Consider the following 57308-nt stretch of genomic DNA (forward strand, 5'->3'; position numbering starts at 1 on the left):
CCCATTACGTCCTCGGCGCCGGTCACTTCCTCCGAGCCGCCTACGCCCCGGCCGGAGCCCGGAGCGACCTGCGTCTGGCGTCCGGCGCGTTCCAGCGGTGCGTCGCCCTCCTGCCTCCCTCCCACCCCGGCCTGGGCGAGGCCACCGCCAGGCTCGGAGCTGTTCTCGCCGCCGAGATCCAGCACGAGATGGACGAACTCGACGACTCCACCACCACGCACCAGAAGGAATGGACCGCGCTGGGCGAGCGGGTCGACGCGGCGCTCCTGACGATGGGGACCATACGGAAGGACATCCGGGACGACGATCCGCACCGGCCGTTCGCCCGCTACTGGCACGGCACCATCCGGACCATCCGCTTCCTCGCGTTCGGCGGCGACAGCGCGGACCGCGAGACGGCGCTGACCGACCTCGAGTCGTACGCGGAACACCCCGACCGCGACGACCACACCGCGAACGTCTGTCACCTCTTCGCCGCCGCCCTCCACCTCTCCGGCTCGGCGCCCGAGACACTGCGGACCAGTGGCAAGATGCCGCACCTCGACAGCTTCGCCCGGGTCATGGCCACCGGGAACACGGCCTCTCCCGAGGCCGCGCGGCTCGCCCTGAATCACCTGGACCGGGTCGTCGAGCCCGATCCCGCCGGCTCGCCGTACGGCGGCATGTCGCTCGCCCTGCGGCTGTCGGCGGAGATCGCGCTGAGCGGCCAGGACCCGTCCGGCGACCGCCTGGCGTCCGTGCTCCGAGAGCACGGGAACCTTGCGAAGGTGGCGGCCGACGATGACTTCGGCCGGTTGATCGGCCTGCTCGGCGACATCCAGGCGCTGCGGGCCGGATCGGCCGGACTGGGCGAGACGATCGAGTCGTTCAGCCGGTTCATCGACGAAATCGGCGACTCCCACCCCCTGCGCCACGTGCTCAAGGCCGTACTCGGGCAGGTCCTCGACAGTCAGAACGCCCTGAGGCCGCCTTCGTGGGAAGAACGCGATGCCGCGTTCCAGCTGCTGGAGCACATCCTGCGGGAACTCCCCGCCGACCACCCCGATCGCGCCGCCACCCTGGTACGGCTGGCGGGCCTGCTGATACGCGGACTGGACACCAGATACAACCTGGAACGCCTGGCCAGAGTGAGGGAACTCCTCCAGGAGGCGACCGAACGTCCCGCGGCCGACCAGGAGAACGAGGCCGTCCAGCACTTCCTGCTCGTGATCGTGGAATCGTGCCTGGCCCTGGGCGGATCCGACGGCGCGCCCGGATTGCGCGAAGCCACCGAAAGGCTCAAGCGGGCCGTGGAGCTGGCTCCTCCCGGCCATCAGATCCACACCCTGAGCCGAGCGCTGCTGCCGGCCATCCTCGCTCAGCGGTTCAGGCTGGAGGGAGATCTGGAACACCTGGACGCGGCCACCTATTACGCCCGCACCATGTCCCAGGCCGGCCGGACCGCCGACGCCCCCGAAGGCGACTACGCCGTCCTCATGGACTGGCTCCTCGCCGTCATGCCGCTGATGAGGGATCACGACCACGACCGGCTGACCGAGATCATCGCACATCTGCGTGAGCAGACCGACCGGCTGCCCGATGACCGGATGCGCCGCCTGATCGAGCATGATCTGTACACGCTGGACTTCGCGCGGACCATCGCCGGGCATGTCCTGGACCCGCGTAACGCGCATTCCCCACCGGAAGACCTCGGGACGATGGTCGACACCCTCGCGGCCAGGGTCCGGGATATGGACAAGGGCAGCCCGTACTACGCCCAGGAGGCGGGCATCGCCGGACACGCGAAGATCGGCCTGGCCTTCCTGCACCGCGACGTACAGATGCTCGACGAGGGGCTCGCCGCGGTGAGCGAGGCCCACCGAGCCGCCGCCGACCTGGGGAACTCCCGCCTGTGGTTGCTGAGCATGATCGGCGGAGCCCTGGTGATGCGGTACGAGATCACTCATGATCGCGCCGACCTGAGCAACGCCATCGAGAAGATGGAGGAGGCGCGGCGCGCGGCGGAGGGCGAGGCGCCCAGTCACCTGATGGCGCTGAACCTGAACAGCCTGGCCGGCGCCTACCACCTCCGCGCCGACGAGCGCCTGCGCGACCAGGAACGCATGGGCCAGACGGGCCTCGCCTCCCTGCGCGCCCGAGCCTGGAGCGTGATGCTCCAGACCAGCACGGAGCGCGCCTTCGAGGCAGCCGTGGCCGGTGGAGGCGAGGCCGCGGAGGTGGCGCTCTGGTGCGCCGCCTCCGGGCTCACCGAAACGGCGATCGAAGCTCTCGAATCGGGCAGGGCCCTGGTGCTGCACGCCGCGACCACCGCGACCGGAATCCCCGAACTGCTGGGTGCGGACCATCCTGACCTGGTCGCGGAGTGGGAGGCGGCCTCATCCCAGGCGGACAACGCCCCCTGGCGGCCGCACGCGGACGTCCCGGACGAATCCGCGGGTACGCCGCAGCGCCACGCCCAGTTCATGGAGAACCTGCCGGAGATCCAGGTGCCCGGCGCCCTCCGGCAGCGTGTCATGGCGGCGATCGAGGGGACGGACGCCGAGCGCCGGCTGTTCAACCCCGCGACCGTCGCCGAGATCGCCGGGGCGCTGCGCGGGTCCGGCGCGGCGGCGCTGGTCTACCTGGTCTCCCATCCCGGCTGGCGCGGCGGCGTCGCCCTCGTGGTCGGCCCCGATGAGCGAGTACACCGGGTGGATCTGCCCCGGCTGAGCACCGGGCAGGGCAGCAAGGTCGCGGCCTTCGTCCAGGCCCAGCGTGAGCGCGCGGACCAGGAGGAGAGCAGCCGGACCGCATGGGGACGCGCGCTGGGCGAGCTGTGCGACTGGGCCTGGACCGCGGCTATGGAGCCCCTCCTGGACTCGGTGGCCGGCCACTCACCAGACCCCTCCAGGACCAACCGCCTGATCCTGGTCCCGGTGGGCGAACTGGGCGCCGTTCCCTGGCACGCCGCCCGCCGTACCGTCGGAAACGGCCGGGCACGGTACGCCTGCCAGGACGCCGTGATCTCCTACGCGGCCTCGGCGCGTCAGTTCGTCGACACCAGGCGGCGCGAGCCCCGCCCCTGGGCGGAGGAGCCCGCGCTGGTGAACGTCCGGGACAGCAACCTGTACTGGACCTCGAAGGAGATCGAGCAGATCCGCGAACACCACTATCCACGGGCCCGCCTGCTGGGCGGCCGCACCCGTGGGGCGAACGCTCCCCCCTTGATCCGCGCCACCGGCCGGAACGTCCTCGCCCTGCTACCCGGCCCGGACTCGGGCGGCGCGACACTGCTGCACCTGGGCTGTCACGCCAGTCCGCGACCCCGGCCGGTCGACTCCCACCTCACGCTGGCCCTCCTCGAGAGCCTCGGGATGACGGACATCCTGCGCCAGGGACAGGCCGGGACCGGCGAGGTTCCCGGCGGGCTGGTCGTGCTGGCCGCCTGCGGCAGCGACCTGACCAGCGGCCACCACGACGAGGCGCTGACGCTGGCGACGGCCTTCGTCGCCGGCGGGGCGGTGGGAGCGGTCGGCGCCCGATGGCCGGTGGACGACTTTCCCACCGCCGTGCTCATGAGCATGTTCCACCACTACCTGAACTCCGGGTACGACGACCCGGCGGTCGCGCTGCGCGCGGCGCAGCTGTGGATGATCGACCCGCGCCGCCGCGTTCCCGCCCGCCTGGCCGCCGACGTGATCGCGCGGCTGGCGGAGATGCCGCTCCACGAGCCCGAGTCCTGGGCAGCCTTCACCTATCAGGGCCGATGAGGAGACCCGTTGACAGCCTTTGGGATCGACCTCGGCACCACGAACTCCTGTATCGCGTACGTCGACGAATCCGGGGAAACGGTGATCGTCCCCAGCGCGATCGGGGACACGACCACGCCCTCGGTCGTCTACTTCGACCGCAGGGAGAAGGTCCTGGTGGGCCAGGCCGCCAAGAGTTCCGCGCAACTGGCCCCGGACCTGTCGGTCGAGCACGTCAAGCGCCAGATGGGGCAGGAGGGGGTCGAATACACCTTTCACGGCGTCCGCTACACCCCTGAGTCGATCTCCGCGCTGATACTCAAGGAGCTCACGTCCGCAGCCCAGCGCCACCTGACCAGGCCGGTCGGCGATGTGGTGATCACCATCCCGGCGTACTTCGGGGTGGCCGAGCGCGAAGCCACCCGCCGGGCGGGCGAGATCGCCGGGCTCAACGTGCTGGACCTGCTGGAGGAGCCGGTCGCGGCCGCCCTCTCCTACCGGGGGCGCGCACAAATCCGGGGCACCCGCCATCTGCTCATGTACGACCTCGGCGGAGGCACGTTCGACACCGCCGTCGTACGGCTGGACGGCGACCACGTCGAGGTGATCTGCAAGGGGGGCGATCCCGGCCTCGGCGGCGCCGACTGGGACACCAGGATCCGGGAGTTCCTGGTCAACGCCTTCACCGAGCAGTATCCGCAGCTGGATCCCACCGCCGACCCCGTGTTCAGGCAGGAGGTGTGGATCTGGGCGGAGCAGTTCAAGGAACGGCTGAGCAGTACGCGCGCCCGGCGCAGGAACTTCGTCTTCGGCAGGGCCACCGCCCGTGTGGAGCTGAGCCGGGAGCGGATGGAGGAGCTCACGGCCGACCTGCTCGATCGCACCATCACCGGCACCGAGGAGACCATCGCCATGGCGCGCGACAGGGGCGTACCGGAGGTGGATGAGATCGTCCTGGTGGGCGGCATGAGCCGGATGCCGGCGATCGAGGCCCGCCTGGAAAAGCTCCTCGGCAAACCGCCCCGGCGACACGAACCCGATCTCGCGGTGGTGCGGGGAGCGGCGATGTTCGCCCAGCTCAGGCAGGCGGAGCAACCCGCCGGCCGGCTGCCCGGCGGCAGCCCGCAGGGGGAGAGGCTCCGCTCCCGGCAGGTGACGACCGTTCTGCCGCGCGGCGTCGGGGTCAAGGTCCCGGACATCAACGATCCACGCATGCGCACCAACCCGCTGCTGGCGCGCTACTACGTGGTGCATCTGATCCCGGCGGGCACCCCGCTGCCCGCCGACTCCGGCCCGGTGACCTTCCAGACGTGGGGGGAGAACCAGCCGGGCGTCGAGATCGAGATCTGGGAACAGGCCTCGCGGGAGAGCTCGGAGGAGCTCGCCGACAACGCGCTGGTCGGCCGCGGCAAGCTGCTCAACCTGCACAAGCTGCCGCAGGGGTCGCCGATCGAGGTCACGCTCTTCGTGAACGAGCGTGGACTGCTCACCGTACGGGCCGTGGAGCCGAAATCGGGCCGGCAGGTCACGTTCGAGCTGCGGATCGGCGGGATGAACCAGAACGACGTCGACCGGGCCAGGCAGTCGGTGGCGCGGCATGACACCGGTTCGTGATCAGAGGGGAGGCAAACCATGGGACTGCGGAGCGCGCTGACGGTGCTGGCCGAGCAGTGGGAGGAGATCCGCGGCCGGTTGCCGGCCGCGGAGTTCGCGCAGATCGCCGCCCTCGTCGATGAGTTCACCAGGGAGGGCGACCAGGAGGTTTCCGAGGAGATAGCCGAGGAGATAGCGGATCTGCTCCGGGCCCGGCTGCCGCACGAACATCCGTTCCTGGTGGCCCTGACCGACCGGTCCGAACGGCTGGCGCCCGACCCGGAGCGGCGCGCGGAGAACCTGGCCGACTGGCTCCGGCTCTCCGAGCCCTTACGGGTCCGGCTCGGGCGGCAGGGATCAACCGCCGCCGAGGTGGAGCGCGCGATCATGGCCAGGATGCGGGCGTTGCCTGCGCTGCGCGAGGACGAGCTGATCGCCAACGGGGAGGATCCGGCCGATCCCGGCCTGATCCGGTTGACGACGGCCGACGGCACGTCCAGCTGGCCGGCCTTCCAGTTCGCCGAGGACGGTTCCCTACTGCGGATCGTCCGCTGGATCAACAAGGTACTGGAGGCCGCCGATGACCCGCTCGGCGCGGCCGACTGGTGGCTCGGCGACAACGGCAGGCTCGGCGACGCACCGATCCGGCTGCTCGGGAGAATCCCCGACGGGCAGCTGGTCGCCGCGGCGCGTGACGAGAAGCCGGGGGTGTGAGATGCCCTTCCGCGAACCTCCGGCCTCTTTCCGCGCGACCCCGAAGCTGCGCGACCTGCCCGCCGGCACCAGGTTGTGGCGGGTGCACCGCCGGACGTACAAGGCGACGTCCTTCAAGACCGAGCCGGCCGACACCAACTTCTACGGCGGCCGGTTCGACGGCACCGACCGGGACCCCTACCCGTACCTCTACGCCGGGTTCGAAGCGGCCACCGCACTGCTGGAGACGCTGCTGCGCGACGTGCCCTTCAACGACCGGGGCAAGCGGGTGATCCGGCGCGGTGACGTGGCCGGTCGGCGCGCGAGTGTGGTGGAGACCACGCAGGCGCTGACCCTGGTGGACCTGTGCTCGGGGGAGGCACTCGCGGCGGTGCTTCAGGACACCTGGCTCGTCCACGCCGTCAGCGCCGAATACCACGCCACCCGCCGCTGGGCGAGCTGGATCAGGGAGCAGGCGACGGCGGCGCACGGCCTCATCTGGCCGTCCAAACGGGAGGGCTCCAGTCCGGTGCTCGTCCTGTTCGGGGACCGCTGCCCGGACGGTTACCTCGCCACCGATCCGGCGGCGGGACGTGATCTCGACGATCTGGAAGGAGCCATATGGATCAACCATCACCTGGCCCCGTACGAGGCGATGATCGCCAGACCGCCCAGGAAACGGAACCCGGCGTGACAGAGCCGGAGCCCGGGAGCCCCACGATCGCGACCGTCCTGGAGGAACTGGGCAGACTGCAGCGCGCCTTCGAGGCCAAGATCCGATACGACAGTGGACGGGAGCGCGTCATCGAGACGATGAGCGCGGAACTCGAGAAGCACCGCGCGGGCTTCCAGCAAGCACTGCTGCGGCCCGTGCTCCTCGATCTCGTCTCGCTGCACGATGACCTGACCCAGGCCATCGACGCCCGGGCCATCGACGCTCAGGCGATCGGCGGCGGCGCCCCGGCCGAAGCGACCGGCGGCCTCGCGTACGTCCGCGACACCGTCGAGCAGATCCTGGCCAGGAACGACGTGCACCGGTTCGCCGTCGAAGGCGACTCCGTGGACCGTAATCGGCAGCAGGTCGTGAGCACGGTCGCCACCCCGGACCCCTCGTTGGGCCGCCAGGTCGCCCGGCGGCTCAGGGCGGGCTTCACGTGGAGTGAGAAGGTCCTCCGCCCCGAATGGGTGACCGCTTATCGCCATGTCGCAGCAGAATCCAGCGATCCCGTCGAAGAAGTCGAAGAAGTCGAAGAAGGAGCTCCCCGTTGAGCGACAACCGGGTTTATGGCATCGACCTGGGAACGACCTACACGTGCATCGCGCACGTTGACGAGGCCAGCGGCAAACCGACCGTCGTGTCGAACTTCGAAGGCGAGTCCATCACTCCCTCCGTCGTGCTGTTCGAGGACGAGGAGACCCGGGTCGTGGGACGGGAGGCCAAGAACGCGGCCGTCCTCGAACCCGGCAACGTCGTCGAGATGATCAAGCGGGAGATGGGCACGCCGTGGCGCCGGGAGTTCCACGGCAAGGAGGTCTCCCCGGAGGAGATCTCCTCCTACATCGTGCGCAAGGTCGTCGACGACGCCGCGCGGCTCGGCGGGACGCGGCCCCAGCAGGTGGTCATCACCTGCCCGGCCTACTTCGACTCCACGCAGCGCGAGGCAACCGCGACCGCGGGGAAGATCGCCGGCCTGGAGGTGCTGGAGGTGCTCAACGAGCCCACGGCCGCCGCGATCACGTACGGCGTGCAGGACAAGGGCGACCAGACCGTGCTCGTCTACGACCTCGGCGGCGGCACCTTCGACATCACGGTCATCGAGATCAAGGGCAACGTCATCCGGGTGGTCGCCACGGGCGGCAACGACCAGCTCGGCGGCCGGGACTGGGACGAGGAGATCGTCAAGTACTGTGCCGACCAGTGGCGGGCCGAGCACCCGGGCGCGGAGAGCGACATTCTGGATTCACCCGACTCGCTGCAGGACCTGTGGGGGCGGGCCGAGAGCGGCAAGCGCTCCCTCAGCAATCTCCCGCAGACCAGGATCCCGGTGAGCCACGACGGCAAGCAGGCCGCGGTGACGCTGCAGCGGGAGAAGTTCGAGGAGCTCACGGCGCACCTGCTGGAGAACACCGTCACCTTCACCAAGGAGGTGCTCGAGGACGCCGGACGGCGCGGGCACCCAACGGTCGACCGCCTGCTCCTGGTCGGCGGCTCGACCAAGATGCCACAGGTCAAGGCCCGGCTGGAGAAGGACTTCGGGTTTGAGATCGAGTCCTTCGAGCCGGACTTCGCGGTGGCCAAGGGCGCCGCGATCTACGGCCAGAAGCTGGCGATCAGCGATCGGATCCGGCACGAGATCGCGCAGCAGACCGACCAGAACCCCGAAGAGGTCGACATCGCGGCCACGCCGCAGAACGTGCGCGAGGCGGCGGAGGAGGCCGTGGCCGACACGATGAACCTGCGGCTCGGCACGGTGCGGCAGTTCAGCACGATGAAGGTGACGAACGTCGCCAGCCACAGCTTCGGCGTGCTCGCCTACACCGACGACGACACCGAGGTCATCTCCAACCTCGTGCTGGCCCAGCAGGCCCTGCCGGCCGAGGTCACACGGGTTTTCGGCACCCGCGACGACAACGCGTCGCTGATCGAGATCAAGATCTTCGAGAACACGGCCGACGAGCGGATCGTCACGGACTTCGGCATGGGCGAAGAGGTGGGCGACGCGACGCTGGAGATGCGGTCCGGCCTCCCGGCCGGCTCGCCCATCGAGATCACCTTCCAGCTCAACCTCCAGGGACGCCTGCACATCACCGGCAAGGACCTGGCCGAGGGCGGCAAGACCGTGACCGCCGTCATCGAAACGGACCGCGTGCTCTCCCTCGAAGAGGTGGAGGAGGCCATCGAGCGCTCGCGCGGCATTCGCGTCGTCGGATAGCGAACCCAGGAAGGCACGGACACGTGGACACAGCCGTCGGCATCGACCTCGGGACCACCTACTCGGCGGTGGCCTGGGTCAACCGGGAGGGCGACCCGGAGATCATCCCCAACGCCCACGGGGAGCCGCTGACCGCGTCCGTGGTCACGCTCGATGCCGGCGGCCGTCCCGTGGTGGGGGCGGAGGCCAAGGCCGATCAGGCGGGCGGCAGGGCGGAGGTCGCCCACCTGTTCAAGCGGTTCATGGGCAATCCGGCGTTCCGGCTGGCGCTCGGCGACCGCGAATGGTCGCCGGCCGATCTGTCGGCGCTGGTACTGGCGCGGCTGAAGGCCCAGGCCGAGGCGGCGCTGGGGGTGCCGGTCACGCACGCGGTGGTGACCGTGCCGGAGTACTTCACCCACCCGGAACGCGCGGCGACGCTGGAGGCCGGCCGGCGCGCGGGGCTGAACGTGCCGCGGCTGATGAGCGAGCCGACCGCGGCCGCCCTCGCGTACGGGCTGCGGCCGGGGCCGGACACGCGGTGCCTGCTGGTGTACGACCTCGGGGGCGGCACCTTCGACATCTCGCTGGTGGAGGTGGGTCCGGACGAGATCACCGTCATCGCCGCCGAGGGCGACCACGAACTCGGCGGACGGGACTGGGACGACCGGCTGACCGGCGAGATGCTGAGCGGCCTGCCCCCGGAAGACGCCGAGCTGCTGGCGGCACACCCCGGCGTCCTTCTGGTCGAGGCGGAACGGCTGAAGCAGACGCTGTCGGCGCGCCGGGCGGCGGAGGCGCGTCTCACGCTGGGAGGCCGCACGATCAAGGCGGTGGTGACCCGGCAGGCGTTCGAGGCGGCCTGCGCGGACCTGCTGGAGCAGACCGGGCAGCTCACCGTCAAGTTGCTGGAGGAGACCGGGCTCACCTGGGCGGACATTCACGGCGTGCTCCCTGTCGGCGGCTCCACCCGCATGCCGATGGTCGCGCGGTGGATCGAGCACATGTCCGGCAGGCCGCCGATGGGCGGAATCCATCCCGATCACGCCGTGGCGCTCGGAGCCGCCGCCCAGGCGGCGATCCTCCTGGAAGCCGAAGCGGAGCAGACCCGGTTGCGCCTGCCCGGCTCGGACCTCGGCGAGGCCAGGCCCATCCTCCGGCTGGGCGTACCCCGCCAGATCAAGAACGTCGTCGCGCACAGCCTCGGCATGATCGCTGAGGACGCCGCCGGGGAAAGGTACGTCAACAGCGTCCTGCTCCCGCGCAACCAGCGCGTTCCCTCGAACGCGACCCGTCCCTACCAGTTCCGGCTCAAGGGCGACGGCGGGGACACGATGGAGGTCTTCCTCACCCAGGGCGAGACCGGCGACGTTCGGGACTGCGTCTATCTCGGCCGGTACGTCGTCACCGGCTTCCCCGCCGCCGAGGGCCCGCGCGACGCCGTGATCGACGTCTCCTACGCCTACGACGACAGCGCCCTGGTCCAGGTGACCGCGGTGGAGCGGGTCACGGGCGCCCCACTGGTCGTCAACGTCGAGGAGTTGCCGGCCGACGTTCCCGAGCGCTTCCTCCAGCCGCCCCGGCGGGGCGGTTCGCGTGCGGCGATGACGGTCTACCTGGCCTTCGACCTGTCAGGCAGCATGGCCGGCAGTCCGCTGGCCGAGGCCCAGAAGGCCGCCAGGGCGTTCGTGAGCCAGCTTGACCTGACCACGGTGGCGGTCGGCCTCATCGGCTTCTCCGACCGGGTCGACGTCTCCCTGCCCGCGACCAACAACGCCGCGGACATCGAACGCGCCATCCGCCGGTTCACCGTCGGCAGCACCGGCTACGGCAACGCGACACATCCCTTCGACGACATCCACCGGCTGCTGGCCGACACCACGCACCGGAGGTTCAGCGTCGTGCTCGCCGACGGCGTCTGGTCGGAGCAGAGCCACGCGACGGGCCGGGCCCGCAGGTGCCACAAAGCCGGAATCGAGATCATCGCCGTCGGTTTCGGCAGCGCCGACCAGGCGTTCCTGCGCGGCATCGCCTCCTCCACCGAGCAGGCGATGTTCACCCAGCTCGGTTCGCTGAGCCAGGTCTTCGGCACGATCGCCCGGGAGATCACCGAAGGGGGCGGGCATTGACGGAGGATCGCCCGGACTTCTTCACCCTGCTGGGGCTCGACCCGGACGCCCCGTGGGACGAGCAGGCCTATCAGCGTGCGCTGGCCCAGGCCCGCAACCAGTGGTCGATGGCGGCCACGGGGCCGCGGATGAGCCCCTCGACCATCGCGGCCAGGCGCAACCAGCAGTTCTACGCCACCAGGGCCATCCAGGAGGTCATGGAGGACGAGACCAGGCGCGAGGCGGAGCGGCGACGGGCCAAGGGGAGCAGGAAGGCCGAGCTGGCGGCCAAGGGCAAGGAGTTCCAGGCCAGGCTCCAGCTCCTCGCCAAGCGCGGCCACCTGCTGCCGCCGGAAGCGGAGTCGCTCCGCCGGGAGTACGCCGACGTCCTGGCCTCGGACCGGGATCTGGCCGGCCGCCTTGACGCCACACCGGTCGGGCCGGTGCAGGACGATCTCTCCGCGGCCCGGCTGGACGCTTCCACCGCGGCCCGGCTGCGCGACATGCTCGACAGCGCGCGGCTCCACTCGCTCTATGACGCGCTCAAGACGGTGGCTCCGACGGTCACCCCCCGAAGCCCCCGGAAGCTGCTGCTCGAAGCCGCCGACGAGCTCTACCGCACGGAGCACAGGCGCAAGAACAAATCCGATCCGGCGATCAAGGCGCGGGAACTGCTCAGCGGCCTGGCCAAGACACTCTTCGCCACCGACGAGCAGCGCGAACGCCACGACACGTCGATGCGGCTGACCACGCTGGACGAGCTGATCGCGTGGGTGGTCAAGGTGCTCGCCGCGGCGAAGGCGATCAGCGGCGAGCAGGTTCTGGCCTTCCTGGAGGAGGCCAGACGCCGGGGCATCGACGACCTGGATCTCGCGCTGCGGCACCTGCGGGAGACGTTCCGGCAGCGCGGCTGGGCCCTCGAACTGCCGGCGGCCGAGGCCGAGGACACGCTGCGCCACCAGGTGCAGTGCCCCCGATGCACCATGCTCAACGGACCCCTGGCCGAGATCTGCGTGATGTGCGCGTTCGGGCTGCGCGAACCCTGCCCGGCGTGCGGCGCCGTCGATCCCCGGTACGGCGGCTGCGCCTGCGGCTTTCCGATCGGGCAGCGCGACACCGTGCGGGATCTCATCACCCAGGCCATCGAGGCCCTGGAGGCCGGCCGGATGCCGATCGCGGAGAGTCTGCTGGATCGGGCGGAGGGCATCTGGCGGCTCCCGCCCGGACGCGACGATCCGGTCTCGGCCATGATCGAGAAGGCACGGTCGCGTTGGAAGAGCGCGGCCGAACAGGTCGATCAGATCCGAGCCACGATCACCGACCTGATGAACGCCAGGAAACACATCCAGGCGGCCGACCTGCTGCGGACGGCGCCGCCCGGGTTCCCCGAGTCCACGGCGCTGCTCGAACGGGCTGAGGCGATGATCGGACAGGCGCGTGAGCTCTACGACCGGTCCCGGCAGTCCCGCACCTCCACGACCCGGCGGGTGGAGCTCCTCACCGAGGCGCTGCGGAGGTGCGCGGATCTGGAGGTCGCCAAGGCCGAGCTCGAGCGCATCCCGCCGGAGCGGCCCCGCGACGTGCGCGCCACCGTCCCGGACCCGTCCGCCGGCGTGCTGGTCAGCTGGTCGGGCGGGACGGACCCCGGTGTCTCCTATGTCGTGGTACGGCGGACAGGCACGGACGCGCCGGAGTCCGCCGGCAGCCTGCCGGGGCAGCGTCGCCTGGGCGAGACCACCGACTCGTCCTGGCATGACGGCACGGCCGGCGAGGCCGCGGGGCTGCCGCTGACCTACGCGGTGATCGCCGCACGGGCCGGCACACAGTCCGCGCCCGGAGTAGCCGAGCCCGTCGTGGTCCTGCCCGACCCGGACCTGAACTGCCAGAGCGGCCACCGTCAGGTGAAACTCACCTGGACGCCGCCGGAGCGCGCGGAACGGGTCGAGATCTCCCGGCGGGTGGTGGGCGGTTCCGGGGCGCCGGTGGTGCTGCCGGTCACGCGGGAGCCGCAACTGCTCGACCAGGAGGTCGTCAACGGGGTGCGCTACCAGTACACGGCGCGCGCGTCGTACTCCGTCCCCGGAATGGGTACGCGCTGGTCGGCCGGCCTGGTGCGGCAGGCGACGCCGTACGAGCCGCTTGCCCCGCCCGGCCCGCTGGTCCTGACCAGCTCCAGCGCGCAGTACAACCTGTACAAGCTGAAGGTGGAGATCCGCTATCCGCCTCCGGAGCGGGGCGAGGTCTTGATCGTCCGGCAGGACGGTTCCGGATCGCTGCGCGAGGGCGACCAGGGGCGGGAAGGCGTCCTGAAGGTGGACGGGGACGTGCGGCCCGAGCCCCCGCCGGTGTCCGACATCCTCTTCGACACCGAGCTCGGCTGCTTTTCCTATGTGCCGGTCCTGCGGGCGGACGGCATGCTGTATGTCGGCAGGCCGCGGCGCTTCGCCGTCCACGAAGAGGTGTCCGAGCTGCAGGGGGAGTTCGAGGACGGGATCCTGCGCCTGGCCTGGACCTGGGCGCATGGCGGAACGCGGGCGCTGGTCGGCCACCATCCCACGGCCGAACTGCTCGACCCGACCACCGCCGCGCTGCCGCTGTCGGTGACCAGGGAACCCGGGGAGGACGTGGGCGGCTGCTCGATCACCGTAGGGCCGGACGACACCGCGGCCCACGTCGTGGTCGCCGTCGTCGTCGAGCGGGACGGGACGGACTTCGTGACCGCGGGCGTGCGCCGCCACCTCGTCAGGCCGCCCGTCCGCGTCGAATACCAGGTGCTCGGGGCGGATGCCCGGCGGCCGCAACTGATGCTGAGGACCGCCGCCCGGGTCAGGCTCCCCGCCATCGCCCTGTACGGCCGGCGGGAGCGGCCACCGCGGACCCGCGAGGACGGCATCCGCTGCGCCCTCGTCGTTCCGCTCACCGTCAGCGGCACGCGCGTGGTGCCGTTGCCGCGGTTCGCCGATCGACGGCTGCGCTACCGCCTGTTCACCGCCTCCTCCGGCGAGGCGTCCGCCGTGGAGCTCGTGCCGCTGTGATCACTTCTTGAACAGGTAGATGTCCAGGACCAGGGTGTTGACCGCCCGGTGGCTCAGAAAGGGCCGGAACACGGCGTCGTCGAAGACGTAGCCGGACTTGCCGAGGTCCTTGAGCACCGCGTTCGCCTTCCCGGCGATGTTCAGGGCGCGGCCGGGATCCGTGTCTCCCGCGCCGCCGAAGGCCAGCACCAGGCCGGCCCGCCGGCCGTGCAGCTTCACGTCCTCGCGGACCTTACGCCGTATCTTCGCCTCGGCCGCGTCGTCGCCCGCCAGCAGCCCCGCCCAGTCCACCTTCATGGTCACTTCGACCGGTCGTTGTTCGAGTCCCGGCTCGGGCGTCCGGCTCGGCGTGGGGGTGTGAGAGGGCGTGGGCGTGGGGGCCGGCTCGGGTGGCGATGGCACGCCCACCGTCGTCGCCACCAGGAACGCCATCGCCAGAGCCACCATGAGATCGGCGAACAGCCAGCCGATGGTGCCGAACACGAGGTTGCCCGGCTCTCTGCGGCCGCGACGGCTCCCGGTCCCCCGGCGTACGCGGGTCATCGACGCCCGCCGAACAGCCGTGACCAGAAGCCGCGGCCGGACACCCCGGCGCCGGCGCTGATCGCCTTGGCCGCCTTCTCCACCGACGCGGCGGCGCGGGCGAGGTCGGTGGCCGTGCTCCCCATGGCCCGCGTCGCGGCTTCGAGCGATCCAGTGGTCGTGGCCAGGTTGCGTTCGGTGGCGGCCAGGCTTCGGCCGGCCTTCACGACGTTCTGCGTGAGCGTCTCGATATCGCGCTTCAGATCGCCGGTGACCAGTGCGGTGACCTCGTTCAACGAGGTGGCCGCCGAGGTGATGCCCGCCGAGTGGGCCGCGATGCGCCCGGAGAACTCCGACTGCGAGGTGCCGATCGCCGCCAGCTTCTCGTCGATGGACCGGGCGATCGTGGTGTACGCGCCGACGCTACTGGCCAGCCCGGCCGCCGCGCCCGCCAGGTCACTCGCGGCCCCGGCCACCGCGGCGGCGCTGGTGCTGTAGGTCTTCTGGTCACGCCGGTAGTCGGCCAGCGACTTCGCGAACCCCTCGAACAGCGGCTTCATCTGCTGTTCGACCAGTTGCCGGTTGGCCTCGCCCGCCTGTTGCAGGACCCGGGTGGCCTCCTGGCCCACGAGGGTGGTGGTCTGCTCGGCCTTCCTCTGCAGGGCGAGCATCACCTCCCGGGTCTCCTCGCCGACTCCCTTCAGCAGTTCCTCGCCGCGTAGCTGCAACTGGGTCAGCTGCTCGCTCGCCGATTGGGTGATCTCGGCGTTCTTCCTGGCGACCAGTTCGGTGTCACGCACCGCCGCCTTGATCATCTGTTGCGTTTCGGACAGGATCAGGCTCGCCGCCTCTGCCCATTCCTTGGCGTTGTCGGGCGCCCGTACGCCGTTGCTCTCGACCGCTCGGTCGAGGGCATGCAGCGCTTTGTCCGCCTGTAGGCCGACATCGGCGATCGTCCTATTCGCCGCACTTTCCGCCCTGCGCGCCCAAATGGTTAGTGTCAATACAGCCAAAAGTAGGACGAATGCCGCCATTGCCGTTTCTGCAAATGTCGGGATGGGCAAATTGCCAAAACGGCCCTGCCATAACACCAGGAAGGGTTGTGTCACCAGATCCTTTTTTGTGGTGACCTGTCCGTAATAGGCCCAGCTGGCCGCCGCGAGCGCCAGCCAGGTGAGCATCAGGGGCAGCACCGCGGTGGCGTTCCGCCAGCCGATGATGCGCCCGACCCGGGCGTGCTGTGTCTCGGTGAGGTCGTCCAGCGGAATGCCGGCGGCGATGAATCGTTTGAGCGCGTCGAAATCCCGGCGGCCGGCCGCGGCGTCGGCGATCTTCAGCTGTTCGGCGTCGCCGGGCGCGTGACGCTTCCGCAGCGTGCCGTACAGCTCCCGCAGTTCTCGGGCGGCTGCCTCTCCATCGGGTTCCAAGGCAGCGACATGCGCGAAAGGGTGATTTTGCGGCTTCGCACCCATAAATCCCCCAAAGAGAGATGTGTCGATATCTCATCTACTCTAGTGATAACTGCCGAGCGCCGTGAATGGAAATGGCGGTAAGCATCCCTGCTTTCCGCCAATGGGCAGTATGGGCTCCAGGTTGGTAAGTGTCCGTTCCCGTTCGCTGCCCTGCTATTTTCGGGCAGCTTTAAACGGGCATTTCTGTATGTTGCGTGGCCTGACGTCCTACGCGCGGACGTTGTCGAGTTCTCCGGCGGGGAAGGCCAGGGCCATGGCGATCGTCGGCCACTGCTCCAGCGTGCGCTCGACCACGGGGTCGGTGGTCCGCAGGAAGGCGAGGTGCTGGATGGCGTGGGCGGCCACGTTGGCGTTCTCGATCTGGTCCGGGCTCGGGGCGGCGGGGGCGGAGCCTCGGGCAATGGTCAGGTCGTTCAGGGGGGTGCGGGCGCTTTCCGGTTCGGGGTCGGGGCATACCGCGTAGGTGAGCACGATCTGGTCCAGCTCCGGCAGATGGCGCCAGCTGGTCGAGTGCACGACGTGGGCGGGGTCGTCGGCCTGGATGCCGCTGATCCGCCGGGCGGTCTCGTCGGGCGCCTCGCCGGGCAGGGGCGTGGCGGCGGCTCGCCGGTACGACCACGTACCCTGCTGGTCGGCCAGCAGCATCAGCACCTCAACCGAGACCGTCACGTTGCTCCCCGTCTTCCGGCCATCTGCGACAAGTATGCAGGAGCGTCTATTCAGCAGGTGTGGACTTGCTGCAGAGGCCCGCCCGTGCGTCGCTGGAAGCGCGGCACATGAGGAGGGACGCGATGCACGGAGTATTGCTGCTGATGGGCTCGGGTGAGACCAGCCCGACCATGGTCGAGGTCCATCGCGCCGCGATCGGCGGACTGGGGCCGAAGCCTCGGGCCGTGCTGCTTGACACGCCCTATGCCTTCCAGGAGAACGCCGCGGAGATCTCCGCGCGGGCCTGCCAGTACTTCGCCCGGAGCGTCGGCCTGGATGTCGAGGTCAACGGTGTCGTGGCGGGTGCGGACTGGGTGTTCTGCGGCCCCGGGAGCCCGACGTACGCGCTGGACCGGTGGGCGGGTGGCTCGGCGATGGCGGACCTGGTCGCGCGGGTGCGGGCCCGGCAGGGGGTCACGGTGTTCGCCTCCGCCGCCGCGTGCACGGCCGGGGTGGCGACCGTTCCGGTGTATGAGATCTACAAGGTGGGGGCGGAGCCGTACTGGCGGGAAGGGCTTGATCTTCTGGGGCCCGCCGGGCTGAACGCCGTCGTCATCCCGCACTATGACAACGCCGAGGGCGGCACGCACGACACGCGCTTCTGCTATCTGGGGGAGCGGCGGTTGTCACGGATGGAGCGTGAGCTTCCCGCCGGTACGGGGATCTTGGGAATCGACGAGCATACGGCGCTGGTCGTCGACCTTGTGGATGAGCGGGTACGCGTGGCCGGCCGGGGCGGGGTCACGGTGCGGACCCGGGGCGGGCAGAGCGTGCTGCCCGCCGGCGCGTCGGCCACGCTGGCCGAGCTGCGGGAACTGCTTCGTGGGGAGGGGAGGTTCGCCGGGCCGGCGGTTCCGGAGGAGGTCGCCGCCCAGCGGACTCTCGGGGAGATCGTCGAGGCCTGTGAGGAGTCCTTCGCCGCGGCCTTGGGCGCGGACGACGTCTCGGCGGCGACCCGGACGGTGCTGCGGCTGGAGGAGGACATCGCCGGCTGGTCGGCCGACACCGAACAGGACGACGGCGGGCCGCTGCAGGCCAGGGACGTGCTGCGGCGGCTGATCGCCTCACTCGCCGCGCACACCGGCCGGCAGGTGGTGGCGAGGATCGTGCCGCCGCTGCTGGCCGTACGGGAGAAGCTTCGGTGTGAGGGCGCCTTCGAGGTCGCCGACGCGGTGCGCGGCGCGCTCGCCGAGGGCGGGGTACGCGTGGAGGACACCGCCGACGGCCCACGCTGGAGCCTGCTTCCCTAAGCAAGCGCTCCATGCCGGGAACTCAAGCCGCCACTTCGGGGAAAAGAGGGTGACGACACCGAGGCGGTCACCCCGAAGCCCGCCCCTGGCTGTACGGCATCGCGGCCAACCTGATCGGCAAGCACCGCCGTAAGGAACGACGCTTCTACCAGGCGCCGGCGCGGACCGGGGTCGACGAGGTGGCGGAGCGCGATCTCGCGGGGGCGCTCGCGAGTATCCTCGCCGGAGGATCGCGAGGTCCTGCTGGGCCGATCTCAGCTACGAGGAAGTGGCGCTCGCCCTCGTCGTGGATGCGGAGGCAGATCATGGATGACCTGAAGATCCTCGCCGAACTGCGCGCGGACGCGCCGATGCCCGACGCCGACCGGCTGCGCGGGCTGCGCCGCCGGGTGACGCGCCGCGGCCCGCGCGGGTACCTGGTGCTGCCGTCCGTGCTGGCCGCCGCGGCGGCGGCGGTCGCGGTTGTCGTGGTTACGGTACCCCGGCACTCCCCGGAGCTACGGCCGGTGCCGTTCGTCGAGACGATCACGCTGAACTCCGAGATCGTGCTGGAGCGGGCGGCGCAGACCGTCGAGAAGCGGCCCATGGCGCCGGAGCCCCGGCCGGATCAGTGGCAGTACACCAAGACCCTCAATGTCCAGCCCGCGGACGGCCGGACCACGACCTACGAGAGCTGGCTGCGTTATGAGGGCGAGCAGAGCGCGGGGCGGGGCGTAGACGGAAATATCTGGGTACGGGATGTTCCGCCGGACGACCTGTCGCCCCAGGCGTACCGGAAGAAGCTTCTCAAGCTCCCCACCGATCCGGACAAGCTGCTCGCCCGTGTCGCGGGTGACCGGCGCCGGATCGACAAGCCCCGGGATGAGGGGGCGCCCAAGCACGTCGAGGCCCCGGACGTGCGCGCGTACCGGATCCTCACGCTGTATCTGAAGCGGCAGGCGGTCATGCCGCCCAAGCTTGAGGCGGCGATCTTCCGCGCGCTGGCGAAGATCCCGGGCGTGCGGATCGAGCCGAACGTCAAGGACGCGACCGGCAGGACGGGGCTCGGGCTGTTCCGGTCGGCGGAGAGCCCGCGCCGCTACTTCATCCTCGATCCGGGCACCTATCGGGTCATGGCCGATCAGACGGTCTGGCTGCGGGACGAGGTGCGCGACGGGAAGGTGATCGTCAAGAAGGGCGCGGTCTCCGCCGACGTGTGGCTGGCGACGGGGATCGTGGACCGGCCCGGCCTTGCGAGGTAGTGACCAGATCTGCAATTCTGGTCACTATGCCGCGCCCACTCGTTCCGGACCGGCGGGGGCGCATTCTCGCCGCCGCCCGGCAGCTCATCCTCGACCAGGGCTGGCCCGACACCACCGTCGCCGGCCTCGCCGCCCGCGCCGGGATCGGCAAGGGCGCCGTCTACCTGGAGTTCGCCGACAAGGCCGCGATCCTCGCCGCCGTGCTCCACCAGGACATGCGCGAGCTGACCGCCCAGGTGCACCGGCGGGTGCTGAGCGCGCCCGGCCTGGTCGACCTCCCGGCCGTCTACCGGTTCGCGGTGGAGGCGACGCTCGCGAACCCCCTGATGAGCGCGCTCTACCTGGGGGACGAGACGGTGCTGGGCGAGCATGTGCGCGGCGTGGGCGACGAGCGCTATCTCGACCGGTTCCACTGGCTGGGCGACTACGTCGGTCAGCTGCAGCGGGCCGGGGTCATCGACCCGGCGGTCTCCACGGACGGCATCGTCCGCGTCCTCGGCATCTTCACGCTGGGCCTGCTCCACGCACCCGGCGTCCTCGGCGCCATGACCGCCGGGGAACTGTCGGAGGCCGTCGGCCTGTTCGCCGACATGGCCGGCCGCGGGCTGGCGAGCGGCCTGCCCGCCGATCCGGCGGCCGCGCGGGCGGCGCAGCTGTCCCTGCTGGCCCGTCTCGACGACCAACTCGGCCGGCTGGAGGAGCCCGCATGACCGGCGTTTTCGACACCTACACCGACCTGACCGTCCTCGGCGGCCCCGTACGGCTGTACCGGGCCGGCGGGTCGGGCCCGCCCTTGCTGCTCCTGCACGGCGGGATGCTGGACACCGCGCAAGGAGTGTGGCGGCACGTCGTCCCGGACCTGGCGCCCGACCACCGGGTGTACCTCATCGACCTGCCCCGCCACGGCGGCAGCCGTCCGTGGCGGGGCGTTCTGGACGAGGCGTTCTACACCCGCTTCCTCGACGACCTGCTCGACGTGCTCAACCTGCCGCGGGTCTCCGTCATCGGGATCTCGCTGGGCGCCGGAATCGCGATCGGGTACGCGCTGAAGCACCCGGACCGGATCGACGCCCTGATCGCCGTCGCACCCGGCGGGCTCGGGGCCAGGCGGAAGGCCCAGTTCCTCACCTGGATGCTCACCCGCACGCCCGGCGCGATGCGGCTGAGCAGCCGCTACCTGGCCCGCCGCCCCAGGACCGTACGTGAGTCGATGATCGCCAACCTCACGGCCGGAGCCGGCACCCGCGACTTCGACACCATCCTCGCCCTGGCCACCGAGGAGGCGGAGGCCAAGGCCGAGTACGGCGAGCCCGCACTGGACGACTGGATGGTACGCGCCTACGGCCCCTTCGCCATGCGCGTGAACTACCTGCCCGACCTGCCGGGACTGACCACGCCCACCCTCTGGGTACGCGGCGACCGGGACCCGCTCGTCGGCCACGCCGAGATGGCCGAAGCCGCCGCGGCGGCCCCGGACAGCCGCCTGGTCACGATGCCCGGCGCCGGGCACATCGTCACCTACGACCGGCCGGATGAGTTCAGCCGCCTGGCCCGCGACTTCCTGGCGACCGCGACGAGGTGACCCCTCGCCCGCGGGTTCCAGGGAGACCTGCGGGCCCAGCGCGCAGTACTTGAACAGGTTGCGAAGGCGCACCGGTTCCGTGACCGGCATCCCGTGGCCGGCCCGGCGTCGAAGATCTCCTCCAGGGCTTCCCGGAGTTTGGTGAGGTCCAGGCCGGGTTCCCGGTTTCAGGCGTGGTGGCCGTCCTCCACCAGTTCGAGGTCCGTCGGAACCAGGGTCGTGGAGTCGACCAGGCCTCTCAGCAGGTTGTGCAGGAGGTTGTTGTCGCAGGGCCGGCCCGTCGCCATGTCGTGGATCAACGGGAAGGGGAATCCGCTCGCGTCCAGGCGACGCCGTACGGTCTCGACCCTGGCCTCGATCTTGCGCTCGCCCCAGGTCTCGTCCCGGCGGATCTCGGCCAGGTAGCCGGCGGCCTGCCGGTACGTCAGCGGACGCGGGTTCTCCTCGTAGAGCAGGTACCGGCGGCCGAGGATGACGAGCAGGAGCCGTTCGACGTCGTCGAGCGGCCAGATCTTGGGCGGCAGCGTGTCGGCCCGGCGGCGGGGGATCAGGCCCTCGTCGTCGTGGCCGCTCACGTAGAGCTCGATCAGGTGCTCGCGATGGCCGCACCCCTTCACGAACAGCGGCGTGTAGCCGGCGGCGAGCGGGATGGGATCGGTCGTGGCGTGCAGGAACCGGCCGCGCGGCAGCCGGACGAGCTGCTGGCCGGTGTTGCGCAGCCACCACTGCCGCCTGCGATAGGTGAGCTCGCCGTGCTGGCGGCTCACGTGCAGGTCGTCCTCGCCGACGCCCAGGTCGACCTCCGGCTTGCCGGCCCTGCCGAACCTGACGACCGCGCCGCTCCGCGGGGCGGCCTTGACGCCGCCGGTGATGGTGCGGGCGTGCAGCGTGCCGGGACGAACGGGCGCGACGCCACGGGCAAGGCTGTCGGGGAAATGCATCGCTCGTCTCCTTCAGACATCACGGGCACTGGATGTCAGGATCCATCGCCCGCTTCGGGACCGGTCCCGGGCCGCGTTCAGGCCGGGTGCGGCAGCCGGGCGGCGGCGGCGGACGCGGTGAGCCGCCTGGCGAGCTGGCAGAGCTGGTCGGCCGAGCGTGATCCGGTGACGAGGAGGTTGACGGTTTCCGCGGCCCGGCCGTCGTCGTCGTGGTACGTCCGGTAGACGAGCTGGGCCAGGCACGATTCGTCGCCGTCCGCCTCGGGGCGCAGGATCGTGCGGTAGCCGTTCACGATGGTGGCGGAGCCGTCCGCGCTGTTCGGGGGTGGTCCCTGGTCGAAGCGGACGTCGAGCCAGAGCTTGCTGGTCGTGCTCGCCCAGCCGCACTGCCAGCTGCCGAACCCGATGTCCGGCTCGTTGGCGTCGATGCCGGGGATGACCTCCAGCGCGGCGGCGGGCAGCAACGCGCAGGCGTCCTGGTGCCCCAGCGATCGCGCGGGCAGGGTACGGCGGGGCAGCGGCCCCTTGTTCAGCACGGTGACGGCGTTGCCGGTGGCGACGTCGGCGATGGCGCACAGCGGTGCCTTACCTGGATCGTCGCGTTTGGCGGTGATGGTGATGTTGGTGTCGCTCTCCCCGGCCAGCAGCAGGATCCGCAGGCACGAGTCGCGCTCGGGGGGTTGTTCCACGATGCCGATCCGTCCCACGGTCCTGGCCTGACCCGGCTGCTCGGCGCCCGGGTCGTGGTTGAAGTCCACCCTGACGTCCACGACGCTGTCGTCGTCGGGCCGCACCAGCACGTCGCATCGGTCGAAGTTGCCGTAGGCCCGGTCGAGTTCGGTGGCGCCGAACCGGCCGAGCGCGACGGGCTCGGTCAGCGCGCACGGATCGACAGTCCGCGGGTCGCCGATGAGGGACACGGGCCCGATCGCCTGCGCTCTGCCGTCCCTCTCCGACGGCGGCAGGAGGAAGGACGCGATCCCGGCCAGCGCCGCCACGAGGACGGCGGCCGCGCCGGTCAGGTACGGGTGGTTTCTGACCGTGCCCAGGATGACGCTGCCGGGCGCGTCGCCGGCGCGCTGGTTCGCGTGGAAGTCGGCGGCGCCGTGCACGCCGGGATCGAGGACGGCCCCGCCCGCGATCTCCGTGAGCCGGCGCAGCACCTCCGCGGCGTCAGGACGGAGGCCGGGCTCCCTGCCGAGCATCGCGCGCAGCACCTCGTCCAGCACCCCGAGGTCGGCCTTCAGCAGGACACGCCCGCCCGGGCCGCGCTCCGGCGGCGAGCCGGTGACGAGCGCGTGGAGCATCGCGCCGAGGGAGAACACGTCCGAGCCCCGCTCCAACCGGCCGAGGATGACCTCGGGGGCGGCGTAGTCGGGCGTGTAGCTGATGGCGCTGTTCGGGGTGATCGTCTCATCGCCGCCGACGCGGTAGGCGGCGCCGAAGTCGGCGAGCTTGACGGTGCCGTCGCCGGTCACCACGACGTTGCCCGGCTTGATGTCGCCGTGGACGATGCCCTCGGCGTGCAGGCACACCAGCGCGTCGGCGACCTGCGCGCCGACGCTCGCGGCGACCTCCGGCGCCACGGCCGGCCGCCCGTTCAGGCTCCCGCCCGACACGTGCTCCATGACCAGCCAGGACGTGGCCCGCCGGCCCCGGCCGACCTGGACCGCGTCGAACAGCGTGACGATGCGCGGGTGGTTGAAGCGCGCCAGAGCCCGCGCCTCGGCCCGCAGCCGGCTGAACCCGCGGACACTGTCGTGCCCGCTCAGCATCCGCTTCAGCACGACGTCCCGCCCGAGCTGCTCGTCGCGCGCCAGCCAGACCTCGCTGGTCCTGCTGCGGATGGGACCGTTGGTGAGCCGATACCGACGGCCGACCGACCTGCCCAGACGCACCGTGGTTCCCTTCGGAGGGGACGGAACACTGCGCACTTTACCGAGCGATGGGCCTGGAGTCAGCGCCTTCGCTCAGGAGATCGGTCCGGCGTCCTCTCTCCACCAATTCAGCAGCACCGCGCGTTCGAGGGTGTTGAAGGCGAACCCCTGGATCTTCAGCTTCTCGTTGGTCCACGAGAGGTAGGGCCGCCCCGCCCTGCTCTCGCCACACAGCAGCCGGCCCGCGGTCTTGCCGCCGACCGAGTACGCGTTCTCGCCGACGAAGGTGCGCGACTCGAGGTCGCACGAGCCTTTCGCCGGGGCGATCGCCTGGTAGTTCCGCCGCATCGAGGCGGTGTCGGGGAACTGGTAGTAGAAGACGACGCCCGCGCCCGAGGTGGGGCCGCACGCCACCGCCGTCACCCGGGCGCCGGGCACGTTGCTCTTGATCTGCTCCGCCGCCGGCCGCAGGCAGTTGACGCGGGAGGCGGCCGGAACGCGGTCGAGCAGGGACTTCTCCCGCTCGGTCGGGAAGGGCGGCTTGGCCTGCGTGTTGACCGCCGCGATCACCGTGTCGATGGTGGGGGAGCGCGACTCCTCCCACCAGGTGATGAGGGCCTGCGCGTCCTTGCCGGTGGCCCGGCCCATCAGGAGCAGCGGTTCGACGGTCCACTCGACCGTGGGCGTCTCGCCCTTGTAGCAGAGGATCTCGCCGAGGTGGGCGCTCTTGTTGTCGTAGGTGGAGTTGCTCAGGAACTTCGCCGGCTTCTCGTCCGGGCAGAAGGCGTCCGGCGCCTTGGTCCTGCCGACCTGGCCGGTGTGGCTGCGGCGCAGGCCGTCCAGGCTGGCGAAGCGGTAGTAGGAGACGTCGTCGGCGCCCTTCTCGTCCGAGGCGCAGTCCATGCCGGTGACGACGTCGCGGAACTGGTCGAGCGTCCCGGCCACGGCCCGCTCGCAGTCCGTCTGCCCGATCAGGCGCATGACCTCCTTCTCCGGCGGAGCGGGGAAAGCCGGTGCTTCCGTCCAGGTGCTCCAGGTCTGCTGAAGTCTGAGCTCGTCGGCGGCGCGGCTCTCCATCCTCGCCATGGTCCGGTGCTTGTCGTCGGTCCACACCAGCCAGGTCACCGCGTTCCGCTCGAAGCACAGCAGCCGGCCCCGGGGAGCACCGATGCCGGGGTAGCGGTGCTCGGCGCCCGACGCCTTCGAGCAGTCGCCCTGCGCACGGGGTACGCCCGCCTGCCGCAGGGTCTGCTCGTAGGCCTGGCCCAGGGCGGAGTCGGAGGCGTACAACCCGATCTGCACGGTCTGCCCCGACGCCCGGCACGACAGCGACGCGGCCGACAGCGGCAGGCCCGCGCCGTCGCCCGCGCGCTCGCACGTCCCGCGCAGCGCGGCGGGCACGCGGGCGAGCGCCGCGGGATCGTCGGACCACGGGCGGATGATCAGCGTGACCACGGCGGCGACCACGGCGACGAGAGCGAGCGCCACCCAGACCGCGCCGCGCGGGCGCGCGCGGACGGGGCGGGGATCGCCGGGGCTGGTCAGAGCCGTGGCCAGGGCGCCGCAGGTGTCGTAGCGGGCGCGCGGCTCCTTGGCCATGGCCTTCTGGACCACCCCGTCGATGCCGGGGCCGAGGTCGGGACGGTGGTCGGTGACCTTGGGCGGCGTCTTGTACAGGTGCGCCCACAGCACCGCCGACGGCTCGCGGTGCGGGAACGGCTTCTCGCCCGTCAGGCATTGGTACAGCACCGCGCCCAGGGCGTAGACGTCGGTGCGCCGGTCGATCGGGCCGGACCTGAACTGCTCCGGCGCCGCGTAGTCCATCGTGCCGAGGAACTGCCCCTCGGTCGTGAGGGTGGTGGCCGATTCCATCTTCGCGATGCCGAAGTCACACAGGTAGACGTGGTCGGCGGTGTCGATGAGGATGTTGCCCGGCTTGATGTCGCGGTGGATCAGGCCGACCTGGTGGGCGGCGTCCAGCGCCGAGGCGACCTGGCCGACGATGTGCCTCGCGCGCGCGAGGCCGAGCCTGCCGCCGGTGCGGATCAGCTCGCCGAGATCGCCGCCGTTGACGTGCCTGAGCACGACGTAGACGGTGCCGTTGACGTCGCCGCTGGCGTACACGGGGACGATGTGCGGATGGTCCAGGCGGGCCGCGGTGGCCACCTCGCGCGTGAACCGCAGGCGGAAGCTCGGGTCCTTCCTGGCCAGGTGCGGGTTCATCACCTTCAGCACGACGTTGCGCGGGAGCGTGAGGTCCTCGGCCAGGTAGACCGAGCTCATCGCGGTCTGGGAGATGATCCGGACAATCCGGTAGCCGGGTAGCTGCCGCATCACCTCGTGCGGTGACGAGAACCAGTCGACCGTGGAGTCCACGCCTGTCCCTCCGAACGCCGGAATCGTGCCGCCCGCGGCCCACGCCGGCGTGGTGCGGTCTTAACATCGCGCGCTCGGGACCGGTCCCGGGTGGCTTCGTCACACCGGGGACCCGTCCCGGCACGCACGGTGCATCCTGGGCTCGCCGAACCGATGAAAGGGGCTTCCATGAACCGGACGACCATCACCGCTCTGTCCCTCGCCGCCGTCATGGCCGCGGCGTCGTTCGCCACTCCGGCGAGCGCCGCGGCGAAGCCGAACCTGCGCGCCTGCCACGACGGGAAGTGCAAGATCACGATCACGAAGCCGGTGAGCTTCCGCGTGGCCGCCCGCTACCGCCTGTCCCGGGTGTGGGTCTCCAAGGTGTACGCCTTCAACCAGGACATGGTGCGGGTGGAGGGACCCGGCGTCGCCACCACCCTCGGCGAAGGCGCCAGCGGGAGCATCAACAGCCTGAACGTCCGCGTCCTGTCCATCACCGGCCGGGGGGCGACGGTCCGCTTCGAAGGCTGACGGCCCGGAGGCGTCAGTCCCGCTTGTACATCCGAATGATCTTGCCCTTGGCGTCGGCGGCCAGGTAGGCGCCGCCGTAGTCGTCGCTGAGGTAGACGAGGATCGCCGGCTTGGGCGGGCCGTTGAACGGCCAGCCCGGCTGGACGATCACGTAACGGGAGGTCGGCTTGTCGATGCCGAGCCGCTTCTCGGCCGTCTTGAACAGGGACGGCAGCGCCTCCCAGTTGAGCGAGCTGAGCTGGACGGTCTTGTCGAGGCTGGACATGGTGCCGCCCGAGCCCTTGGTGACCTCGCCGTCGCGGTAGTCCCAGGTGTCGTAGAGGGACTTCTTCCCGCGGACCGGAGCCTTGGCCGAGGCGAACTGCTCGTGCACCGAGAAGTCGCTGAACACCTTGCTGCCCGAGGCCTTCTCCATGGCGGCGATCACCTGGCGGATGCGGCCGGGGGTGAGCAGGGGGCTGGTGTCGGGGACGGGCGCCTCGGTGACCGGGGGATCGTCGTCGTCGCCGACCATGGCAGAGGCGGACGGTTTGCCGCTCGCCGCGGTGTTCGGCCGGGTGGGGTCGTCCGACGGGCCGGGGGCCAGCCATTGGGGGACCAGGATGACGCCCGCCACCGCGAGCGCCGCCAGGACGACCGCTCCGGCCACGAGCGGTCCCGAGCCGCGCCGGCGGCGGGTGGACTGGGTGGCCCAGCCCTGCGCGTTCGGATTCGGGCCGGTGGGCATGCCGTAGACGGGCTGCTGCGGCGGCGGGTAGCCGGGCTGGGACGGGACGTGCTGGGGCTGGGCGTAGGCGGGCGGCGGCGACGTGTACGGGGGCGGGGCCATGGCGGCGTCGGCGAGCATCGCGTCGAGGCGGGCCGGGTCGGGCCGGGTGGCCGGGTCCGGGTTGAGCAGGGCGGTGAGCACCGGGGTCAGCGGCCCGGACCGGCGCGGCGGCGGGACCCGGCCGTCCAGGACGGCGGCGAGCGTCGCCAGCGGCGTGTCGCGGCGCATCGGGTGGGTGCCCTCGACCGCGACGTACAGCAGCATGCCGAGCGACCACAGGTCGGAGGCCGGATTGCCCTCCTGGCCGCGCAGCCGCTCCGGCGCGATGTACTCGGGCGAACCCACCAGCTCACCGGTGGCCGTCAGGCCGGGCGAGTCGTACAGGGCGGCGATGCCGAAGTCGGTCAGGACCGGGCTGCCGTCGGTGCGCAGCAGCACGTTCGCGGGCTTGACGTCGCGATGCAGGATGCCGGCGGAGTGCGCGGCGCGCAGCGCGGCCAGGATCCCGCGGCCCAGCCTGGCGGCCTCGGCCGGCGGCATGAGCTCCTTGGCGATGCGGTCCTGGAGCGAGCGGCCGGGCACCAGCTCCATGACGATCCACGGGTGCGGCGTCTCCGGGGTGTCCACGATGTGGTGGATGGTGACCACGTTCGGGTGGTGAAGCCTGGCCAGCGCGCGCGCTTCCAGCAGGATCCTGTCGCGCATCATCCGGGCGCGGCCGGGGTCGTCGTCCAGCGGGCCGTGCGGACGGACCTCCTTGAGCGCGACTTCTCGGTGGAGCGCCAGGTCGCGGGCACGCCAGACCGTGCCCATGCCGCCGCTGCCGAGCCGGTCCAGCAGCTCGAAACGACCGTCGATCACCTTTTGTCCGGGGGTCACGCGCCAAAGCTTAGGGCCCGTGGCGGTTGTCGCGCGCGGTGACTTCGCCCACCGGGATCTCCGGCGCCGTGAGCAGGGCGCCCGGCGTGGCCGAGGAGCTCGATCGCGCCGCCGGACAGCACTCTGACCAGGGCGCCGGTGGCGAAGAGACGTTCGCCGCTGCCGCGGGGGTCGGGGACGAACCGGGCGGCGGTCAGGGCCGGGTCGCCGTGGTAGCCGCGGGCCAGGCCGGGGCCGCCCGCGTACAGGTGGCCGGTCGTGGCCGGGTTCAGGTTCTCGTCGAGTACGCGGACGCGGGTGCCGTCGATCGGCCGGCCGATCAGGATGGTCGCGGCGGCGCCCTGTGAGACCAGGTGGCTGGTGACGAAGGCGGTCATCTCGGCGGCGCCGTACAGGTTGATCAGGGCCGATCGCGGGTGGGCGCGCACGAACGCACGCGCGTGCGCGGGCGAGAGCACGCCGCCGCGGGTCAGCACCTGGCGCAGCCCGGCCAGGTCGGGCAGGCGCTCCTCGACCATCCGGTGGAACGACCACGTGGACAGGAACGCCGTGGTCACGCGCTCCTCGCGCATCAGCGCGCCCAGCTCGCCCGGCGAGGTACACCCCGATGGCGCGACGACCAGCCGGGCGCCGTTGGCCAGCGCGCCCCAGATCTCGAAGGCGGCCGTGTCGCGGGTGACCGGCGAGGCGTGCAGGACGATCTCCCCGGCGTTCAGCCTGACGTACGCCGGATCGTGCACGAGCCGCGTGATCCCCGCGTGCGGCACCGACACCCTCGGCGCCAGCACGCAGGCCAGGTTGCCGGGCCGGACGGTCGGCAGCGGTCCCGGCGTCACCGGACCGTCGCCGTCCAGCGTCCGCGCGGTGATCACCAGCTCGGTGGACGTCAGCCCGCAGGGAACGTACGCGCCCGCCGCCTTGAGCACCGCCAGCGCGGCAAGCACGAACTCCGCCGACCGGTCCAGCAGCACCCCGACCGGCGTCTCCGGCCGCACGCCCCGCGCGATCAGCCGCCTGGCCAGGCGCTGCGCCCGGCTGTTCAGCTCGCCGTAGGTGAGCGCGCCGCCGTCACAGACGACCGCGACCCGCTCCGGCCCCGCCAGGGCCTGAGCGGCGACGAGCTCGTGGACGGGTGTGTACATGTCGGGACTCCATGAGGTCGGCCGGACCTCACCAAAGCACCGCCCGGCCGCCCTGTCCTTGTCAAAGTACGCGCCCCGCCGGAGATGATGTGCCTCATGCGTACTCAAGTAGGGATCATCGGCGCGGGGCCCGCCGGGCTGTTGCTGTCCCATCTGCTCCACCTGCGCGGCATCTCCTCGGTGGTGCTGGAGCGCCGCTCGCGCGAGTACGTCGAGCGGCGCGTCCGTGCCGGGGTCCTGGAACAGGGCACGGTCGACACGCTGGTCGCGGCCGGGGTGGGCGAGCGGCTGCTGCGCGAGGGCCTGCCGCACGAGGGCATCGAGCTGAGGTACGGCGGCGCCGCCCACCGCATCCCCTTCGAGAAGCTGGTCCCCGGCCGGCGGATCACCGTCTACGGCCAGCAGGAGGTGGTCAAGGACCTGATCGCGGCCAGGCTCGAAGCGGGCGGCGACCTGCGTTTCGAGGTGGACGACGTGGAACTTCACGACCTGGAGGGCACGCCGTACGTGACGTTCGGCGGCGAGCGGCTCGACTGTGCGGCGATCGCGGGCTGCGACGGCTTCCACGGGGTGTCCAGGCCGTCGATCCCGGAGGGCGTGCTGACGGTGTTCGAGCGCGAGTACCCCTTCGCCTGGCTCGGCGTGCTGGCCCGGGTTCGCCCCTCGTCCGAAGAGCTGATCTACGCCAGGAACGAGCGCGGCTTCGCCCTGCACAGCATGCGCTCGCCCGAGGTCAGCCGCTTCTACCTCCAGGTGCCGCCCGGCGCCGACCTCGCCGACTGGCCGGACGAGCGCGTCTGGGCCGAACTGAAGGCCCGCCTGGAGACGGTCCCCGGCTTCACGCTGGAGACGGGCGAGATCATCGAGAAGGGCGTCACGCCCATGCGCGGCTTCGTCGCCGAGCCCATGCAGTATGGCCGGCTGTACCTGGCCGGCGACTCCGCCCACATCGTCCCGCCCACCGGCGCCAAGGGACTCAACCTGGCCGTGGCCGACGTCAACGCCCTCACCGAGGCGCTGGCCACCTTCTTCGCCACCGGCTCCGCCGCCCTGCTCGACGGCTACTCGGCGGCATGCCTGCGGCGGGTGTGGCGGGCGCAGCACTTCTCGTGGTGGATGACGACGCTGCTGCACACCTTCGACGACGAGGACGCCTACGGCCGCCGCCTGCAGCTGTCCTACCTGGACTACGTGACCTCCTCGGCGGCCGCCGCGACCACGCTGGCCGAGAACTACGTGGGGCTCAGCTGAACAGCCCGTGGCAGTGGTGGGCCAGGAAGGAGGTCAGGCCGGGCACGGCCACCAGCGCGGCGGGGCCCGCCAGCAGCCCGGCGACCGCCAGCAGCCCGGACAGGCGCTCACGGCGTTCCAGCGGCTCGTGCGGGTGGAGCATGCGGCGCACCCTGGTCAGGGCCGTCTCGCCGCCGGCGGCCAGCGCGAAGGCGGGTACGCGGCCGGTCGCCAGGCCCACCAGCGCGGCGGCGATGTGGATGCGGTGGTGCCGCCTGGCGGCCATGTCGTCGGCCAGAAGCTCGACCAGCCTGGCCAGCTCCGCCCGCGCCCGCTCGAACAGCGGCACCCGCGGGAAGGCCCGGGTGAGGATCTCGGCCCCGGCCAGCACGAGGTGGTGACGCCCGCGCAGATGGGCGTGCTCGTGGGCGAGGACGGCGGCCACCTGGTCGGGGGTCAGCGACTCCAGGGCGCCGGTGGTGATGACGGTCTGGGCGCGGCGGCCGGGCAGGCAGTAGGCGACGCGCTCGGCGTGCTCGACCACGACCGCGCCGAGGTCACCGTCGGGCCGGCCCAGCAGGGCGAGCATCTCGGCATGGCGGCGGCGCTCGCGGCGGGTACGCAGCACCACGTCGGCCACCGAGTAGGCGAGCCTGGCCACGATGAGGGCGGCGCCGGCCAGCCCGGCGCGCACCCCGGTCAGCGAGAGGTCGGGCAGCTCCGTGCAGGCCTCGAAGAAGCGGGCCAGGCCGTGGCCGATCAGGTCGGTGGGCACCGCGAGGGAGATCGCGGCCAGCAGCGCGGCGGCGACGGCGGAGAAGCCGGCCGCCTGCCACATGCCGATCGCCAGCCGGGGCGCCCTGGACGTCCACGACGCCCGGCCGAGCAGGCGCGGCAGCAGCACGGCCGCCACGACCGCGTAAAGAGCGAGGAAGAGCGGGACGATCACTGCTTGCGGCCTCCGGGCGGGAAGACCTGCAGCGCCGCCTCCAGCGCGGTGGCCTCCTCGGGGGTCAGCCGCTCCAGGAAGTGCACCAGCGTCGCGGCCTGGTTGCCGCTCGCGGCCAGGGAGTCGCGCATCAGCTCGGCGGTGTAGGCCTCCTTGGAGGCGACCGGCTCGTAGACGTAGGCGCGGCCGACCGGCTTGCGCTTGAGCAGGCCCTTGGTGTGGAGCTTGTCCATCACCGTCATCACCGTGGTGTAGGCGATCTCCCTGTCCTTGCGGAGGTCTTCGAGCACGTCACGCACCGATGCGGGCTTGTGGTAGGCCCACATCCTGTCCATGATCGTGGACTCGAGTTCTCCCAGGCCGCGCTTCATGCGCTCATGCTACCGAGTTCAGTGGGGCACGACCCCGGCCGCCAGGACCCTTCGGTAGGCGGCCAGACGGTCCTCGACGCTGTCCAGACAGCAGCTTGAGCACTTCACCGCCTCGGCCGAGGTGTAGTAGAGACAGCACGTGCGCCGGAGGTAGAACAGGCCTTCGCGCTCGCCCTCGCGCAGCCGTACCACCTCGCCGAGGGGGTCCAGCACCGGTGCCGCGGCGAGGAAGCGCCGGTAGGCGGCGTGCAGGACGTCCACGTCGGCCCCGAGGCGGCTGGCGACGCAGAAGGCGGCGGCGCAGCCGTGCGCCACGCCGCCGTTGAGCTGGCGCAGCCCGGCCCTGGTCCGCGTCCGCATGGCCTGGGCCAGCGGCAGCAGGTGCTCGTTCAGCACCCACGAGACGAGCGTGTCCAGCGAGCCCGGTCGCACCTCGGGCTCGCGCAGCGCCACCGCCTCGAAGCCGTGGTGCGGAGACAGGCGGATCGCCACGTTCGGCGGGCGCATGTCCACCAGGACGTCCTGCAGGGCCCAGGCCAGCAGCGCTGAGGCGGTGACGGTGCCGGAGTAGACGGCCATGACGGTCAGCGCGGTCGCGTGCTCCGACACCTGCCCGCTGGCCGTCCGCTCGGCCTCCAGGACCTGCCCGAGCTCGTCGGAGCCGGGGTCGAGGAGGCGGTCGCAGGCCAGCCAGCCCTCTCCGGTCAGCCCGGTCTCCAGCCGGTACCTGTCTCCGAAGGACGCCAGGCGGGCGAACACGTCTCTCACTTGAGCAGCTCCTGCGTGTAGGGGTGGGCGGGCGCGGCGGCCAGTTCCGCCGCCGGGCCGTGCTCGACGATCTCGCCGGAGCGCAGCACGACGATCCTGTCGCACGCCTGGACGGCCTCGCCCAGGTCGTGCGTGACGAAGACGACGGCGAGGCCGCGTCCCGAGGCCAGGGAGCGCAGCGTCGTCGCGATCCCGGCCCTGGTCGAGACGTCGAGCATCGAGGTGGCCTCGTCGGCGACGAGCAGCACCGGCTCACCGGCCAGCGCGCGGGCGATGGAGACGCGCTGGCGCTGGCCGCCGGAGAGCTGGCCGGGGAAGCGGCGCAGAAACTCCCGGTCGCACGGCAGACCGGACGCCTCCAGCGCGGCCAGCACCTTCTCCTCCCGGTCGCCCGGCGTGCCGGAGACCACGAGGGGCTCGGCCACCAGGGCGCCCACCCGCATGCCGGGGTGCAGGGAGTCGTAGGGGTCCTGGTGCACGAAGCCGATGCGCCGCTGCAGGAGCCGTAGCGCCTTGCCGCGCCGGCCGGTCAGCTCCTCGCCGTCCACCACGACCCGGCCCGCCGTGGGCTTGATCAGGCCGAGGGCGATCCTGGCCAGCGTGGACTTGCCCGAGCCGCTCTCTCCGACCAGGCCGACGATCTCGCCTGACCGCACCTCCAGGTCCACGCCCTTGAGCGCCTGGACGCCGCGGCGCCGGTAGACGTGGCGGATGCCGGTGAGGGTGGCGGCGGGAGTACCGGCTGAGGGGGCCGAACGCGGCACGACGGGGTAGACGGGCGAGCCGGGGTGGTGGCAGGCGAGGCCGTCCACGAGCGGCGGGTCCACGTCGTGGCAGGGGTCGAGCGCGAGCGGGCAGCGCGGCGCGAACCGGCAGCCCGCGTGCGCCTGGCCGAGCGGGGGCGCGGAACCGGGCACGCTGCCCCAGGGGATCGAGCGGTCGGTGGCGGGGGTGGCCGTGAGCAGGCCGAGCGTGTAGGGGTGGCGAGGCGGCGCGCCCTTGGGGCGGATCTCGGCCAGGCGGCCCGCGTACATGACCGCCACCCGGTCGGCGTGCGGGGCCAGCGCGGCCAGGTCGTGCGAGACGATCAGCATGCCGATGCCGAGCGAGGCCAGCAGGGCGAGGACCTGACGTTGCACGATCGCGTCGAGCCCGGTGGTGGGCTCGTCGGCGACCAGCAGAGACGGCTCGCCGGCCAGCGCCAGCGCGATCGCCACCCGCTGCCGCTGCCCGCCGGACAGCTCGTGCGGGTGGCAGGTGAGATGCTCGGCGCCGAGCCCGACGCGGTCCAGCAGCTCGCCCGGCCGCGCGCGGCCGCCGTGCAGCGCGAGCATCTCCTCGATCTGCGCGCCCACCTTGTGGACCGGGCTGAGCCCGGTCATCGCGCCCTGGGGCACGATCGCGATCTTCCGCCCCCGCACCCCCGCCCAGTCGGTACGGCGGGCAAGGTCGTCCTCCCCGAGCATGGCCGAGCCGGTCACCTCCGCCGAGCCGGGCAGCAGCCCGAGCAGGGCTCTGGCCAGCGAGGTCTTGCCGCAGCCGCTCTCACCCACGAGCGCCACGATCTCGCCGTCGCCCACGTCCAGGCTGACCCGGTCGACCGCGGGCAGCCCGTCATAGTGGACCGATATCCCGGTGATGGAGAGCATCAGGCGGGCACCTCCTTCAAGGCCGGGTTGAGCCGTTCTTCGACCGCGGTGCCGATCAGCGCCAGCGCCAGGACGCTCAGCGTGATCGCCAGACCGGGTGGCAGCGCCCACCACACCCACGCCTCCGACAGGAAGACGCCGTTGACCTGCACCCAGTACAGGGTGGTGCCCCAGCTCGGCGCGGTGGGGTCGCCCAGGCCGAGGAAGGACAGCGTGGCGTCGTAGAGGATCGCCCGCATGGCGGCGCGGACGAACACTGGGATGAGCAGCGGCCCGATCAGGTAGGAGCCGTGCCGCAGCAGCAGCCACCAGCGTGGCGCGCCCATCGCCCGCGCGACCTCCAGGTGGCCGCGCGACCACGCGGTCAGCATCCCGGCACGCAGCACCCGGGCCGGAACCGGCCACATGAGCACGACCAGGATGGCCACCCTGATCCCGAACGACTGCCCGAGGAAGGCGGCGGCCAGGATGAACAGGATCAGCTCCGGCAGGATGAGCATCACGTCGATCGAGCGCATGATCAGCGAGGACAGCCACCTGGGCCCGATGGCGGCGGCGCCGCCGATGACCGCGGCCAGCGCGGTGACCACGAGCGCCACCAGGAAGCCGAGGCCGAGCGAGGTGGCCGCGCCGACGAGCAACTGGTCGAGGAGGCTGCGGCCGAGGTCGTCGGCGCCCAGCGGCAGCCCGGGGCCGGGCGGGGCGTAGGGTTCGCCGACACGGGCGGTGCCCGCGGAATCGGGCAGGAGCAGGCCGTAGACGGCGGCGGCGGTGATGACCGCCAGGAGCGCGAGGCCGGTGCGTCCCTGCCCGCCGAGCGCCCTCATTGCCTGGCCCGCGGGTCGAGCAGCGGGTAGGTGGCGTCGGCGATCGCGTTCATCGCCACCACCATGAGCGTCAGCACGAGGAAGGCGCCCTGCATCAGCGGGTAGTCGCGGGCCGAGATCGCGCCGAACGTGAGCCGCCCGAGCCCTGGATAGGCGAAGACGGTCTCGATGACGATCGAGCCGCCCGCCAGGAAGCCGATCTCCATGAGCACGATGGTGTGCACGGGCAGCAGCGCCGGCCGCAGCGCGTGCCTGCGGACCAGCCTGCCGTACGGCACGCCGCGCGCGTGGGCGTGCTGGACCGGCTCGCTGGTCAGCACGGCCAGCATCGAGGAGCGTGTGTAGAGGAAGAAGTAGCCGAGGCCGGTCACCACCAGCGTGGTCACCGGAAGTACCAGGTGCGCCAGGGTGCCGGCGCCGTAGGTGGGCAGGACGTTGAGCTGTACTCCGAACACGACGATGAGCAGCATGCCGAGCCAGAACGCCGGCAGCGAGTCGAGCACGATCGCGGTGCCGAGCAGCCCGGCGCCGCCGCCCCTGCGCCTGCGCAGCGCGCCGAGCACGCCGAGCGCGACGCCCAGGACGCAGGTGATGACGATGCTGGTGCCGACCAGCAGCAGCGTCCAGGGCAGGGCCTCGCCGATGGCCTCGGCCACCGGCCGGCCGTCCGACAGGGACGTGCCGAGGTCCAGGGTGAAGACGCCGGTCACGTAGTCGGCGAACTGCTCGGGGAGCGGGCGGCCGAAGCCGTACTCCTGGGCGATCTGGGCGCGTTCGGCCTCGGTCAGCCTGGACAGCGCCTCGGGGCTGCCGAAGAGCTTCATCGGCCCGCCCGGCAGCGCCCTCGGCAGCAGGAAGTTGAGCAGCAGCGCGATCACCACGACCGCGCCGTACTCCAGGAGCCGCCTCATCCGACGAACGAGCCGCTGTGCAGGACGCCGAGGCCGTTCTGCCAGGTCCAGCCGCCGTAGGCGTCCTTCCGGTAGGCGTAGGCGCCGTTGCGGTAGTAGAGGGTGAGGAAGGGGAGCTGCTCGGCGATCTTCCGCTGGAGCCCGGCCGCGGCGGCGGCCCGCTTCTCCGGCGTGGTCGTGGCCTTCAGCTCGTCGATGGCCTTGTCGACCCCGGCGTCGGCGAAGCCTCCGATGTTGAGGTTGCCGTCCTCCGGGTCGCTGTCGAAGAGCGTGACGATCTGGCTGCTGGTCTGCATGACCGGCGCCGACCAGCCCCACATGGTCAGGTCGTAGTTGCGGCCCTTCTTGACGTCGTAGTCGGGCCAGACCTTGGTGTCGAGCGAGTCCGGGTCGAGCGAGGTCACCTTGATCTCGACGCCGACGTTCTTGAGCATGTCGCGGATCAGCTCGGCGCTGCGCAGCCGGTCGGTGGAGGTGCTCTGGACGAGCAGCTCGTAGCTCATGGGCTTGCCGTCCAGGGTCCTGACGCCGCCGGGGCCCGGCTTCGCGCCCAGGGCGTCGAGCTCGCGCTTGGCGGCCTCGACGTCGAACAGCGGGGGCAGCGCCGGGCCGCCCACCGGGGACTCGGGGTGGACGAAGCCGGGGTTGCCCGGTGTGCCCTGGCCGAGGAGCGCGGTCTTGACGAGGTCGCGTACGTCGACGGCCTTGGCGAGGGCCCGCCGTACCTCGGCGCGGTCGAAGGGCGGGCGGGTGGTGTTGAACTGCAGCATCGTGGAGGCGAACTCGGTGCCCTCGGCGATGCCGATGTTCGGCTGGCTCTGCAGGGCGGCGCGCTGCTGCGGTGGCACGTTCCTGACCGACAGGGCTACCTCGCCGGTGCGCAGGGCGGCGAACTGGGTGGTCTCCTGCGGGATCACGTTGACCTTGACGGTGTCGACCTTGGGCTTGCCGCCGAAGTAGCCGGGGTTGGCGGTGAGCGTGTAGCCGCGTTCCTTGTCGTAGGCGGTCAGCCGGAACGGGCCGGTGCCGATCGCCTTGTCGGTGCCCGCCTCGTTGACCTTGGTCACCGACTCCCACAGGTGCCGGGGAAGCACGGCCATGTCGGACAGGATGCGCAGGGGGAACTCGGGGTCGGCGGCGTCGAGCGTCATCGTGACCGCGTCGCCGTCAGCCTTGACCGCGCGGATCGGGCGCACGTCGATCGCGGAGTCGCCGGAGAGGTTCTTGCGGTAGAACTCCACGCTGAACACCACGTCGGCGGCGGTGAACGGCCGGCCGTCCTGCCAGGTGACGCCGGTGCGCAACGGCAGCCTGAACACCTTGTTGTCGGTGGTCTCGACCGCGGTGGCCAGCGAGGGCGCCACGGTCTCGCCCTTCTGGACCAGCAGGGTGTCGAAGATGAGCTTGACCAGGTTGTCGCCCGGGTAGCCGCTCTCGTTGGTGAAGGGGGTGAGGGTGCCCTCGTCGGAGGAGATCGCGATGGTCACGGTCTTGGCCGCCTGGGCGGCGGGTCGTTGGGCCGGTGCGCCGCTGCACGCGGCCAGCGTCGCTACCAGGGCGAACACGAGAACGGCAGAGTATTTCACGGAACCTCCGGGGGGTATGCGAGGTCGTGGGGAGCACTCTAGCCAGGAAATCCGATGATGAGTAGTAGTGACCGGTTTCTTTCCCGCTCAGCGGCTGACGCCCTCCGACGTCGGCTCAGCGGCTGACGCCTTCGGACGTCGGCTCAGCGGCTGACGCCTTCCGATGTCGGCCGGAGGAGGTCGAGGTCGGCACGGCGGGGCAGCGACTCCCAGTCGCCCTGCGAGGTCACGGCGAAGGCGCCCGCGGCGCAGGCGGTACGCAGACGCCGGTCCGGGTCGGCCCCGGCCAGCCAGTCCGCCAGCCAGCCGGCCGCGAAGGCGTCGCCCGCCCCCACGGGGTCGACCTCGGTCACCTTGTACGGCTCCGCGTGCCGTACCTGGTCCTCGGACACCTCCATCGCCCCCCGCGCCCCGAACTTGAGCAGCACGTGGCGCGGCCCCAGCGCCTTGGCCAGTGCGACGGGATCGTCCGCGTCGGCGATCAGCCGTGCCTCGTCCTCGGTCGCGAACACCACGTCCACGTCGGCGATCACCGAGCGCAGCCACGCGCCGGCCTCCTCGCGCGTCCACAGCGCCCTGCGGTAGTTGACGTCGAGCGAGACGAGGACGCCGGCCGCGCGGGCCGCGTCGATGGCGTGCCGCACCGCCGCCCTGGCCGAGGGGGAGAGGGCGGGGGTGATGGCGGAGACGTGCAGGACGCGGGCGCCCGCGATGAGCGCGGGGTCGAGGTCGGCGGGGGACAGACGGGAGCCGGCGCTGTCCTTGCGGTAGTAGCGCACGTCGATGAGATCGGCGGTGCGCCTGCCCTTGATCATCAGGCCGGTGGGCGCGTCCGGGTCGGGGATCGCGCGGGCGTCCACGCGTTCGGCGCGCAGGGTCGAGGCGATCAGCTCGCCGAACTCGTCGTCGCCGACCCGGCCGACCCAGGTGACGTCGTGGCCGAGCCTGCTGACGCCGATGGCCACGTTCGACTCGGCACCGCCCAGGCCGAGGTCGAAGTCGCGGGCGAAACGCAGGGGCCCGGTCCGCCTGGCGGCGAACAGGGCCATGGTCTCGCCGAACGTCACCAGGTCGGTCATCGTGTGGACCCCAGCTTTCTCGAGATGCGCGCGGCGGCCTCCGCCACCATCGGGCCCAGTTCCCGTACCCGCGCGGCGGTGATGCGCGAGGTGAGGCCGGAGACCGAGATGGCGGCACTGACCGTGTCGGTGTGGTTGAAGATGGGCGCGCCGACGCAGCGCACCTCGGGTTCGTTCTCGCGGTCGTCGACGGAGTAGCCCCGCTGCCTGACGCGGGTGAGCTCGCGGCGCAGCCGTTCGTGGTCGGTGATCGTGTGCTTGGTCATCGCGGGCAGGTCGTCGGGGATGGCCGAGTCCGGCTGCCAGGCGAGGATGGCCTTGCCGACGGCCGTGGAGTGCAGCGGTCCGCGGCTGCCGATGCGCGAGGCCATGCGGACGGTGGCCTGGTTCTCGACCTTGTCGATGTAGACGACGTGGGGCGGGTCGTAGACGACCAGGTGGACGGTCTCGCGTACCTCGGCGACCAGGCGGTGCGACTCCTCGGCGGCGACCGCCCGCAGGTCGAGGGTGGCCAGGTAGGCCTGGCCGAGCTGGAGCGTGCCGTGGCCGAGCCGGTAGGCCCCGGTCTTCCTGTCGCGTTCCAGGAGCCGGGCCTCGATGAGCGGCGTGGCCAGCCGTAGCACGGTGCTCTTGGAGAGGCCGACCGCCTCGGCGAGCTGGGTGAGCGTCAGTCCGCTGTGGGCGCGCACGTGGTCGAGGACCAGGAGCGCGCGGCGCAGGGAGGCGGACTGGTTGCGGTCGGGCACGATCGCCAAATTACGGCGAAGCATGCATTGATGTCACATTCTGCAGCACCTCGTTGTGCATTGCACAACAAGTCGTGACAAGTCTTTTCGACTCAGGGAGACCTTCCTAGTGTCGGCGCCAAGGAGGCAATAGTGAAGTTTCTTTACTGTGCCGCGGCCCTCTTGGCGCTCGCGGCCTGCGCGCCCTCCACCGCCCCGACCACGGGCGGCGGCGACGAGAAGACCGGAACGCTGAACGTGTGGCTCTACGACGAGCCCAACCGCGCTCCGAAGGACAAGGTCATCCAGGAGGCGATCAAGGAGTTCACCGCGTCACACGCCGACGTCAAGGTCCAGGTCAGCTGGGTCCCGACCACCCCCGCGCGCCACGAGAAGTTCAAGGGCGCCTTCAACGACCCGGCCAGCGCCCCCGACGTGGCCGAGTACGGCAACACCGACCTGGCCGAGTACGCCGCCGCCGGCGGCTTCGCCGAACTCGACCTGACCGGCGAGGACCTGGGCGCCGACCTGGTGAAGTCCGCGACGGTCGACGGCAAGGCGTACGGCCTGCCGTGGTTCATCGGCATCCGCGCCCTGTACTACCGCACCGACGTCTTCGACGAGCTGAAGCTCAAGCCGCCGACGACGATCGCGGAGCTCACCGAGACCGCGCGCACGATCCGGGCCAAGAAGCCCGACCTGTACGGCATAGCCGTGGGCGGCGAGTACACCTTCGGCGCCCTGCCCTTCGTCTGGGACGCCGGCGGCGACATCACCACGCTCGACAGCCCCGAGTCCCGCAAGGGCGTCAAGGCCTACACCGACCTGCTGTCCGACGACATCTGCCCGGCCCAGGCCTGCGCCTCGCTGACCGGCGGAAAGACCGTCGAGCTGTTCGCCAGCGGCAAGGCCGCCATGGGCATCCTGGGCAACTTCAGCCGCTCGGCCGTGGACGCCGGCGCGGCGGCGGGCAAGTACAAGGTCATCCCGCTGCCCGGCGCGGCCCCCGGCTCGATCGCCCCGGCCTTCGCCGGCGGCAACAACCTGGGCGTGATGCAGAACGCCAAGCACCGGACGCTGGCCAACGACTTCGTCAAGCTGCTCGGCGGCAAGGCGTACCAGGCCAAGATGTACGAGGCCATGGGCAACCTGCCCACGCTGACCGGCGTACGGGAGGAACTGGCGGCCAAGGACCCGTTCCTGAAGCCGTTCCTCGACACGGTGGCCAAGGGCACCAAGTTCGTGCCGATCGACCCGGCCTGGGTGAAGATCGACAACAGCAAGGTCATCCCGACGATGCTGCAGAAGGTCGCCACCAAGCAGGCGACCGTCGAGGAGGCGACCACCGAGGCCGCCGCCGCGGTGAAGGCCGCCTTCGGGTGACGCGCGTCTCACGAGCCAGGCCGTGGGTGTACCTGCTGCCCACGGCGGCCGTGCTCGGGCCGATGTTCGGCTACCCCTTGTACATGCTGGGCCTGCTGTCGGTCTTCGACTACCGGCAGGCCCACGTCAGCGGCGGGGAGCCGACCCGGTTCCTGGGGTTCGGGAACTACGCGAGGCTTCTGTCGGACGAGCGCTTCTGGAGTGTGCTCGTCCAGACGGTGGTCTTCGCGGCGGCGCTGGTGCTGGCGACGCTCGTCGTCGGCGCCGCGCTCGCGATCGTCATGGACAAGGCCGCTCCGTGGGCGCGCACCACGCTGTCGCTGGCGGCGCTCGGCGCGTGGGCGGCCCCGGCGATCACCGGCTCGACCGTGTGGATGTTCCTGTTCGACGCCGACCTGGGCCTGGTCAACCAGGTGCTCGGGCTCGACGGCTACAACTGGTTCTACGACAAGTGGGTGACGTTCGGCGTGGTCGGGGCCACGGTCGTGTGGCACTCGTTCCCGTTCGTGATGGTGACCCTGTACGCCGGGATGAAGGCGATCCCCGGCGAGGTCCTGGAGGCCGCGGCCCTGGACGGGGCCTCCGCGGTGGGCACCTTCTGGCGCGTGACGATGCCGATGCTCAGGCCGCTGGTGACGATCGTGGTGATCCAGTCGATCATCTGGGACTTCAAGATCTTCACGCAGATCTACGTCATGACCAACGGAGGCGGGATCGCGGGCCAGAACACCGTGCTCAACGTCTACGCCTACCAGACGGCCTTCGGCTCGTCGGAGTACGGCCTCGGGGCCGCGATCGGGGTGGTGATGGCGCTGATCCTGCTGGCGGTGACGCTGGTCTACATCCGCGCGCTCTACCGGACGGGGGAGAAGCTGTGAGGGGCCGCTGGATCGCCAACGCGGTGGCGCTGGTGGTCGCGCTGCTCACGGCCTTCCCGCTCTACTGGATGGCGCTGTCGGCGCTGAAGCCGGCCGGTGAGATCCAGTCGCTGGACGTACGCCCGTGGACGGCCCATCCGACCTTGGAGAACTTCGTCCGGGTCCTGACCGGCGAGGGCTTCGCCCGCTACCTCCTCAACAGCGCGCTGGTGGCGCTGGCCGTGGTGGTGCTGTCGGCCCTGATCGCCTTCCTCGCGGCGGTGGCGGTGACACGCTTCAACTTCCGCTTCAGGACCACCGTGCTGATCATGTTCCTGATCGCGCAGATGGTGCCGGTGGAGGCGCTGACGATCCCGCTGTTCTTCGTGGTGCGCGACCTTCAGCTGCTCAACACGCTGGGCGCGCTGGTGCTGGTGCAACTGGCGTTCTCACTGCCGTTCGCGATCTGGATGATGCGCGGGTTCGTGGCGGCGGTGCCCGAGGCGCTGGAGGAGGCGGCCATGATCGACGGGGCCGGCCGGGCCACGGTGCTCTGGCGCATCCTGTTCCCGCTGGTCGCGCCGGGACTCGTGGCGACCAGCGTGTTCTCCTTCATCACCGCGTGGAACGACTTCATCTTCGCCAGGACCTTCATCATCTCCGCCAAGGACAACCAGACCCTGCCTTCGGCGCTGCTCGTCTTCTTCAAGCCCGACGAGAACGACTGGGGCGGGATCATGGCCGCCTCGACGCTGATGACGATCCCGGTGCTGATCTTCTTCGTGGTGGTCCAGCGCAGGCTCGTCTCGGGCCTGGGCGGCGCGGTCAAAAGCTGATGGCGTCAAAAGCTGAGGGCGTCGAGAGCTGAGGGCGTGAAGAGCTGATGGCTCAGAGGGCTAGGTTCGCGAGGCGCCGAGTACGGCGGTGATCTCGTGCCGGTCGCCGGGGGCGAGGAACTCCAGCAGCCTCGCCCCTTCCTCCTCGGCCTCCCGCAGGTCGGCGGCGGCGAACGGCTTCCACTGGTGGATCGTGAGCGTGGAGGTGCCCTTCTCGGCGCTCACCGTCCAGTCTCCGGCGGTGAACCCGTCCACGAGGATGAGCCGCCACTGGACGTTGGCCTTGACGAACGCGCCGCCCACCTCAAGGGCCTGCGGGGTGATGAACCTCGTCCGGTCGGCATATCCGAGGAAGACATTGTCGAAGTCATACATGAGCCGCACGGGCACCGAAATATCGGCGGAAGGCAGGGTCATGTCCGGCAGGTCGTACAGGACACGATCGTCCTCGGCGCGGTAGCGCACCAGATCCATGCCCTTGACCACGTCGGCCAGCCGGGTCAGCCCCGACCAGGTCTGCACGTCCTTCACCGAGGCCGGCCCGAACGCCCGCAGATAGCGCCGCACCATCTCCTCGGCGGACATCGGCGGCTCGGAGTTTCCCAGCCACGCCTCCGCGGAGGTGTGCGCGATCGGCCCGCTGCGTCCCCACAGGCCGCGCGGCGGCACCTGCACCAACGGCACCAGCCAGCGCACGACCTGACTCAGCGCGTGCGGGTCGTTGCCCGGCCAGCGCTCCGCCAGCGCCTTGCCCAGCTCGGCGAAGCTCAGCGCCCGCTCCTCCACCAGCGCGCGACCGGCCACCGCCAGCTCGTCGAGGTCGACGCCGGACAGCCGCCTGACGAAGGTCGAGCGCGTGCCCCGCTCGGTCACCGGGTCCAGCAGGGGCCGCAGCGCCAGGCAGTCGCGGGCCGAGACCAGGTGGATGGTCGAGCGCTGCAGCGCGATCCTGACCAGCTCACGGTTGTCCAGGAGCGCGGAGGCGGACAGCGGGTCGAACCCCTCGATCCGGTTCCACAGCCCGGCGTACCAGGTATGCGGGGTCTGCGCCTGCAGGCCGAACAGGTGCTCGACCACCTCGACCACCGACAGGTCCGTACGGCGCAGCAGCAGTTGCCGCTCCATCGCGGCCCGGTTGAGCGCCCGGAGGCTGAGGACGGGATCCATGGCACTACCGTAGGGGCAATCGCGGCATGTCCGCTTCCGCGATTCTGGGTACGGTGGCGGTGTTGTGCTGACCTTCCAGGTGCTCGGCCCGCTCACCGTCCACGTCGACGATGAGCCCTTGGTGCTGGGGCGGCCGCGGCAGCGCTCGGTCCTGGCCAGGCTGCTGGCCGCCGGCGGCCAAGTGGTGCCCGTGGACCGGCTCATCGACGACCTCTACGCCGACGAGGCGCCGCCCAAGGCGCTGGCCGCCGTCCAGAGCTACATCTCCAACCTGCGCCGGGCGCTCGAACCCGGCCGCTCGCCGCGTTCCACCGGCGGGGTGCTGGTGACCGTTCCGCCCGGCTACGCGGTACGGCTGCCCGCCGGCGCCGTGGACGCCTGGCGGTTCGAGAGCCTGGTACGCGACCCGTCGGCCGGCGCCACCGCGCTGGCCGAGGCGCTCGCGTTGTGGCGCGGGCCCGCCTACCAGGAGTTCGCCGGTCTGGCGTGGGCCGACGCCGAGGCGGCCAGGCTGGACGAGCTGCGCGCCTCGGCCGTCGAGCGGCACGCGGGGGAGCTGATCGGGCAGGGCGGGGCGGCGCGGGCCGTACCGGATCTGGAGGGGCTCGTCGGCGCGTACCCCCTGCGCGAAGGGGCGTGGGCGCTGCTGGCGCGGGCCCTGTACCGATGCGGGCGGCAGGGAGAGGCGCTGGGCGCGCTGCGGCGGGCCCGCGCCCACCTGGTGGAGGAGCTCGGCGTCGATCCCGGGCCCGAGCTGCGGCAGCTGGAGGAGGACATCCTCGCCCAGGCCGCCCATCTCAGCGACCGGCCCGTCCCCGCCGCGCCGCCCGAGCGGCCGGTCGTGCCGGCGCAGCCGTACGTGGGCAGGCGCGGGGAACTGGCCGGCGTGCTCGCGCTGCCCGCGGGGGTGGTGCTGGTCAGCGGGGAGCCCGGCGCCGGCAAGACGGCCTTCATCGAGCAGGTCAGGACCCGGCTCGTGGCAGAAGGATGGGCGGCCGGCTGGGGACGCTGCCCCGAGCACGAGGGCGCGCCTCCCGGCTGGGCCTGGGCCGAGCTGCTGCGGGAACTGGCCGCCAGGGTGCCGCCCGACGACCCCGAGGCACTGGCTCCGCTGCTGCGCGACGCGGCGGTCCGGGGCGACGCGGCCACCGCGCGCTTCCGGCTGCACCGCGCGGTCGCCGCCTTCGCGGGCGCGGCGGCGGCCAGGCAGCCGCTCCTGATCGTCCTGGACGACCTGCACCGCGCCGACGCCGAGACGCTCGCCCTGCTCACCCACGTCATCGCCGAGAACACCGCCGCCCGCCTCCTGGTGATCGGCTCCTACCGCCACACCGAGCCCAGCGAACGCCTGGCCGACGCCCTGGCCGCGATCGCCGCCCACGCACCGCTGCGCATCGAGCTGGGCGGGCTGTCGCGGGCCGAGGTGGCCGAACTGGTCCTGATCACCTGCGCCCGCCCGGCCCCGCCCGAGGCGGTCGCCGAGATCGCCGAACGCACCGGCGGCAACCCGTTCTTCGTCAGGGAGACCGCGCGGCTGCTCGACTCCGAGGGCACGGTCGCCGTCCCCGCGGGCGTACGGGACGTGCTGCGCCGCCGCCTGGCGCGGCTGCCCGCGCAGGCGCGGACCATCCTGCGGCACGGCGCGGTCATCGGCAGGGAGAGCGGCGTCGCCGTCCTCACCGCCGTCAGCGGCGGCGACGAGGAGGCGGTGCTGGAGGCCATCGAGTCCGGCCTGGTCACCGGGCTGCTGACCGAACCGGAGGCGGGCCGGCTGCGCTTCGCCCACGTGCTCATCCGCGACACCCTCTACGACGACCTGTCACGCATCCGCCGGGCGCGGCTGCACGGCAAGGTCGCCCGCGCGATCGAGGAACACGAGCCGGACGACGTGGCCGCCCTGGCCCATCACTACCTCGCCGCCGCGGAGCGGGCGAAAGCCGTTCACTATGCCAGGCTCGCCGCGCGGCAGGCCGAGCGGCGCTTCGCCTTCGCTCAGGCGGCCGAGCTGTGGCAGCACGCGCTCGACGGCTTCGACGGCACCGCCCGCGAGCGCCTGGAGCTCATGCTGGCGAAGGTCTCCGCCCTGGCCAACGACGGGCGGCTGGTCGAGGCGCGTACCCACCGCACCGGGGCGGTGCGCGAGGCGCTGCCGCTCGGCGACCCCGAGCTGCTGGCGCGGGTGATCGTCTCCTTCGACGTGCCGATGTTCTGGAGCAGCAGGGAGTACGGCGGGCTCGACACGGACCTGCTCGCCGCGGTCGAGTCGGCGCTGGAGTCGCTGCCTCCCGGCGACGGCATGGCCCGCTGTCAGCTGCTGACCACGCTCGCCTTCGAGCTGGAGGGCGAACCCACCGAACGCGGCTACGTGGCCTCCCGTGAGGCCGTCGCCATGGCCCGCCGCCTGGGCGACCCCGGCCTGCTGACCCTGGCGCTGAACGGCCGCCACCACGAGAGCTTCCGCTACGACGGCCTGGCCGAGCGCGAGGAGATCGGGCGGGAACTGCTCACCATGGCCGAGGCCGACGGCACCCTTGAGGTGGTGGCCCACCTGATGCTCATGCAGAGCGCCACCGGCCGCGCCGACTTCGCCGCCGCCGACCACCACGCCGCGCGGGCCGCCCGCCACGGCCGCGCGCTGCCCGAGGCCGTGGCCGGCTTCTACCGCGGCCTGCGCGCGGTCCTGGCCGAGGACTACACCGAGGCCGAACGCCGCTACCGCGCCGCCGCCAAGCAGGCCGGCCGCCTCGGCATGTGGCAGCACGAGGCGGGAGTGCTCCTGCTCGCCCTGTACGGCATGCACCTGATGCGCGGCGACGTCTCCCCGCTGCTGCCCGAGATCGAGCCGTGGGCCGGCTACGAGCCCTGGCGGGACCAGGTCACCGAGCTCCACGCGCTGGCCCTGTGCCACGCGGGCCGCGCGGACGAGGCGCGGGCCCGGCTGTCCGGCCCGCTGAAGCCGATCAGGCGCGACTACTTCTGGCACTTCCTCACCGCCGTCCGCGCGCTGCTCGGCATCGCGCTCGACGACCGGCCGCGCATGGAGTCGGCCTACACCGACCTGCTTCCCGTGGCGGCCCAGCCCGTGGGCGGCACCGGCTACCTGGCCGTCTGGCCCACGGCTCAGGTCCTCGGTGACGTGGCCGGCCACCTGGGCCGTCCCGCCGGCCAGCACTACCGGCACGCTCTGGAGGTGGCGGAGCGGGCGGGCGTGGCCCCCTGGATCGCCGCCGCCCGCGCCCGCCTCGGCGGTCAGCCGAACAGCAGCCGCTCGCGCCGGGCGTAGCGGCCCCGGGTGACGGCGAGCAGCACGCGGAACGGCGCGCCCGCGTCGGCCAGCAGCCCGTCCATTTCCGCCTTGGTGGCGTAGCGGGCCAGCCACGGCACGGTGAAGGTCAGCTCCTTGAACGTGGCGCGCCTGGCCACCTGCTTCTCCACCCACGCGTACGCCTGGTGCGGCACGAACCGGGAGATGATCGGGAACAGGTCGGACTCCTCCTCGGCGATGTGCTCGTCGAGCAGCGCGAGCAGTTCCGCCAGCTCGCTCCCGAGCGTGGCCGGGTCGCCGTGCACGGCCCTGCGGCAGCGGTTCAGCAGCGGCTCCAGCATCTGGTGGTCGTCGGTGAACGGGTTGAGGTCCACGGCCCGCCCGGCGGTGCTCTCGATGATCGGCCACAGCAGGTCGTCCTCGTTGGCGTGGTGGTGGTCGATCTCGACGAGCAGGCTGGAGACGTACGCGCGCAGGACGGCGACCCGCGCGACGCCCGGCGACCCGGGCCGGGCGAGCAGGGCGGTGAGCCGCCGCAGGTCGGCGAGCATGGCCCGGTGGATGACGTACATCGAGGTCAGGTTGGGCTCTGGCTCCTGCCCGCCGCCGCGGCGGGGCGTGAACGTGGGGATCTGTACGGTGCTCATGCGGTCAGCATGAGTCGCCGCTCTTTCCGTCCTCTGGTGGCGTACTTGTCGCCGGGTCAGCAACTGCTGCGGTAGGAGGCCTCGGGGATGAGCTTCGCCCACTCGGCCTCGCTGAGCGCGCCGCCCGCCCGCGCGCACACCTGCTCGGCCGCGAGCAGCGGGTCGATCGGCGACTGCTGCACCTCGCCGCCCGGCTGCACGACGAACAGCCGCCGCCCGTCGTCGCTGAAGGCCATGTCGGCGGGGTAGGCGTCCACCGGCGCCTGGCCGACCTCGCGCAGCGAATCCGCCTCCCAGAGCTCCACCCGCTCGCCGCCGACGGCCAGCAGCCTGCCATCGGGGGAGAAGCGCAGGTGCTGGGCGCCGGAGGAGACGGGCGCCGTCCGGCCCGTGCGGGTCGTGAGGTCCCACAGGAGCATGCGGCCGTCCTCGCCGAGCACGTAGCCGAGCGTACGGCCGTCGGGGCTGAAGGCGACGGCGTCCGGAGCCAGGTTGCGCACTCCGGCGGGGTCGCGGGTGACCCGGCCGCTGTTCAGCTCGACCAGGTCGGCGCCGGAGGCCAGGGTCCTGCCGTCGGGGCTGAAGGCCAGCGCGGTGCTGCCCACGCCGGACAGCGTGCGGGTCTTGCTGCCGTCGCGCACGCTCCACAGGTCGATGTCCGGCCCGCGTACGACCGCGAGCGTGCCGCCGTCGGGCGACAGCCGTACGGCGGAGGGCTCGTGGCCGGTGTCGATGGCGTTGACGCGGCGCCCGGCGGCCACGTCCCAGATCACGACCGGGTCGGCGGCGACGGCCAGCAGGGTGCCGCCGTCGTCGAAGGCGAGGTCGCCGGTGCCCTCGATGCGGCCGATCGGCTGCTTCTTGAGCGCGTCGGTGAGCTTGATCGCGCCGGACACCTGCAGCGCGGTCACCCGGCCGCCGGGCGAGAGCCGGGCCATGCCCATGCTGACCGCCTCCTCGTCGGGCGTCAGCTCGACGGCGCTGGAGACGTCGATGGAGACCACCGAGCCCGAGCCCTTCACGTAGCGCAGCGCGCGGCCGTCGCCGGAGAAGGCGAGGGCGGCCTCGGCCTGCCTGACGGGGTACTGGCCGAGAATGCCGGCGTCCGCCACCCGCCAGAGCTGGGCCTGGTCCTCCAGCCGTTCGGCCAGGAACCTGCCGTCCGGGCTGAAGACGACGGGCAGCAGCGAGCCGCCCCTGCTCGGCAGCAGGCGGCGCCCGCCGGTGGCGGTGTCGACGAGCGTGATCCCCGTGGCGCCGGTGACGGCCAGGCGGGAGCCGTCCGGGCTGAACGCCAGCGGCAGCTCCGCCCCGCTCTTGGCGACCGGCACGTCCACCTGCACGCTGGCGGTGCGCTTGCGGGAGCGCAGGTCCCACAGCTCGGCCCGGCCGCCGTCGTCGGCGGAGCCCAGTGCGGCCCAGCGGCCGTCGCGGGAGACGGCGTAGGTCCGGCCCGTCAGGTCGAGGGGCAGCGGCGCGCCATCGGCGGGGTAGAGCTCGGTCCTGCCCCCGGCGGACAGGGCCAGCAACCGCCCGCCGGCCAGCAGCTCCACCGCGTCGCCCTGCGGGCGGGCGGCGCCGACCTGCTCGCCCGTGGCCAGCTCGACCGTGCGCACCGTCGAGCCGTCGGAGACGGCGGCCCTGGCGCCGTCGTCGCTGACCGCCTCGACCTGCCCGCCCGGCACCCTGGCCCGGCCGGTGGCCCTGCCGGTGGCGATGTCCCAGGTGACGACCTGGTCGCCGGCCCGCTTGAGCAGGCTCTTCCCGTCGAAGGCCAGGTGGTAGGCGGCCGACGGCACGATCTCCGGGTCGGTGAACACGCTCACCTCCGGCTGGGCCAGCGAATGCTGCAGCGCGGTCCTGGCCTCGAAGACCGGCGACAGGCTCCAGGCCGCCACGCTCAGCCGCATCGCCGCCTGCGGGTCCGTCGCGCGCATCGCCTCCGCCCTGGCCGCCACCGCCCGCGCGTTGGCCTGCGCGAGCTGCTTGCTCAGGTCCTGGCTCTGCCGTACGGCCAGCACCGACGCCGAGACGGCGACCGCCAGCAGCGCCGCCATCGCGGCCAGGGCCAGCCCGCGCCGGCGCCCGCGCCGCCTGGCCTGGGCGGCGCTGCGGTCGAGGAAGTCGCGTTCGAGGGCGTTGAGGTCCAGGTGGCGGCGGGTGGTGGCGGCCCAGCCGAGCGCGGTGTCCAGGGCGCTGCCGTGGTAGAGGTCGGCGGCGCGGCGGCGGTGGGCCTGCCAGTGGAGGGCGGCGCCGCGCAGCCTGCCGTGCACGGCCAGGCCGTCGCGGTCGTCGGCCACCCAGGAGCGCAGCCTGGGCCAGGCGTGGTAGAGCGCGGCGCTGGCCGGGGCGACCAGGTCGTCGGAGACGGCCACGAGCTTGCCGGTCTCGGTGTCCTCGGGGGCGACCTTGAGGCTGCGCCGTACCAGGAGACCGGCTTCGGCGAAGTGGGCCAGCACGCCGGGGTCCTCGGCCTCGTCGCGCGGGATGCGGCGGAGCGTCTCGCCGTCGAGCATCCGCAGCAGCAGGCCGGGCACGGCGCGCTGCTGCTCGGGGGTGAGCGCGGCGTAGACCTCCTCGGCGACCTCGCCGAGCGGACGCTCGCCGCCGAGGCCGTCCGGCGGCCTGACCTGGGCCGCCAGCTCGGCGCCCGCGCTCGGCTCCGCGCTGCCCAGCAGCCCGAGCAGCAGTTCGGGGGCGGTGGGGCGCCCGGCGGGGTCCTTGGCCAGCGCGCGGGCGACCAGCGAGCGCAGCGGCTCGGTCAGGTCGCCGGGGTCGGGGTCGACCGTGAGCACCCGGTGCATGACGCCGCCGAGGCTCTCGGCCTGGAACGGGTCCTCGCCCGTGGCGGCGAACAGCACCACGCCGCCCCAGGCGAACACGTCGGCGGGCGGCCCGGCGCGGCGGCCGGTGAACACCTCGGGCGCCATGTAGGTGGGGGTGCCGCCGACGAAGCTCGTGCTCGCCCCGTCGGTGGTACGCGCGACGCCGAAGTCGATCACCCGGGGCCCGTCCGGCCCGAGCAGCACGTTCTCCGGCTTGAGGTCGCGGTGCACCACGCCCGAGCTGTGGACGGCGGCCAGCGCGGTGGCCAGTGCGACGGCCAGCCTGAGCAGGGAGTCGCCGGAGTAGGGGCCGTGACGTTCGAGCGCCTGGCGCAGGTTGGGGCCTTCGACGAACTCGCTGACGATGTACGGCCGCTCGGCGTCCAGCCTGGCCTCGACCACGCGGGCGGTGCAGAAGGAGGCCACCCGGCCGGCCGCGGCGGCCTCCTTGGCCAGTTGCCCGCTCAGCCCGCCGTGCAGGACCTTCACCGCGAAGCGGCGGCCCTCGGCGTCGTAGGCGTCGTAGACGACGCCCTGGCCGCCCGCGCCGAGCCGGCCGGCCAGCCAGTAGCCGCCAAGCCGTTCGGGGTCACCGGGCACCAAGCGCATCGTCACTGCCCCTTAGATGCGCACAACGCGGAATTGGTTGCCGCCCGCAACGCCACAGGTCCCTCGCGCGCCTCGAGGGACCCGTGCGTCATGATCATTATGACAGGGGTTTCCACTCCGTACGCAGCACGGACATCGTCACCGAGTCGTACCACTGTCCCTCCCACAGCAGCGCGTCACGCAGCACGCCCTCCCGCACGAAGCCGACCTTCTCGTAGACGTGCTTGGCGCGGTCGTTGAAATCGTATACGCCCAGCTCGATGCGGTGCAGAGGAGTCGTGGCGAAGGCGTGGCCGAGCACCAGCCGGATGGCCTCGGTGCCGTAACCCTTGCCGAACGCCCGCGCGCCGACCAGCGCGATGCGCAGGTTGCACGACAGGTTGTCCTTGTCGAGCTCGTTGAGCACGATCTCGCCGACGTACCCGTCCGCGGCCATGATGGCCAGGTCGAGCCGGTCCTCGTGGCCGCCTCGCGTGGAGTACCACTCCAGGGCCGCCTTGGGGGCGATCCCGTTGTGGGTATGGGAGCCCGTGAGCTTGGCGACCTCGGGGTCGTCGCAGAGCTCGATCAGGCCCTCGACGTGCTCGGGCCCGACGGGTACGAGGGTGACCCGATCACCGGCGAGGGTGGGTTTGTTCGCGAACATTTCCCTAATTTATAGAGCCTCGTAAATGGTTGTCGCCGTGTTTTCCGGGGTGGCCGTGGAGACGTCGAGCCGCAGGTCGGCGACCTGCAGGAAGTACGGCTCGCGCCGCGCCCGCATGGCGGAGGGCGAGAACTCCGGGCGGTGGTCGGACGAGCGCATCCGCTGGGCCAGGATCTCGTCGGGGGCGTCCAGCCAGACCACGAAGGCCGCGCGCAGCGCCTCGCGTACCCGCGGGTCCTCCACGGTGCTGGCCGCCGCCGCGATCACCTGGGGCGGCTCGGTCAGCGCGTGGAGCACGTGCTCGGCCTCCCTCTGGTGCAGCACGTGCGCGCCCTCCGCCTTCGCGATCTCGGCGGCGCTGGTGCCGTAGCGGCCGCGCAGGTACGGGTCGCTGTCGCTGAGCGGCACGCCGAGCTCGCGGGCCAGCAGTTTGCCGACGGTCGTCTTGCCCGAGCCCATGAGCCCGATCACGACGACAGGTTTGTTCTTCGACATGGGGATAGGTGTTTCCTCTGGAGGTGCATTATGACAATCGCCGGAGGCATCATCCTCATCATGCTCGGCGCGATCCTGACCTGGGCGGTCGAGTTCGACCTCGCCGGTCTTGACATCAATGTGATCGGCGTCGTCCTCATGATCGGTGGTCTGGCCGGATTGCTGTTCGGCCTGTACCGGATGCACGTTACCCGCAGGGTGATCGAGGAGCCGATCTACGAGGACCCGCACGCGCGCCGTACGACGACGGTCTACGAGGAGAGGCGCCGTATCGACGAACCGCCGCTGTAAAGGGTCTTGTGCGTACCCCGGGTCGCCGGGGTACGGTGGCGCGGTCCGAACGCGGGAGCCCGGTGCAACGGGCTGAGAGGACGGCTGGAGCAGCCGCCGACCGCCAGAACCTGATCCGGGTAATGCCGGCGAAGGGAGTTTGCGCGATGAGTGACGCGCGCTTTTCCAAGATCCATCTCGGTGATCTGCGGGTGCCCATGCGGCGGGTGCACCTGTCGAACGGGACGTCGGTGGAGCTGTACGACACCTCGGGGCCGGACAACCCCGACATCACGCGGGGCCTGCCGCGGCTGCGGGAGGTGTGGGTGCTCGAACGCGGCGACGTCGCCCGCTACGGCGGCCGCCAGGTGCGGCCCATCGACGACGGCTTCAAGGAGCAGGAGGCCTGGGCCCGCGCGAACACCGAGGTCTTCCCCGGCGACGGGCGCAGGCCGCTGCGGGCCACCGGGGCCCCCGTGACCCAGCTCGCCTACGCGCGGCGGGGCGTGGTGACCAAGGAGATGGAGTTCGTCGCGGTCAGGGAGGGGGTGAGCGGCGAGTTCGTCCGCAAGGAGGTGGCGGCCGGGCGGGCGATCATCCCGGCCAACGTCAACCATCCGGAGAGCGAGCCGATGATCATCGGCCGCAACTTCCACGTGAAGATCAACGCCAACATCGGCAACTCCGCGGTCGCCTCCTCGATCTCCGAGGAGGTGGAGAAGATGACCTGGGCGACGCGGTGGGGCGCCGACACCGTGATGGACCTGTCCACCGGCCGCAACATCCACACCACCCGCGAGTGGATCATCAGGAACGCGCCGGTGCCGATCGGGACCGTCCCGATCTACCAGGCGCTGGAGAAGGTCGGCGGCGTGGCGGCCGACCTGTCGTGGGAGGTCTACCGGGACACGCTGGTCGAGCAGTGCGAGCAGGGCGTCGACTACATGACCGTGCACGCGGGGGTACGGCTGGCGTACGTGCCGCTGACCGCGCGGCGCAAGACCGGCATCGTCTCGCGCGGCGGCTCGATCATGGCGGCGTGGTGCCTGGCCCACCACCGGGAGAGCTTCCTGTACGAGAACTTCCGGGAGATGTGCGAGCTGCTGGCGAGCTACGACGTGGCCTTCTCGCTCGGCGATGGCCTGCGGCCCGGCTCGATCGCCGACGCCAACGACGAGGCGCAGTTCGCGGAGTTGCGCACGCTGGGCGAGCTGACGAAGGTCGCCCGTGCGCACGACGTGCAGGTCATGATCGAGGGACCCGGCCACGTGCCCATGCACAAGATCAAGGAGAACGTGGACCTGCAGCGCGAGATCTGCGACGACGCCCCGTTCTACACGCTGGGCCCGCTGGTGACCGACGTCGCGCCGGGCTACGACCACATCACCTCGGGCATCGGCGCCGCGATGATCGGCTGGTACGGCACCGCCATGCTCTGCTACGTCACCCCCAAGGAGCATCTGGGCCTGCCGGACAAGGACGATGTCAAGACCGGCGTCATCACCTACAAGATCGCGGCCCATGCCGCCGACCTCGCCAAGGGGCATCCCCGGGCGCAGGAGTGGGACGACGCGCTGTCGGACGCCCGCTTCGAGTTCCGCTGGGAGGACCAGTTCAACCTGTCGCTGGACCCGGTGACGGCCCGGTCGTTCCACGACGCGACGCTCCCGGCCGAGCCCGCCAAGACCGCGCATTTCTGCAGTATGTGCGGGCCGAAGTTCTGTTCGATGAAGATCACCCACGATGTCCGGAAATATGCGGAGGAGCATGGGTTGACGGACTCCGCGGCCATCCAGGCGGGCATGGCGGAGAAGGCGGTGGAGTTCACCGAAAGGGGCGGTGAGGTCTATCTGGATCCGGCGGACCCAAAATAGCGAGTAGGACTCATATTGGGTCTTGACTGGCGTCTGTAAGGAGCCCACGCTGAGGGCGTGATCAGCCGCATACTCGCCGTCCTGGTCGCCATCGCCCTGCTCGCGTTACCCGCCCCCGCGTTATCCCGCAGCGAGCAGCCCGTGAGCGGCTTCATCGACGCGCACAGCCACCTGATGTCCTACGAAGCGTTCGGCGGCAAGCTGCTCTGCGGCAAGCCGTTCGACCCGGGCGGCATCGCCAGGGCGCTGGTCGACTGCCTCGACCACTTCCCGAACGGCGAAGCCGCCTGGTTCGAGAACTTCACCCGCACCGGTCAGCCGACCGGCACCCACGACCCGGTCGGCTGGCCCACGTTCAGGAGCTGGCCGGCCCATGACTCGCTGACCCACCAGCAGGCCTACTACACCTGGATCGAGCGTGCCTGGCGCGGCGGGCTGCGGATCATGGTGAACGACCTCGTGGCCAACCGCCAGCTCTGCGAGATCTACCCGCTGAAGATCAACCCCTGTGACGAGATGGGCTCCATCCGCCTGGAGGCCCGCCGTACGTTCGAGATGCAGGACTACATCGACCAGCAGAGCGGCGGCCCCGGCCAGGGCTGGTTCCGCGTGGTCAGAAGCCCGGCCGAGGCCCGCTCGGTCATCGCCGCGGGAAAGCTCGCCGTGGTGCTCGGCATCGAGACCTCCGAGCCGTTCGGCTGCCGGCAGACGCTCGGCATCCCCCACTGCACCAAGGCCCAGATCGACCGGGGCCTGGATGAGATGTACCAGCTCGGCGTCCGCTCCATGTTCGTCTGCCACAAGTACGACAACGCCCTGTGCGGTGTCCGCTTCGACTCCGGCACCCAGGGGGCCATCGTCAACCTGGGCAACTTCCTGTCGTCCGGCCGCTTCTGGCAGACGGAGGCGTGCACGGGGCCGCAGCGCGACAACACGATCTCGCCCGCGGTGCTCCCGCCCGAACTGGCCCGCTGGCTGCCGCCCGGCGTCAGCCTGCCCGTCTACCCGCCGGGGCCGCACTGCAACAGACGCGGGCTCACCTCGCTCGGTGAGCACATGGTCAAGGGCATGATGAGCCGCGGCATGCTCATCGAGGTGGACCACATGAGCGTCAAGGCCGCCGACCGGACGCTCACCCTCCTGGAGCAGGCCGGCTACGCGGGCGTGATCTCCTCCCACAGCTGGACCGACGCGCTCAACTACCAGCGCATCTACCGGCTCGGCGGCATGGTCACCTCATACGGCCACGGGGCCGAGGGGTTCGCCGGCGCCTGGCGCGAGACCAAGCCCCTGCGCGACGCGGCGGGCCGCCCCGGGTTCGGGTACGGCCTCGACGCCAACGGGCTGGGCAAACTGCCGGGTCCCCGGGCCGGCAGCGCGGTGGCGTACCCCTTCCACTCCCACGACGGCTCGGTCAGCTTCGACCGGCACAGCACGGGACAGCGGACATGGGACTACAACGTGGACGGCGTCGCCAACTACGGCCTGGTGCCCGACTGGATCGAGGACATCAGGTCGCTGGCCGGCGACGCGTTCGTCCAGGACATGGCTCAGGGGGCCGAGGCCTACCTGAAGACCTGGGAAGCGGCTGAAACGGTTGGGAGGTGAGAGAAGGCGGGCCGGTTCTGGCCGGCCCGCTTTCCTCACACATTGAAGATGCTGACTCCGCCGGGACCCACGAGGAATCCCAGCACGATGAGGACGATGCCCCATAGAATGTCCCGCCTGGCCAGGATGACGTAGATCCCGGCGATGACGAGGATGACGGCGATGATCCAGAGCAATGTAGCCATGGTCATGCTGCTGCCCTCAGGACTTCTCCTCTAACGTGCCCTTGGCTCGATAGATGTCCGTGATGGGCTGGAGGAGCCAGAACCACCCGGCTGTGAGCGCCACCGCGCCGCCGAACAAGGTCGCCGGCCAGGCGTTCAGCACCACTTCCGCCACCATGGCCACGGCCGCGGTCATGGCGATCAGCAGAAACGCCGCACCCGCGATGCCCAGGGAGTTGGCGCGTTTGATCATGCGCTCCTTGAGCCCGGTGCGGAAGAACACCCGGTGCTGCGCCGCGGGCGTGATGAAGCACACCGACGCCAGCGCGGCGCCCATGAGCGCGATGAAGAACAGCCACAGGCCCGCGGTGTCGACTTTGCCGAAGCCTTGCTGAAAGGGAACGGTCAGCAGGAAGGCGAAGAGCACCTGGACCCCGGTGACCGCGACACGCAGGCCCTGCAGCAACTCGGTCAGCTCACGATCTACACGTTCTTTGTGGGACTCGCGTTCGTTGCGCGACTCACCCTGAGAAGTGTCCGTCATGCTGGGGCGCTACCCCGCAGAGGCGCTGACATACCGGCCGGAGTCTGGATACGATCCGCGGCAACGGAACTTCGGCGGAGCCGCCCATGATCAACGAATGGATTCCACCCGGGGTCGATGCCACCCGGCCGAGCGTGGCTCGTGTATACGACGCGCTGCTGGGCGGCACCGAGAACTTCACCGTGGACCGGGCCGTGGCGGAACGCCTGACCGCCGCGGTCCCCGAGGTGGTCAGCCTCGTCTGGTGCAACCGCGCCTTCGTCGGCCGCGTCACCGACCATCTGGTACGGGACGCCGGCGTCACCCAGCTCATCGACCTGGGCGCGGGCCTGCCGACGATCGAGAACACCCACGAGGTCGCCCAGTTCGCCAACCCCGAGGCCCGCGTCGTGTACGTGGACCTCGACCCGATGGTGGAGCCGCACGCCCGCTCGATCCTGCGCACCAACCTGCGTGCCACGGCCATCACCGCGGACGCCATGGACGTGGACGCCGTGCTCGGCCACCCCGACCTGCTCGACCTGATCGACTTCTCCCGGCCCGTGGGCCTGCTCATGATGAGCCTGCTGCACCTGTTCCCCGACGAGGACGACCCGCACGGGCTGGTCAAGCAGTACATGCAGGCGTTGCCGCGGGGCAGCTACCTGGCCGCCTCCAACATGATGACCTCCCACAACCCCAA

Annotated in this window: 46 protein-coding genes and 1 riboswitch (2 of these 47 only partly in view); of the genes, 22 read left to right on the plus strand and 24 right to left on the minus strand. The window is 71.4% G+C overall.

Annotated features, from left to right (window positions below):
• The 8 genes in view from ACIBKY_RS34650 to ACIBKY_RS34685 are tightly spaced (at most 23 nt apart) and all read left to right on the plus strand, a layout consistent with a single transcriptional unit that may run on beyond the window.
• A protein-coding gene (locus ACIBKY_RS34650; protein WP_397103398.1) for a CHAT domain-containing protein crosses the window boundary here: on the plus strand, positions 1–3749 show its 3' portion. 370 nt of this gene lie to the left of the window's left edge; 3749 of the gene's 4119 nt are visible here — the last part of the coding sequence; the start codon falls outside the window, past its left edge; its stop codon occupies positions 3747–3749.
• Positions 3750–3758: 9 nt separating this feature from the next.
• Positions 3759–5342, plus strand: coding sequence for an Hsp70 family protein (locus tag ACIBKY_RS34655; protein WP_397103400.1), 1584 nt, complete (start codon positions 3759–3761; stop codon positions 5340–5342).
• 18 nt (positions 5343–5360) lie between these two features.
• Entirely contained in the window at positions 5361–6035 is a 675-nt protein-coding gene (locus ACIBKY_RS34660) for a hypothetical protein (RefSeq protein WP_397103402.1), read from the plus strand.
• A gap of 1 nt (position 6036) precedes the next feature.
• Positions 6037–6708, plus strand: coding sequence for an RES family NAD+ phosphorylase (locus ACIBKY_RS34665; protein WP_397103404.1), 672 nt, complete (start codon positions 6037–6039; stop codon positions 6706–6708).
• The gene (locus ACIBKY_RS34670; protein ID WP_397103406.1) at positions 6705–7283 is read left to right on the plus strand and encodes a nucleotide exchange factor GrpE; all 579 of its coding nucleotides are present in this window, start codon (positions 6705–6707) and stop codon (positions 7281–7283) included. The genes ACIBKY_RS34665 and ACIBKY_RS34670 overlap by 4 nt, the downstream gene beginning before the upstream one ends.
• Complete coding sequence (locus tag ACIBKY_RS34675) at positions 7280–8947, plus strand: Hsp70 family protein (RefSeq protein ID WP_397103408.1); 1668 nt, start codon at positions 7280–7282, stop codon at positions 8945–8947. The genes ACIBKY_RS34670 and ACIBKY_RS34675 overlap by 4 nt, the downstream gene beginning before the upstream one ends.
• A gap of 23 nt (positions 8948–8970) precedes the next feature.
• Positions 8971–11055: an Hsp70 family protein gene (locus ACIBKY_RS34680; protein WP_397103410.1), complete on the plus strand. Its 2085-nt coding sequence runs from the start codon at positions 8971–8973 to the stop codon at positions 11053–11055.
• Positions 11052–14069 (plus strand): hypothetical protein, encoded by a 3018-nt coding sequence (locus ACIBKY_RS34685; RefSeq protein ID WP_397103412.1) that lies wholly within the window; start codon positions 11052–11054, stop codon positions 14067–14069. Before ACIBKY_RS34680 ends, ACIBKY_RS34685 begins: the two co-directional genes overlap by 4 nt.
• Here ACIBKY_RS34685 and ACIBKY_RS34690 read toward each other — a convergent pair whose 3' ends face one another.
• From ACIBKY_RS34690 to ACIBKY_RS34700, 3 genes are all read right to left on the minus strand, one after another.
• Positions 14070–14612 (minus strand): hypothetical protein, encoded by a 543-nt coding sequence (locus ACIBKY_RS34690; RefSeq protein ID WP_397103414.1) that lies wholly within the window; start codon positions 14610–14612, stop codon positions 14070–14072.
• The gene (locus ACIBKY_RS34695) at positions 14609–16063 is read right to left on the minus strand and encodes a hypothetical protein (protein WP_397103416.1); all 1455 of its coding nucleotides are present in this window, start codon (positions 16061–16063) and stop codon (positions 14609–14611) included. Before ACIBKY_RS34695 ends, ACIBKY_RS34690 begins: the two co-directional genes overlap by 4 nt.
• Before the next feature lie 207 nt (positions 16064–16270).
• A complete protein-coding gene (locus tag ACIBKY_RS34700) occupies positions 16271–16732 on the minus strand; it encodes a hypothetical protein (protein WP_397103418.1) in 462 nt (153 codons plus the stop codon).
• Positions 16733–16854: 122 nt separating this feature from the next.
• Between ACIBKY_RS34700 and ACIBKY_RS34705 the strand changes: the two genes are divergently transcribed.
• The 4 genes from ACIBKY_RS34705 to ACIBKY_RS34720 all read left to right on the plus strand — a co-directional run bounded on the left by ACIBKY_RS34705 (position 16855) and on the right by ACIBKY_RS34720 (position 20844).
• Positions 16855–18021 (plus strand): hypothetical protein, encoded by a 1167-nt coding sequence (locus ACIBKY_RS34705; RefSeq protein ID WP_397103420.1) that lies wholly within the window; start codon positions 16855–16857, stop codon positions 18019–18021.
• A 305-nt stretch (positions 18022–18326) separates the two neighbouring features.
• Entirely contained in the window at positions 18327–19262 is a 936-nt protein-coding gene (locus ACIBKY_RS34710; RefSeq protein ID WP_397103422.1) for a CU044_5270 family protein, read from the plus strand.
• Between the two features lie 26 nt (positions 19263–19288).
• Entirely contained in the window at positions 19289–19972 is a 684-nt protein-coding gene (locus tag ACIBKY_RS34715; RefSeq protein WP_397103424.1) for a TetR/AcrR family transcriptional regulator, read from the plus strand.
• Positions 19969–20844, plus strand: a complete 876-nt coding sequence (locus ACIBKY_RS34720; protein WP_397103426.1) for an alpha/beta fold hydrolase — start codon at positions 19969–19971, stop codon at positions 20842–20844. The genes ACIBKY_RS34715 and ACIBKY_RS34720 overlap by 4 nt, the downstream gene beginning before the upstream one ends.
• A gap of 167 nt (positions 20845–21011) precedes the next feature.
• Here ACIBKY_RS34720 and ACIBKY_RS34725 read toward each other — a convergent pair whose 3' ends face one another.
• The 3 genes from ACIBKY_RS34725 to ACIBKY_RS34735 form a co-directional block, all read right to left on the minus strand.
• Entirely contained in the window at positions 21012–21785 is a 774-nt protein-coding gene (locus tag ACIBKY_RS34725) for a hypothetical protein (protein ID WP_397103428.1), read from the minus strand.
• Positions 21786–21862: 77 nt separating this feature from the next.
• Positions 21863–23683, minus strand: coding sequence for a serine/threonine-protein kinase (locus ACIBKY_RS34730; protein ID WP_397103430.1), 1821 nt, complete (start codon positions 23681–23683; stop codon positions 21863–21865).
• Between the two features lie 72 nt (positions 23684–23755).
• Complete coding sequence (locus ACIBKY_RS34735; protein WP_397103432.1) at positions 23756–26038, minus strand: serine/threonine protein kinase; 2283 nt, start codon at positions 26036–26038, stop codon at positions 23756–23758.
• 168 nt (positions 26039–26206) lie between these two features.
• Between ACIBKY_RS34735 and ACIBKY_RS34740 the strand changes: the two genes are divergently transcribed.
• Complete coding sequence (locus ACIBKY_RS34740) at positions 26207–26551, plus strand: hypothetical protein (RefSeq protein ID WP_397103434.1); 345 nt, start codon at positions 26207–26209, stop codon at positions 26549–26551.
• 13 nt (positions 26552–26564) lie between these two features.
• On the opposite strand, the gene ACIBKY_RS34745 is transcribed toward ACIBKY_RS34740, so the two are convergent.
• Together ACIBKY_RS34745 and ACIBKY_RS34750 are read right to left on the minus strand one after the other, a co-directional pair.
• The gene (locus tag ACIBKY_RS34745) at positions 26565–28199 is read right to left on the minus strand and encodes a serine/threonine-protein kinase (protein ID WP_397103436.1); all 1635 of its coding nucleotides are present in this window, start codon (positions 28197–28199) and stop codon (positions 26565–26567) included.
• Positions 28196–29341, minus strand: coding sequence for an AMP-binding protein (locus ACIBKY_RS34750; protein ID WP_397103438.1), 1146 nt, complete (start codon positions 29339–29341; stop codon positions 28196–28198). The genes ACIBKY_RS34745 and ACIBKY_RS34750 overlap by 4 nt, the downstream gene beginning before the upstream one ends.
• Before the next feature lie 96 nt (positions 29342–29437).
• Here ACIBKY_RS34750 and ACIBKY_RS34755 point away from each other — a divergent pair, with 96 nt between their 5' ends.
• Entirely contained in the window at positions 29438–30592 is a 1155-nt protein-coding gene (locus ACIBKY_RS34755) for a 4-hydroxybenzoate 3-monooxygenase (RefSeq protein WP_397103440.1), read from the plus strand.
• Here ACIBKY_RS34755 and ACIBKY_RS34760 read toward each other — a convergent pair.
• The 9 genes from ACIBKY_RS34760 to ACIBKY_RS34800 all read right to left on the minus strand — a co-directional run bounded on the left by ACIBKY_RS34760 (position 30585) and on the right by ACIBKY_RS34800 (position 39481).
• Positions 30585–31520, minus strand: a complete 936-nt coding sequence (locus tag ACIBKY_RS34760) for a M56 family metallopeptidase (RefSeq protein WP_397103442.1) — start codon at positions 31518–31520, stop codon at positions 30585–30587. The genes ACIBKY_RS34755 and ACIBKY_RS34760 overlap by 8 nt on opposite strands.
• Positions 31517–31891: a BlaI/MecI/CopY family transcriptional regulator gene (locus ACIBKY_RS34765; RefSeq protein WP_184960283.1), complete on the minus strand. Its 375-nt coding sequence runs from the start codon at positions 31889–31891 to the stop codon at positions 31517–31519. The genes ACIBKY_RS34760 and ACIBKY_RS34765 overlap by 4 nt, the downstream gene beginning before the upstream one ends.
• Before the next feature lie 18 nt (positions 31892–31909).
• Positions 31910–32659 carry a (2Fe-2S)-binding protein gene (locus ACIBKY_RS34770; protein ID WP_397103444.1) on the minus strand — a complete coding sequence of 250 codons (750 nt, stop codon included), beginning with the start codon at positions 32657–32659 and terminating at the stop codon, positions 31910–31912.
• Positions 32656–34308 (minus strand): oligopeptide/dipeptide ABC transporter ATP-binding protein, encoded by a 1653-nt coding sequence (locus ACIBKY_RS34775; RefSeq protein WP_397103446.1) that lies wholly within the window; start codon positions 34306–34308, stop codon positions 32656–32658. The genes ACIBKY_RS34770 and ACIBKY_RS34775 overlap by 4 nt, the downstream gene beginning before the upstream one ends.
• The gene (locus tag ACIBKY_RS34780; protein ID WP_397103448.1) at positions 34308–35135 is read right to left on the minus strand and encodes an ABC transporter permease; all 828 of its coding nucleotides are present in this window, start codon (positions 35133–35135) and stop codon (positions 34308–34310) included. The genes ACIBKY_RS34775 and ACIBKY_RS34780 overlap by 1 nt, the downstream gene beginning before the upstream one ends.
• Positions 35132–36046, minus strand: coding sequence for an ABC transporter permease (locus ACIBKY_RS34785; protein ID WP_379612332.1), 915 nt, complete (start codon positions 36044–36046; stop codon positions 35132–35134). Before ACIBKY_RS34785 ends, ACIBKY_RS34780 begins: the two co-directional genes overlap by 4 nt.
• Positions 36043–37632: an ABC transporter substrate-binding protein gene (locus ACIBKY_RS34790; RefSeq protein WP_397103450.1), complete on the minus strand. Its 1590-nt coding sequence runs from the start codon at positions 37630–37632 to the stop codon at positions 36043–36045. Before ACIBKY_RS34790 ends, ACIBKY_RS34785 begins: the two co-directional genes overlap by 4 nt.
• Before the next feature lie 143 nt (positions 37633–37775).
• Positions 37776–38711: a sugar kinase gene (locus tag ACIBKY_RS34795; protein ID WP_397103452.1), complete on the minus strand. Its 936-nt coding sequence runs from the start codon at positions 38709–38711 to the stop codon at positions 37776–37778.
• Positions 38708–39481, minus strand: a complete 774-nt coding sequence (locus ACIBKY_RS34800) for an IclR family transcriptional regulator (RefSeq protein WP_397103454.1) — start codon at positions 39479–39481, stop codon at positions 38708–38710. The genes ACIBKY_RS34795 and ACIBKY_RS34800 overlap by 4 nt, the downstream gene beginning before the upstream one ends.
• 108 nt (positions 39482–39589) lie before the next feature.
• Between ACIBKY_RS34800 and ACIBKY_RS34805 the strand changes: the two genes are divergently transcribed.
• From ACIBKY_RS34805 to ACIBKY_RS34815, 3 genes are read left to right on the plus strand one after another with little or no spacing between them, the layout of a single operon-like run.
• Positions 39590–40819 carry an extracellular solute-binding protein gene (locus tag ACIBKY_RS34805; protein ID WP_397103456.1) on the plus strand — a complete coding sequence of 410 codons (1230 nt, stop codon included), beginning with the start codon at positions 39590–39592 and terminating at the stop codon, positions 40817–40819.
• Positions 40816–41697 (plus strand): carbohydrate ABC transporter permease, encoded by an 882-nt coding sequence (locus ACIBKY_RS34810; protein WP_397103458.1) that lies wholly within the window; start codon positions 40816–40818, stop codon positions 41695–41697. Before ACIBKY_RS34805 ends, ACIBKY_RS34810 begins: the two co-directional genes overlap by 4 nt.
• Positions 41694–42512, plus strand: a complete 819-nt coding sequence (locus ACIBKY_RS34815; RefSeq protein ID WP_184960267.1) for a carbohydrate ABC transporter permease — start codon at positions 41694–41696, stop codon at positions 42510–42512. The genes ACIBKY_RS34810 and ACIBKY_RS34815 overlap by 4 nt, the downstream gene beginning before the upstream one ends.
• A 60-nt stretch (positions 42513–42572) precedes the next feature.
• Here ACIBKY_RS34815 and ACIBKY_RS34820 read toward each other — a convergent pair whose 3' ends face one another.
• Positions 42573–43679 carry a winged helix DNA-binding domain-containing protein gene (locus tag ACIBKY_RS34820; RefSeq protein ID WP_397103461.1) on the minus strand — a complete coding sequence of 369 codons (1107 nt, stop codon included), beginning with the start codon at positions 43677–43679 and terminating at the stop codon, positions 42573–42575.
• Between the two features lie 64 nt (positions 43680–43743).
• Between ACIBKY_RS34820 and ACIBKY_RS34825 the strand changes: the two genes are divergently transcribed.
• On the plus strand, positions 43744–46962 hold the full coding sequence (locus ACIBKY_RS34825; protein ID WP_397103463.1) for a BTAD domain-containing putative transcriptional regulator: 3219 nt from the start codon (positions 43744–43746) through the stop codon (positions 46960–46962).
• Here the strand turns inward: ACIBKY_RS34825 and ACIBKY_RS34830 are convergent.
• The 4 genes from ACIBKY_RS34830 to ACIBKY_RS34845 all read right to left on the minus strand — a co-directional run bounded on the left by ACIBKY_RS34830 (position 46929) and on the right by ACIBKY_RS34845 (position 52166).
• The gene (locus ACIBKY_RS34830) at positions 46929–47591 is read right to left on the minus strand and encodes a hemerythrin domain-containing protein (RefSeq protein WP_397103465.1); all 663 of its coding nucleotides are present in this window, start codon (positions 47589–47591) and stop codon (positions 46929–46931) included. The genes ACIBKY_RS34825 and ACIBKY_RS34830 overlap by 34 nt on opposite strands.
• A gap of 56 nt (positions 47592–47647) precedes the next feature.
• The gene (locus ACIBKY_RS34835) at positions 47648–51025 is read right to left on the minus strand and encodes a protein kinase (RefSeq protein ID WP_397103596.1); all 3378 of its coding nucleotides are present in this window, start codon (positions 51023–51025) and stop codon (positions 47648–47650) included.
• A 97-nt stretch (positions 51026–51122) separates the two neighbouring features.
• Positions 51123–51671 (minus strand): GNAT family N-acetyltransferase, encoded by a 549-nt coding sequence (locus ACIBKY_RS34840; protein WP_397103467.1) that lies wholly within the window; start codon positions 51669–51671, stop codon positions 51123–51125.
• Positions 51672–51680: 9 nt separating this feature from the next.
• Positions 51681–52166: a shikimate kinase gene (locus ACIBKY_RS34845; RefSeq protein ID WP_397103469.1), complete on the minus strand. Its 486-nt coding sequence runs from the start codon at positions 52164–52166 to the stop codon at positions 51681–51683.
• Between the two features lie 30 nt (positions 52167–52196).
• Between ACIBKY_RS34845 and ACIBKY_RS34850 the strand changes: the two genes are divergently transcribed.
• The 3 genes from ACIBKY_RS34850 (at position 52197) to ACIBKY_RS34860 (ending at position 55918) form a co-directional block, all read left to right on the plus strand.
• Positions 52197–52457 (plus strand): DUF6458 family protein, encoded by a 261-nt coding sequence (locus ACIBKY_RS34850; RefSeq protein ID WP_379612317.1) that lies wholly within the window; start codon positions 52197–52199, stop codon positions 52455–52457.
• 41 nt (positions 52458–52498) lie between these two features.
• A riboswitch (TPP riboswitch) is annotated at positions 52499–52611 on the plus strand.
• Positions 52604–54310, plus strand: a complete 1707-nt coding sequence (gene thiC, locus ACIBKY_RS34855) for a phosphomethylpyrimidine synthase ThiC (RefSeq protein ID WP_397103471.1) — start codon at positions 52604–52606, stop codon at positions 54308–54310. (Overlaps the previous riboswitch by 8 nt.)
• A 57-nt stretch (positions 54311–54367) precedes the next feature.
• On the plus strand, positions 54368–55918 hold the full coding sequence (locus ACIBKY_RS34860; protein WP_397103473.1) for a Coagulation factor 5/8 type domain-containing protein: 1551 nt from the start codon (positions 54368–54370) through the stop codon (positions 55916–55918).
• Between the two features lie 35 nt (positions 55919–55953).
• On the opposite strand, the gene ACIBKY_RS34865 is transcribed toward ACIBKY_RS34860, so the two are convergent.
• Positions 55954–56103, minus strand: coding sequence for a GPGG-motif small membrane protein (locus tag ACIBKY_RS34865; RefSeq protein ID WP_164903902.1), 150 nt, complete (start codon positions 56101–56103; stop codon positions 55954–55956).
• A gap of 16 nt (positions 56104–56119) precedes the next feature.
• Positions 56120–56626 carry a DUF6328 family protein gene (locus tag ACIBKY_RS34870; RefSeq protein WP_397103475.1) on the minus strand — a complete coding sequence of 169 codons (507 nt, stop codon included), beginning with the start codon at positions 56624–56626 and terminating at the stop codon, positions 56120–56122.
• 86 nt (positions 56627–56712) lie between these two features.
• On the opposite strand from ACIBKY_RS34870, the gene ACIBKY_RS34875 reads away from it, so the two are divergent.
• Positions 56713–57308: the 5' portion of an SAM-dependent methyltransferase gene (locus ACIBKY_RS34875; protein WP_397103477.1), read on the plus strand. 205 nt of this gene lie beyond the right edge of the window; 596 of the gene's 801 nt are visible here — the first part of the coding sequence; the start codon lies at positions 56713–56715; its stop codon lies off the right edge, out of view.

This window comes from Nonomuraea sp. NPDC050394 (assembly GCF_044459065.1).
GTDB lineage: Bacteria > Actinomycetota > Actinomycetes > Streptosporangiales > Streptosporangiaceae > Nonomuraea.

What these genes read in the sequence shown, in the direction of transcription:
- ACIBKY_RS34660 (WP_397103402.1), top strand. Translation starts at nt 5,361, where the DNA reads ATGGGACTGCGGAGCGCGCTGACGGTGCTGGCCGAGCAGTGGGAGGAG.
- ACIBKY_RS34665 (WP_397103404.1), top strand. Translation starts at nt 6,037, where the DNA reads ATGCCCTTCCGCGAACCTCCGGCCTCTTTCCGCGCGACCCCGAAGCTG.
- ACIBKY_RS34690 (WP_397103414.1), bottom strand. Translation starts at nt 14,612, where the DNA reads ATGACCCGCGTACGCCGGGGGACCGGGAGCCGTCGCGGCCGCAGAGAG.
- ACIBKY_RS34695 (WP_397103416.1), bottom strand. Translation starts at nt 16,063, where the DNA reads ATGGGTGCGAAGCCGCAAAATCACCCTTTCGCGCATGTCGCTGCCTTG.
- ACIBKY_RS34705 (WP_397103420.1), top strand. Translation starts at nt 16,855, where the DNA reads ATGCACGGAGTATTGCTGCTGATGGGCTCGGGTGAGACCAGCCCGACC.
- ACIBKY_RS34710 (WP_397103422.1), top strand. Translation starts at nt 18,327, where the DNA reads ATGGATGACCTGAAGATCCTCGCCGAACTGCGCGCGGACGCGCCGATG.
- ACIBKY_RS34715 (WP_397103424.1), top strand. Translation starts at nt 19,289, where the DNA reads ATGCCGCGCCCACTCGTTCCGGACCGGCGGGGGCGCATTCTCGCCGCC.
- ACIBKY_RS34720 (WP_397103426.1), top strand. Translation starts at nt 19,969, where the DNA reads ATGACCGGCGTTTTCGACACCTACACCGACCTGACCGTCCTCGGCGGC.
- ACIBKY_RS34725 (WP_397103428.1), bottom strand. Translation starts at nt 21,785, where the DNA reads ATGCATTTCCCCGACAGCCTTGCCCGTGGCGTCGCGCCCGTTCGTCCC.
- ACIBKY_RS34740 (WP_397103434.1), top strand. Translation starts at nt 26,207, where the DNA reads ATGAACCGGACGACCATCACCGCTCTGTCCCTCGCCGCCGTCATGGCC.
- ACIBKY_RS34750 (WP_397103438.1), bottom strand. Translation starts at nt 29,341, where the DNA reads ATGTACACACCCGTCCACGAGCTCGTCGCCGCTCAGGCCCTGGCGGGG.
- ACIBKY_RS34755 (WP_397103440.1), top strand. Translation starts at nt 29,438, where the DNA reads ATGCGTACTCAAGTAGGGATCATCGGCGCGGGGCCCGCCGGGCTGTTG.
- ACIBKY_RS34765 (WP_184960283.1), bottom strand. Translation starts at nt 31,891, where the DNA reads ATGAAGCGCGGCCTGGGAGAACTCGAGTCCACGATCATGGACAGGATG.
- ACIBKY_RS34775 (WP_397103446.1), bottom strand. Translation starts at nt 34,308, where the DNA reads ATGCTCTCCATCACCGGGATATCGGTCCACTATGACGGGCTGCCCGCG.
- ACIBKY_RS34780 (WP_397103448.1), bottom strand. Translation starts at nt 35,135, where the DNA reads ATGAGGGCGCTCGGCGGGCAGGGACGCACCGGCCTCGCGCTCCTGGCG.
- ACIBKY_RS34785 (WP_379612332.1), bottom strand. Translation starts at nt 36,046, where the DNA reads ATGAGGCGGCTCCTGGAGTACGGCGCGGTCGTGGTGATCGCGCTGCTG.
- ACIBKY_RS34795 (WP_397103452.1), bottom strand. Translation starts at nt 38,711, where the DNA reads ATGACCGACCTGGTGACGTTCGGCGAGACCATGGCCCTGTTCGCCGCC.
- ACIBKY_RS34800 (WP_397103454.1), bottom strand. Translation starts at nt 39,481, where the DNA reads ATGCTTCGCCGTAATTTGGCGATCGTGCCCGACCGCAACCAGTCCGCC.
- ACIBKY_RS34820 (WP_397103461.1), bottom strand. Translation starts at nt 43,679, where the DNA reads ATGGATCCCGTCCTCAGCCTCCGGGCGCTCAACCGGGCCGCGATGGAG.
- ACIBKY_RS34830 (WP_397103465.1), bottom strand. Translation starts at nt 47,591, where the DNA reads ATGAGCACCGTACAGATCCCCACGTTCACGCCCCGCCGCGGCGGCGGG.
- ACIBKY_RS34835 (WP_397103596.1), bottom strand. Translation starts at nt 51,025, where the DNA reads ATGCGCTTGGTGCCCGGTGACCCCGAACGGCTTGGCGGCTACTGGCTG.
- ACIBKY_RS34840 (WP_397103467.1), bottom strand. Translation starts at nt 51,671, where the DNA reads ATGTTCGCGAACAAACCCACCCTCGCCGGTGATCGGGTCACCCTCGTA.
- ACIBKY_RS34845 (WP_397103469.1), bottom strand. Translation starts at nt 52,166, where the DNA reads ATGTCGAAGAACAAACCTGTCGTCGTGATCGGGCTCATGGGCTCGGGC.
- ACIBKY_RS34850 (WP_379612317.1), top strand. Translation starts at nt 52,197, where the DNA reads ATGACAATCGCCGGAGGCATCATCCTCATCATGCTCGGCGCGATCCTG.
- thiC (WP_397103471.1), top strand. Translation starts at nt 52,604, where the DNA reads ATGAGTGACGCGCGCTTTTCCAAGATCCATCTCGGTGATCTGCGGGTG.
- ACIBKY_RS34865 (WP_164903902.1), bottom strand. Translation starts at nt 56,103, where the DNA reads ATGGCTACATTGCTCTGGATCATCGCCGTCATCCTCGTCATCGCCGGG.
- ACIBKY_RS34870 (WP_397103475.1), bottom strand. Translation starts at nt 56,626, where the DNA reads ATGACGGACACTTCTCAGGGTGAGTCGCGCAACGAACGCGAGTCCCAC.